We start from the raw sequence: 57,671 nt of genomic DNA, 5'->3' as shown, positions 1-57,671 counted from the left end.
GCACCGCCGGAAAAATTTACTGACGTGCTGGTCACGATAAGCCCGGTATGCGGCTTTTTAGTAGCCTTCTTTGGCGTGAAAAACCAGCAGGGGTATTGGCGACCGCAACACCATGCGCTCGGTCAGGCTGGGGTTCAGCAGGCCAGCCAGAAAGCCCCGTTCCCGAGTGGTCATGATGAGCAGATCGGCATCGTGCTTCTCCAGGTACTCCAGCAGGCCACCCGTCACCGTCCGCGATTCGACCTTATCGACATGAATGTTCTCATAGCCGAACTCCCGACGAATATCGCGCAGAATCTGATCGTCGGGATTAACATTGGGCTGATTGCTGGCATCGACCTTCATCAGCTTCAGTGTTGCATTAAACGTCTGCGCCAGTCCCGATGCCTGCCGCAGAATGTGGTTCTCGTCAAACTCCAGTTGCGTGGTGTAAATAATGGTACGAATCTGAGCCGGCCGCGCAGTAACGCCTTCGTGCGGCATCGGAATCACCAGCACCGGACAAGGGGCATCTATGGCCACATCGGCAGCGGCACTGCCCGCCAGCCGGTCAAAAAAGGTAGTAATATCGCTGCGGCCGGTAATGATCAGATCAACCTGGTACTCCCGGGCAGTTCCCAGGATTTCGTCTTCTACAGCCCCGGTCCGCCATTCCGACTGGCAGTTAATGCCTTCGGCCGACAGGCGGGTAACCAGTTCATTCAGGTTCTGGCGGCTGATTTCTTCAATATCGTGGGAGGCCGCTACGCCCGCGCCCATGTCGCCCATAACCGGCAGCGTAGTATCCGGAATCATCGGCTGAAATACGTGCAGAATAGTAACCATAGAGCCGTATTGCCTGGCAATCAGCTTTACCCATTCCAGAGCCGGCGTGGTAGCATTCGTGAAGTCGGTGGCAAACAGAATACTTTTCATAGTTAAGAATTGAGAGTGAAGAATGAAGAATTAAGAGTTAAGCTGACGTACGCTTTATAATTCATCACTCTTAACTCATCATTCTTAATTATTGTTAGTGGGCTTCCAGCCAGTTTTTGCCGACGCCGATGCCGGTTTCCATTTTTACGGCCAGCGGAATGGCAGTCTGCATGATCGAGTTGACGTTCTCCCGAAGCATGTCCAGTTCGTCACGGTGGGCGTCGAAGACCACTTCGTCGTGTACTGTCAGGATCATGCGCGACTTCAGGCGATTCTCGCGAATGTAGTCATGAATGCGGATCATAGCAATTTTGAGCATATCGGCCGCACTGCCCTGGATGGGCGCGTTGATGGCGTTGCGCTCGGCAAACATCCGGTCGGTCATGTTCCGCGAGTTGATATCGCGCAGGTAGCGCCGACGCCCCAGAATGGTTTCCGCATAGCCGCAGTTCCGGGCCTGCCCGATGCTTTTGTCCATATAAGCCTTCACCGCCGGAAACTCTACAAAATAGTCTTCTATGATCTGCGCGGCTTCTTTGCGGGGGATCTTCAGCCGCTGTGACAGCCCAAACGCGGAAATACCATAGATGATCCCGAAGTTGATGGTCTTGGCTTTCCGGCGCATGTCGGGAGTAACCTCCGTCAGCGGCACCCGAAACACCTTACTGGCCGTAGACGTATGGATATCGATACCCTGATTAAACGCTTCGAGCATCGTTTCATCGCCACTAAAGGAAGCCATAATACGGAGCTCGATCTGCGAATAATCTGCCGACATGATCAGGTACTCCTCGCTGCGGGGCACAAAGGCTTTCCGAATTTCCTGCCCTCTCGGCGTCCGGATCGGGATGTTCTGAAGATTCGGATTTGTTGAACTCAGGCGGCCGGTAGCCGCTACAGCCTGGTTGAACGAGGTATGAATCCGACCGTCGCGTTGGCTGATCAGCAGCGGCAGCGCATCAACGTACGTATTCTTGAGCTTTATCAGCTCCCGAAAATCCAGGATCTTCCGGGCTATTTCGTGTTCTTCTTCCAGCTTCGAGAGAATCTCTTCTCCGGTAGCGTACTGTCCGGTCTTGGTCTTTTTGGCGTTCTTGTCCAGCTTCAGCCGGTCGAACAGAATCTCGCCCAACTGCTTGGGCGAACCGATGTTGAACTCGCCACCGGCCAGTTGAAAAATTTCCTGCTGCACCTGCCGCATATCGGTTTCCAGCGTGGCCGACAGATCTGCCAGGGCGTTGGTATCCACCGTAATGCCTTCCAACTCCATATCGGCCAGCACCTGCACCAGCGGCATCTCCACCTGCTCAAATAGCTTTGTTACCTTGTTTGTTTCAAGCTGAGGCAAAAAGGTGTCCCGCAGTTGCAGGGTAATATCGGCGTCTTCACCGGCATACTCCACCACTTTTTCGATATCCACCTCCCGCATGGTTGCCTGTTTGGGACCTTTGCGACCAATGAGCGATTCGATGGATACCGGCTCGTAGTTGAGGTATTTACGGGCCATATCGTCCATGTTGTGTCGCTGTTCCGGCTCAATCAGGTAGTGGGCAATCATGGTGTCGAAGAGCTTGCCCTGCACCTCCACACCGTACTTTTTCAGCATCAGCAGGTCATACTTCAGGTTCTGACCAATCTTCGTGATGCCGGGGTTCTCCAGCACCGGCTTAAAGACGTCCACAATGGCCTGGGCCTCCTGCCGGTCGGGGGGCACGGGCACATAAAAGGCTTCTCCTTTGCGGTAGGCAAACGCCAGCCCAACCAGATCAGCTTCTACCGGATCGATAGCGGTAGTTTCGGAGTCGAAGCAGATGGCTTCCTGCAGGCTGAGGTAGTGCGCCAGACTGGCCCGCAGCTCGGCGGTATCGACCAGCCGGTAATCATGTACGACCGAGTAAATGGTTCTACGCGGTCCGGTGGGTTTGTTCTCCCACTCCACCTCTTCCATTTCGAAGTTGAGAAACGCCGGGCTGTCGGGCACCGGCGTGGCCGACGCTCCCGATGCTTCCGGTACGACCACCGCCACATCGGCTTTAGCCCGGCGTGATTTGGGTTTGGCCGGCTCCGGAGCCGTTGCCCCCGTAGCGGATGACTCATCAAATATAAATGGCAGGTCATCGGCCCCGGTCGGCTCTGCCACCGATTTGGATTGCGTAGAAGCCGCCGGAGCGCTAAAGAGGTCCATCTGACCGGTCGATTTCTGGGTCGGGGCCGTCTGCGGGACCGGTCCATCGTAGTCCTCACCCAGCAGGCGCCGGCGCATCTGCCGGAACTCCAGTTCATCGAGCAGCGCCGACAACCGGGGTTTATCGGGTTCCGACAGGATTAGGGCATCTTCGTCGAACGGCACCGGCACATCAATATGAATGGTAGCCAACTGCTTAGACAATAAGCCCTGCTGCCCAAACTGAACCACATTTTCTTTCAGCTTACCTTTCAACTGATTGGCATTGGCAATCAGGTTTTCCACACTGCCGAACTCGGCGATGAGCTTCTGGGCTGTTTTCTCCCCAACGCCCGGAATACCCGGAATGTTATCGACCGAATCCCCCATCAGACCGAGCATATCCGTCACCTGACTGATGTCCTGAATCTGCCAGCGCTCCAGAATTTCGCTCACACCCAGCTTCTCGGCCGACTTACCCATAAAAGCCGGTTTATAGATATAGATATGGTCTTCCACCAACTGGCCATAGTCTTTGTCGGGTGTCATCATAAACACCTCGAAACCCGCCAGCGACGCCCGTTTGGCCAGCGTACCAATAATATCATCGGCCTCGTAGCCGTCCATAATCAGCATCGGGATGTTCATAGCCTCGATGACTTTCTTGACGTACGGAATTGCCACGCTGATATCTTCGGGCTGCGACTGCCGGGTAGCCTTGTACATCGGAAACTGCTCGTGCCGGAAGGTCTTCCTGGCCGAGTCGAAAGCCACCCCGATATGGGTTGGTTTTTCTTTGTTCAGCACTTCCAGCAGCGCGTTCATAAAGCCGAAAACGGCGCTGGTATTTAGCCCTCGGGTGGTAATGCGGGGAGCCTTGCTAAACGCAAAATGGGCGCGGTAGATCAGCGCCATCGCGTCGAGCAGGAATAGTTTTTTCTGCGGTTTAGCCATTTAAAAAATAACGAATAATACGGCTGTAAGTTTCCGGACTCCGGGCAAACCTGAAGGCCATCGGCCGGCAAATTACTACGAAAAAGCAGAAGCCATAGCGAAAACTTATTATCGCCCGATTCAGCCCGCTTACAGACATCTGTTTCTTTCCTGTGACCAAACACTTCTCACCGATTTATACCGAACGTATTGCCGCCGATTGCCGCCGGACTCCACCAATTAACCAAAAAAAAGACTGCCCGAATGCCGGGCAGCCTTTCTGTTTAGTGTATAGGTGGTAATGTAATGGATAAGACCAGATCGTTAAAAAGTGGTAGTGTAGTTGGTGGTTACGGAAGTAATACCCGGTCGATCACGTGGATGACCCCGTTGGTAGCCAATAGGTTAGCCTGAGTTACATTGGCAGCCGTGTTGCTATTGCCATTACCCAGTACCGTTACGTTGCTACCGTTTACGCTGGTACGGACGGCGGTTCCCTGGGCGGTCGTCACGTTGGTTCCATTTGGTACCAGCGTAGAGAATACCCGGCCGGGAACAACGTGATAGGTCAGAATATTAGCCAGCGTTGCCGGCGCAGCGGCATTAATGGACGCAATCGTGGGAAAGCCGGCCGCCTGAAAAGCCGCATTAGTGGGCGCAAATACCGTTAACGCGTTTGAACCGGACAGGGCCGAAACCACCGGTGTGCCGGCACGTAGTACAGCCGCTACCAGGAAGGTAAAGTTAGGATTGCCTTGGGCCAGTGCCACCAGATCACCCGACGGGGACAGCAGCACCCGGTCAATTACGTGAATCACCCCATTCGAGGCTGCCAGATCGGCCTGGGTCACGCGGGCACCATTGACGCTCACCCCGCTATTGTCTTTGGTGATATACAAGGTACCGTTGGTGGTCAACAGCGAGGGTTGCGCCGTATTCACCGCCGTAGGAATAGCGGCAGCAGTGACCCGCTGATTCAGCACGTGGTACTGCAATACGGTTTGCAGGGTAGCTATTGGTGTATTGTTAATAGCAGCTACATCGGCAAAACCAGCCGCCTGAAAAGCCGCATTGGTGGGCGCAAATACCGTAAGCGAACCCTGACGTAAGGCGTCGGCCAGACCTGCCCGGGTTACTGCGGCTGCCAGAAGCGAGAAATTAGGGTTGCCGACAACAACGTCGGTAATTGTCTGGGGCTGCACCGTGTTGTCATCGTCTTTTTTACAACTGGTTAATAAGGTAGCGGTAGCTACCAACAAGGCCAGTAGTGTAGCTTTAACTTTCCAGGTGGAATGAATCAAGCGAATCATAAGCGAGTGAAAGTTTGAATGGATTATTGTAATACGTTTGCACGACACTTATATGTCGATACACATAAAACAGAACCTCGGTCAGTTTGTTTAATTTCTTTCAAAAAAAGTTAAACAATATAGAAAAAACCTGCCGGTCGGCAGGTTTCATAGTGGCAGGCAGGGCTGAATTATCTTTACGGCTTTAATTGTTTCGGGCGTCATCAGTGCTACCAACGCCAGTGCAGCTATAGTGGCTCCCAGCAAAGACAAACCGCGATCCAACCCGAGTGTTTCCCAGCTGTTTCACAAAAGTTCCACAAATACAGACACCCATAAATGAAAAAGCGGCTCATCGGCCGCTTTCTTCAGGAATCATGTAAGGCTTTTTCTGGCTGCGCCAACCCTGCCCCAACCGGCGGTCGGTATTTCTGAAAGGGTATCTTCAGCAAGTTGCCGATATGCGAATGTTCATGCGTGGCCATGTGGGTATCCAGGCCATATGTTAAGTCATTTGGATCCAGTTCCATATAGGTACCGAACAGCCGGTCCCAGACCGTAAAAATGTTGCCGTAATTGGAATTGGTATGCGGCAGCACATAATGGTGATGTACATGGTGCATATTGGGAGTTACCAGAAGCCAGCCCAGCGCTTTTTCGGCCCAGCGGGGCAGCTGAATATTGGCGTGGTTAAACTGCGACAGCACCACCGACAGGGACTGGTATAACATCACAATGCCGATAGGGGTACCGGCAACCAGGGCCGCCAGCATAGTAAACACCGCCCGGAACACACTCTCGCCTGGGTGGTGACGGTTGGCCGAGGTAGTATCCAGATAGGTGTCGGAGTGATGGATGATGTGAAAGCGCCACATAGTCTTCACGTGGTGCTGTAACCAATGAATAAAATAAGCCCCGATCAGATCCAGCAGCAGCAACCCAATAAGAACCTCGGCCCAGAATGGCAGATTAATCCATTGAATAACACCAACCTTGTTGGCCACGACCCAATCGCAGGTTTTTACCAGCAGGACGGCAAACAGAAAATTGACGATAATGGTGGTAAAGGTGAAGAAGATATTAATACCGGCATGTCTGACTTTCTGATAGTCGAAGCGGAACAGCGGAATGGCGGTCTCGATCAGCCAGAACAGGGTAATGCCACCCGCAAGAATTAAAGCCCGGTGGGCAGACGGTATTGTTTCGAAATACTGGATAAGGCGCTCCATCTGTCAATAAGCGTGTTGATGCAGGAACAGTGTTTTGTTCTTTGTAAAGAACAAATATAATAATTTCCGACATACTTTGTGAACCGGCCGAAATGCCGGTTCACACGGCCTGTTTCCAGTTATGAGAGAGGCTCCGAAATAGTTTTCGTGCCGGCAAATTCGGTTTTTAAGCCTAAAGCAACTGTCATTTTTAGGCCAAATACTATCAATTTTGGGCCAGCTCTTGTTGGTTGCCACCCTAAGCACATCCACAATCACACCCGTTTTTACTGGCCAGACAAACAAAAGCCCCGATAAGTACACTTACCGGAGCTTATTTGTACATACACTTCAGCTATCAGGCCACCATCGGTTCGCCGGTCTCTTCTTTATACACAATCTCATATACCGGGCACTCGGTCAACGCCCGGATTACCCGCACCTCTTCTTCAGAGTAGGGCGTACCGTCGGCGCGGAAGATGTCGTGAAACCATACGGCCGGCTCCGGCGTGTTTTCGGGCGAACCCCAGGGATAAATGGTGTTGCTCCGGCCACTCACCAGCCCCCAGTTGATGGCCCCGACATTATGCTTTTTTAAAACCGGCATATGCGTTTCAAAAAAGTTCTTATTGGTGCGGGCCATATACTCGGTACAAATCACCGGCCGCTTATACCCCTGACACATGCGAATGATTTTCTCCAGATGCGGAACATCTACATAATGGTGGAAACTCACCACATCGGAATAAAACATCGACAGTGTGTTCAGCAGATCAAACTCCGGGCTGAAATTCCAGACACCCACCGTCAGCGGCTGCGACGGCCGCACCGCCCACGCCCACTCAAATACTTTGGTCAGCAGGGGCACCGACTCATTCAAGTGCCCGGAGTTGCCGGGTTCATTATAGAGATCCCACATAATTACCCGCTCATCGTTGGCGAAGCTACGCATGATGTCGGTCAGATAAGCCTCCAGCACCGGATACAGGGAGGTATCTGTTACTTCTTTATGGCCGGGGCACTGTACCCAGCCGGAGTTATGAACACCCGGCACCGGCTCCGGCTGTGGACCCACCTGCGGTTCTTTATTCCAGCAATCATCAAAAAAGACAAACATTGTCCGGATGCCGTGCTTAAACGAAATGGTCAGGTACTGATCCATACGCTGTTTTAGCCCGGCCGGGTCCTGCTGCCACACCAGGTAGTGCAAAAACACCCGCATGGTATTGAAGCCAAGCGATTTGGCCCAGCCCAGTTCACGATCGATCGAGACCGGGTCGAAGGTCTCAGCCTGCCACATTTCTATTTGGTTTATCGCGGTGCTGGGGTTAAAATTGCAGCCGGTCAGCCAGGGTTGCTGCGCATACCAGAAGGTAGCCTGATCTTCTGACCATTGGGTCGTAAAGGGCGTCGACGGACCCAACGGAGGACGACCGCTGGGGACGGTGTGATGTACGTTCAGGTTCATGATCTTAGTTACGGTTATACTGCCAAATTACAGTGTTTAACTCTGCTTCTCCAACCGAAAGTGCCAATTAATTTTCATGATTTAATTCTAATTTAATCAACACACTACTTATGTATAATCCGGCCTACTTTCCGTCTTTGTTTAACCATTAGACAGGAATACCTTAAATAGGTTTAGTCTAGTTTAAACGAAAAATATTGCAAATATTGCCTAAACTTGTGCATTTCACCACCTAATCATACTACCTCACTGTATGAAACTTATTGTAACTACTTTTCTTTTGCTGTTTGTCTGTAAACGAATTCTGGCTCAGGATTATCCAATTGTGCCGGTACCCTTTACAAAGGTTAAAATTCAGCAGGGCTTCTGGTACCCCCGCCTGGAAACCAACCGGACTGTTACGATTCCCTTCGACTTCAGAAAATGCGAAGAAACCGGCCGCATCGACAATTTTGCCGTGGCCGGAGGTCTCAAAAAAGGCACTTTCCGGGGTATCCGTTACGATGATTCCGATGTGTTTAAAGTGGTTGAAGGAGCCGCCTACTCCCTGCAAACCCATTATGACTCCAAACTTGACCGCTACCTCGACAGCCTGATTACCCTTTTTGCCGCTGCCCAGGAGCCCGACGGTTACCTGTTTACCATCCGAACCATCCTGAAAGACAGCACCGCCAGGCGCGACCGCGACGCCGGAGCTACCCGCTATTCGTTTGAAGCCGGCAGCCACGAGCTGTACAATGTTGGGCATATGTACGAAGCCGCTGTGGCGCATTACCAGGCCACGGGCAAGCGCACGCTGCTGGATATAGCCATTAAAAATGCCAATCACCTGCTGTCGGTCATCGGCCCCGATAAACTGGTGGTAGTGCCCGGTCATCAGGAAACCGAAATCGGACTGGTAAAGCTCTACCGCGTTACCGGCGATAAACGATACCTGGACCTCGCCCGGTTTTTGCTGGACATGCGCGGGCGGGCCGACAAACGGGAGTTGTTCCCCGACCCTGCCCGCTCCGGTCAGGGGTCTGCGTACCTCCAGGATCACCAGCCCGTTACGCAGCAGCGCGAAGCGGTAGGTCATGCCGTACGGGCGGGTTATATGTATGCTGCCATGACCGATATTGCCGCCATTCAGCAGGATAAAGCGTACCTGGAAGCCCTGCTCGCTATCTGGAACGATGTGGTGGAGCGCAAACAATACCTGACCGGTGGCCTGGGAGCCCGGCAACACGGCGAAGCCTTTGGTAAAGCCTACGAACTACCCAACGATGTTGCCTACGCCGAAACCTGCGCGGCCGTGGCCAATCTGCTCTGGAACCACCGCATGTTTCTGCTGACGGGCGAGGCCAAATACATGGATGTGTTTGAGCGGGTACTCTACAACGGCTTTCTGGCTGGCGTATCGCTGGAAGGTGACAAGTTCTTTTACGTCAATCCGCTGGCGTCAGATGGGCAGCGGAAGTTCAATGTGGGCCGGTCGGCTACGCGGGAGCCCTGGTTCAGCACGTCCTGCTGCCCCACCAATGTAGTGCGATTTCTGCCCTCGCTGCCCGGCTATGTGTATGCGCAGCGGGGCAATGCCCTGTATGTAAATCTGTTCGTCGACAGCAATACCGACCTGACCGTAAACAGCAAACCCATGATAGTTCGTCAAGTGACCAATTATCCCTGGGACGGAACCGTAAAAATGACCATCTCGCCGAAGCAGGCGCAGGCCTTCGACCTGCTGGTACGGATTCCCGGCTGGGCCACCGGACAGCCCATGCCGGGGCAGTTGTACAGCTACCGCAATGCGGCCTCCAAAAAGCCGGTGCTGACAATAAACGGCAAGGCGGTGCCGGTTACTGTTGAAAACGGCTACGCCCGCATCCGCCGTACCTGGAAAACCGGAGATGTGGTAGCGCTGACGCTGGATATGCCGGTCCGCGAGGTACAGGCTAACGAAAGTGTGCAGGAAGACAAAGGGCGGGTCGCCATCGAACGCGGTCCGCTAGTCTACTGCGCCGAAGGTGCCGATAACAACGGCCGCGCCCTCACCCTAGCCATTGCCCCCGGCCAGAGGTTTACGCCACAACCCCGAAAAGAAATGCTGGGCGGTATTACGGTTTTACAGGCTGCCGGCTCCCAGCCGGTTACGCTCATCCCCTACTATGCGTGGTCGCACCGGGGACCGAACGAAATGGCCGTCTGGTTTGGACAAACAAGATAATTTCGGTGCTGGAAGTTTTAATTTTTGGTGGAACCAACCCCTATTGGGGAAGTCAGCAGGCAATATTTTATCGATATTTCACAATTGGTCTCGTGTAACGTATATGCAATCTTTACCCGCTATCTCCACGCTTGCGCTTTTTCCTGTCCTGCACGAGAAGCTGATTATGTTGCTCAGGAGTTTGCCGGCGGAGGACTGGCAGCTGCCAACCCTCTGCAAAGGCTGGAGCGTAAAAGATATAGCCTCGCACCTGCTGGATGGTAATTTCCGGCGCATCACCCTGTACCGGGATCAGTACCAATCACCCGAAAAGACGGACATTCGCTCCTACCACGACCTGATCGATTACCTGAACCGGCTGAACAACGACTGGGTCCGGGCCACCCGCCGGCTCAGTCCCCGGCTGCTAACCGATTTACTGGCGCAGACCGGCGCAGAGGTATACAACCTGTTTAAAGCACTGCCACCGAACGAACCCGCTATTTTCTCTGTAGCCTGGGCGGGCGAGGCCGTTTCGCCCAACTGGTTCCATATTGCCCGCGAGTACACCGAAAACTGGCACCATCAGCAGCAAATCCGGCTGGCGGTGAACCAGCCCGACGGCATCATGACCACCGAGCTATACTACCCGCTGCTGGATACCTTTATGCGAGCCTTGCCCCACACCTACCGCCAGGTGACTGCCCGGGAGGGCACCTTGTTACAGGTGTCGGTTACCGGTGAGGGCGGAGGCAACTGGTATCTGTACCGGGAGCAGCAAGCCTGGCACCTACTCTACCATCCACCCTTTCGACAACCGTCAGATCGGGTTACCATCGACGGCCGTATAGCGTGGCGGCTCTTTACGAAGGGCATCAGCCGGGAAGCGGCAGAACCCTATGTGCAGCAGGAGGGAGATGGAGCCATAACGGCTCCAATTCTGGGCATGGTATCGGTTATGGCGTAGCATCCGGCTTAACACCGGGCCCACCGGTCACCGATTCGGCGGCCTCTTCGTTCCTGACGTTGACGGCTTCCTGATGGATACGCCGGTTCTGCCGCTCAAATACCTTCATCAGCACCATAAAATACGAGAGCAGCAACGGACCGATGACCAGCCCGAGAATACCAAAGATCGGGACGCCGATGATGATACCCGCCAGTGTTACAAAAGGGTGAACATCGCCCATCCGCTTCGCCAGCATGATGCGCAGGAGATTATCGATGTTGACGATGACGATAATGCCGACCAGCAGAATACCCACACCATTGGTTGTGTTTCCCTGCGATATGGTAATGATACCCGCCGGCCCCCAGACCAGGGGCGTACCCAGCACGGGAATAAAGGCCATGAAGAAACCGACGGTACCCCAGAAAGCGGCATCGGGCACACCAAATATCCAAAGCGTGAGCCCGGTTAATACCCCCTGGACTATAGAGACCAGCGCCTGCCCCACCACATTGGCATTTACCATATTTTTCAGGTCCTCACTAAGTTCATCAACCGTATTTGGAAAGAAAGGCAGGTAGCGCCGTAAGCCCTTGATAAACTTCTCTTCCTCCATAAACAGGAAATACATCGCAAAAAAGAGCAGACCGATGATGACGATAAAATCGAGTAACCCGCTTAGCACAGACGGAAACTGGCGGCTTGCCCAGGTTGCGCCCTGCTGCACCAGCGAACGGATGTTGTTCTGGTCGGTAATCCGAATTCGGGTGAGTTTTTCCAGCTTTTGCACCAGGCCGAGAATCTGATCGGTGTTCCGGCTATAGTACTGGATCCGATCCACCAGCATAATACTCAGTACCAGAAACGGGAGGATTATGACAAAGAAGGCAAAAATCATCAGACCAATGGTTGCGACCACCCGGTTCCACCTTCGCTTATGGACCAGGTAATGAAACCAGGGTCTGAATACCACAAACAGAATGCCCGCCCCCAAAATCCCCGATACATACTGACCAAGTCCATATATGATAAAGCCGCCCAGAATGAGCAGACTGGCAATCAACAGAATCCGTTGCTGGCGGGGGGTGTAAATATTATTCATGCCTAGTGAGGATATGCCCAAACGTAAAAATGGCTAAACCAATGAATAGTTTAACCATTTGCCGGTTCATTATTTTATTATGTCTCTTCCAGCAGCTACTCAACCCATAAGACCAGCCCTTTCAGGTAGCTGCCCTCGGGATGAAACAGGCTGACGGGATGATCGGCCGGCTGGCTAAGATGGTGCAATACCCGCACCTGCCGACCGGCTTCAATGGCGGCAGCCACTACCGTATTGTAAAACAACTCCCGGTCTACCACCTGCGAGCAGGAAAACGTGAACAGGATGCCACCTTTGGCCAGCCGGCGCAGCCCTTCGGCATTCAGGCGCTTATAGCCCTGCACCGCCCGGTGACGCGCCGGCAGGCTTTTGGCGAAAGCCGGCGGGTCCAGCACTACTACATCGTACTGGTGATCGTGGCTCTTGAGGTACTTCATTACATCCTCGGCGTAGGCATCATGGTGGGTATCGGTCCCAAAATTAGCCGCTACGTTTCGGTTGGTGAGGTCAATGGCTTTTTGCGATACATCCACCGAATGAACCAGTTTGGCCCCGGCTTTGAGGGCGTAGATGGAAAAACCACCGGAATAGCAAAAGGCATTGAGTACCTTCTTACCGGCGGCATACCGGGCCAACAGGTTCCGGTTATCGCGCTGATCGAGGAAGAAGCCGGTTTTCTGCCCCGCAATCCAATCGACCAGAAAGTTATTGCCGTTTTCCAGCACCGGATGCGGTGTTTCAGCTTCTCCGTAGAGGTATCCGTTTTGCACGGTTGCGCCATAATGGTCCGGTACCGTATCGGCACTTTTGTCGTATACCGCCTTCAACTCGTCGCCAAATACCGCTTTAAGCGCATTGGCAATCAGTTTCCGTTCGCGGTGCATCCCGATAGAATGAGCCTGTAACACGGCCACGCCATTATACATGTCCACGATCAGCCCGGAACAACCGTCGCCCTCGCCGTGAATAAGCCGGTAGCAGTTGGTATCCGGCGGCACCAGCGCTGAGCGCACCGCCAGGATAGCCCGTAGCTTGTCTGCCCAGTAGGCCACATCGGGCACGACCCGGGTAAAAGAAAAGATGCGCACGGCAATACTGCCGTCGTGAAAATGGCCGGTGGCCAGGTAGTTGCCTTTTTTGTCTAGCACATCTACCACGTCGCCGTCCTGCGGCTTCCCCTCTATGCGGGCAATGGCCCCGGAAAACACCCAGGGATGAAACCGGCGGACAGCTTCGTCGCGACCGGATTGCAGATATAATTTAGGTACGTTCATTCGTTATACAGAACACAAAGATCGGAAGACAAAGAGGTCTTCGCGCCTATTCTAAAAATCTTTACGTTTATTCCGCTGAAAACAACAGTCTTTTTCTCAATTTCGTGTCATAAATTCCCTAACCAGACATGCAGTTAAACCGCAGACATTTCCTGAAGCAGGCCGGAGCACTGGCCGCCGGGAGCCTGGCCCTCAGCCAAACCGACCTGATGGCCGGCACCTTTAAAACCTTTGGCGTGCAGCTTTACAGTGTACGTGACCTGATTCCGAAAGATCCAAAGGGGGTAATGACCCAACTGGCCCGGATGGGGTATAAGCAGTTCGAGAGCTACAGCGGACCGCAGGGATTTCTATGGGGGATGCAGCCGAAAGAGATCAAGTCCTTCCTGAACGATCAGGGAGTGAAGCTGGTCAGCACCCACTTCAACTACAACGCGCAGGCCAACAACGACAGCGAACTCCAGAAGAGTATGGATATGGCCAAAGAAGCCGGTATGTCGTACCTGTTGTGCCCATATCTGGGTGCGCAGAAGTCGATGGACGACTGGAAGCGCATTGCCGACCGGTTCAATGTGGTGGGTGCAATGGCCCGGAAGAACGGCATTAAATTTGGCTACCATAACCACGACTACTCCTTTAAGCCGCTGAACGGCGAGATTCCGCAGGAATACCTCCTGGCCAATACCGACCCGAAAAACGTTATGTTTGAGCTGGATCTGTGCTGGATCGATGTAGCCGGACAGGACCCCGTTGCGCACCTGAACAAATACGGCAAGCGCTATGAACTCTGCCACATTAAAGATTATAAAAAGGTAAATGGCAAGCCGGTACAGAACGATTTAGGAAATGGCAACGTCGACTTCAAAACGACCCTGCGGACAGCCATGAAAAACGGCATGAAGTATTTCATTGTGGAGCAGGAAGAGTATCCGCAGTCGGTAATGGCCAGTATGAAAGCGGATGCTGAATACATGAAGAGCCTGGTTATTTAAAATAATTAGGTTTGTTTAAAGCTATTAAAAAGCGGGCAGGTACATCTGCCCGCTTTTATGCATTAGTAACAATGTTGGCGACAAATACCGATTTCGACAAACATAGCTTTGGCCTGGCGTTTACCTGGGATCGATAATTTTGAGTGGGCCTAAGGGTATCACCCCCGCTTTGGCCTGGTTTATGTCGATTATACTACGCAACAACGCATTGTGAAACAGTCGGGCAAGTGGTTCCGGGACTTTCTGGCCTAATCGCTTTCGCTCCGGACGTTCAGCAGGCGTTTCAGCCAGCTTTGCTTTTCGGCTTCGTCGGCTTTCTGCTCCTCTTCCGATATAGGCAGGGCGGCTAGTGTGCGGAGGTCGGGTTGCCCGGCATCTACCCAGCAGGTGTACCAGAAATCGCCGACCATCTTGACCGATGCCCGCATTTGCCGCTCCACCTGCCCCCGTAGCTTCGCGTGGTACTTTTGAGAGAAGTCGGCAGAAAAGACTTTCACCGTAATCCCGTTGCGCTCTTCGAAGCTGTACTTTTTAGCTTCCCCAAACTGGTGGGTCAGTTCCCGCTCAAACAGCAGCACCGAATCCAGAGCCGCATGGGCCTGAAACACCGCCCGCCAGGCGGCTTTCTGCGGGGAGTACACGTAATCGGCCGGCCCTACCAGAAAGTCGTAATCGGCACTGAACAACTCCGGCAGCCGCGACTCCCAGAAACCGTGAATACCCTCCTGCCCCGTCAACTGGCCATTATAGTTCCGGGTGGTGTGCAGCGGTACATTAGCATCCGCTATATAATGCCCCAGATCAGCAGCTACCCGAAGAATCCGCCGGATATTACGTTCCTTAAACGCTTCTGTTAACTGGTACTTCACCAGTTGAATATGCCAGGGTACAATGCCGTGCATGGCCAGGGTATCTTCTCCGTACTGTTCGGTGGCTTCTTTCCAGTAACGGGGCAGGATGGCTTTCGACGTATCCGGATACATATCGAGGTCGATGTAGTGCCGGGGTGCTTCACCCACAACGGCGTACCGGCGCTTATCGGGATTAACAGCGTTGTCGGTCAGGTAACCGATATGCTTTTTGAAGAACGGCATCATCTCAGCCGGAAGGGTAAACACCGCGAGCCGGTTGATCTGCTGATGCCCGTAAAACCCCCAGGCTGGTCTGGATGGGGCAGCATACCGGATAGGTGTGGCAACCGCCTGATTCTGAAAAAAATATAGGCTAACTACTTGCACGCATATGAACAAATAGTACATTTGTATCAACATAGCACTTTTTAAAGTTTAAATTCAACTTTTTCGTTACACTTCAAACTTTTCCAAATTTTATTTTCTTTACTATTATGCAATCCACTGAATTAAAACGAAAATCGATTGGTTACGGCATAATTGTTTTGTTCTTCTGTATTTTTGGTTTAATAATATACGGTGCCTATTCACCCGCCAGAAAAAGCCAGAAACAGCGAATTGTCTGCTTTAAATTTAAGGAAGGCCTTCAAAAAGAAGCTGTTGAGCAACATATGCGCGATTTTGCGGCCCTGAAGTACGAAATTCCGCAGATCGTCTCCTACAGCGCCGGCAAGACCCTGCTTACCGAAGGAACGTCGGAATACGACGTCATGCATTATATCACTTTCCAGAGCGAGGCTGATATTGAGACGTACAATAAGCACACGAGCCACCAGGCGTTTGTGACGAAACACCGGGGCCAGTGGGAAAAGGTGCTGGTTATCAACTCCGATATTCACCCTTAACACCATTTTAAGGAGAAAATTTACAGAGTTACGCTTGGGAGTTCGCCGGAAAAGCCCTAATTTTGCATTCCTTTTGGCGAAAATCCATGTAATTCGTTTACATATACAATGGCAAACCATAAATCTGCAAAAAAACAAATCCGGGTCAACGCGAAAAAACGGCTGTTGAACCGCTACCAGCACAAGACTACGCGGAACATGATCAAGAAGCTGCGCGGTACCCATGATGCCGTTCAGGCAAGCGACCTGTACAGAACTGTAGCTTCTATGCTCGATAAGCTGGCTAAGCGCAACGTCATTCACAAAAACAAAGCCTCTAACCAGAAGTCGAAACTGGCCCGTTTTGTCAACGGCCTGACTCCGGCAGCGGCTTAAGTGTTTGTAGACCGGAGTTGTGCTCCGGTTAAACTTAGTTCAAAATAAACCGGCGTACAACTCCGGTCTACGCGTTATGAAACCTTACCCGGCAACGGTGTAAGGTTTTTTTGTGCCCATCCGTAACCAGAACCCATTGATGACCTACGATAACCCCCGAAAAATACTGAGCTGGGCCGAAGAGGACCGCCCCCGCGAGAAACTGATGCTCAAAGGCAAAGCCGCCCTGTCGGATGCCGAACTGATTGCCATTCTGATCGGCTCCGGCACTACCGATATGACAGCCGTGGACGTATCCAAACTAATTCTGCAAAGCGTAGGCAACAACCTGAACGACCTGGCCCGGCTGAGTGTGAAAGATTTGTCGAAATTCAAGGGGATTGGGGAGGCCAAAGCCATCAGCATTGTATCGGCGCTGGAACTGGGGCGACGGCGACGGGAGCAGGACCGGCCGCAACGGGTCAGGATCACCTGCTCACGGGATGCCTACGAAGAGATTCGGCCGCACCTGCTCGATAAGCCACACGAAGAGTTCTGGATTTTGCTGCTGAACCGGGCCAACGAGGTGCTGCGGCCGGTGCAGATCAGCGCGGGGGGTGTTTCAGGTACGGTTGCCGACCCCAAGCTGATTTTCAAACACGCGCTGGAATACCTGGCCAGCGCCATTATTCTGACGCACAACCACCCCTCGGGAAACCTGACGCCCTCGCAGGCGGATAAAGACCTCACCCGTAAACTAAAAGAAGCCGGTCGGGTGCTTGAGATTCCGGTGCTCGATCACCTGATCTTCACCGACCGGACTTACCTCAGCTTTGCGGATGAAGGGCTTCTGTAATCTTACTGCTGACGAACCGTAATAACAGCCTCCTTATAGGTATTCTCCGGCTCCGGTGCTACCGGATAAGGTTTTACTTCCGAGAGGGTTACCTGGTAAGTAGCCCCACCCAGCTTTACCGTCGTGACATCATTGTCCTTGATGCCGCCATTCTGGCTGCAGGCTCCCAAACATAACGTAGCTTTTGCCTGCTCCGTCCCTTTTGCCAGCGTGACCGATACAGTCGCGTTGCCATACCAGATACAGTTGGCGTTGCTTGGGCAGCGACTGTCTTTAATATCGTTGATCGACACCGTAACGTCATTTCCTACTTTGGCCGTTTCATGACGGGCGGTTGTGGTGGTTACATTTACCGGATCGGTTGTTATCGCCGTCTGCTCGCAGCTCAGGAGCAGCCCCGCTGTCAAAAGGCCTATTCCTATTAGTACATTCTTCATGGTATGGCGTTTTTCTTGCTCTTAAGAAGAAGACCCATACCGCCGGTTAACGGTTGGAACAAGTTGCGAAAAAAATGAGCCGCAAACCGTGGGTATCCACTCCGACACCCGCGAGTACCAAAAGAAAACCTTCCGGGTAGTACCTGTCACCGCATAAACGGTCCTGCACTACGCCCGGAAGGTTTTTCTGTTTGTGAGGTTCTCACAACGGTTAACCTCATGTATTTGCCCAAATGGCTTACTTCAGGTCAAAGCGATCAAGGTTCATTACTTTGTTCCAGGCGGCAACGAAATCCCGGACAAACTTCTCCTGCGAATCTGAACAGCCATAGACTTCGGCAATGGCGCGTAGCTCCGAATTGGAACCAAAGATCAGGTCAACCCGCGAACCTGTCCATTTATATTCGCCGGTGATTCGATCTCGGCCTTCAAACAGATCCTGAACGTCGGAAGTAGCGTGCCAGGTTGTCCCCAGATCAAGCAGGTTGACAAAGAAGTCGTTCGTCAACACTTCCGGGCGTTGGGTGAATACCCCGTGATGCGACCCATTGTAATTGGTGTTCAGCACGCGCATACCACCGAGCAGCACGGTGAGTTCGGGAGCCGTCAGCGTCAGCAGTTGGGCTTTATCAATCAGCATCGCTTCGGCCGTAACCGTGTAGCGCCCTCTGATGTAATTGCGGAACCCATCGGCAATCGGCTCCAGTACCGAGAATGATTCCACGTCTGTCTGTTCGGCAGAGGCATCGGCCCGCCCCAGCGTAAACGGAACGGTCACGGCAATGCCGGCCTTTTGGGCTGCCTGCTCAATAGCCGCACAGCCACCCAGTACGATCAGATCGGCCAGCGACACCTGCTTGCCATCAGTCTGCGCGTTATTGAATTCCTGCTGAATGGTTTCCAGTTTGCTCAGCACGCCGGCGAGTTGGGCAGGGTTGTTCACATCCCAATCTTTCTGCGGAGCCAGCCGAATGCGTGCTCCGTTAGCCCCACCCCGCTTATCGGAACCCCGGAAGGTAGACGCCGACGCCCAGGCGGTAGACACTAGCTGCGCAATGCTCAGCCCTGATTCAAGGATTTTTGCTTTCAGTGTGGCAATATCGCTATCGTCGATCAGCTTGTGCGTCACTGCCGGAATCGGGTCTTGCCAGATCAGCTCTTCGGCGGGCACTTCCGGGCCCAGGTAGCGGGCACGCGGACCCATATCACGGTGGGTCAGCTTGAACCATGCTTTCGCAAAGGCATCGGCAAACGCATCCGGATTTTCGAGGAAGCGCCGGGAAATTTTCTCATAGGCCGGGTCGGCCCGCAGGGCCAGGTCGGTAGTAAGCATCGTTGGCGCATGACGCAGGGCCGGGTCGTGTGCGTCGGGCACCGTGCCGGCACCGGCTCCGCCTTTGGGCTTCCACTGGTACGCACCAGCGGGGCTCTTGGTCAATTCCCAATCAAAGCCGAAGAGGTTTTCAAAAAAGTTGTTGCTCCACTCGGTGGGCGTGGTGGTCCAGGCTCCTTCCAGACCGCTGGTGATGGTATGCACACCGTGGCCCGTGCCATAGGTATTCTTCCAGCCCAGGCTTTGCTCGTCAATGCCGGCTGCGGCCGGTTCGCGGCCCACATACTCGGCCGGGTCGGCTGCACCATGCGTTTTACCGAACGAGTGGCCTCCGGCAATAAGGGCTACGGTTTCTTCATCATTCATGGCCATCCGGCCGAAAGTCTCCCGGATGTCACGGGCAGCGGCCAGTGGGTCCGGATTGCCGTTCGGGCCTTCCGGGTTTACATAGATCAGGCCCATCTGAACGGCTGCGAGCGGATTCTCCAGGTCACGGTCGCCAGAGTAACGCTTGTCGCCAAGCCATTCTGCTTCGGCACCCCAGTATACGTCTTCCTGCGGCTCCCAGAGGTCTTCCCGGCCACCGGCGAAGCCAAACGTTTTAAAGCCCATCGACTCCAGAGCGCAGTTGCCGGCCAGAATCATCAAGTCAGCCCACGACAGCTTTCGGCCGTACTTCTGCTTAACAGGCCACAGCAGCAGGCGTGCCTTGTCCAGGTTAGCATTATCGGGCCAACTGTTCAGCGGGGCAAAACGCTGCATACCGGCACCGGCACCACCCCGGCCGTCGGCAATGCGGTAGGTACCCGCGCTATGCCACGCCATCCGAATAAAGAACGGACCGTAGTGACCATAGTCGGCCGGCCACCAGGCCTGGGAAGTAGTCATCAGCTTAACGATGTCTTCTTTAACGGCTGTCAGGTCAAGGCTCTTGAACTCTTCCGCATAATTGAACGACTCGTCCATCGGGTTAGACAGTGAAGAATGCTGGCGTAAAATCCCCACGTTTAACTGATTGGGCCACCAGTCGCGGTTACGGGTACCTCCACCGGCCACATGGTTCATTCTGTCGCTCAGGAACGGGCATTTGGCAGCGCTGGTATTATTAACGTGAAGCGCTTCATGGTGTCCGGAAGCACCGTTGACCTGATAGCTGTTGGTAGTTTCTGATGGATTCATACACTTTTTGGTTTTGAGAGTTTGGGCGTCCCTGACCAGACTGGATCTAAGCAGGAGTTATAGAGACAGACCACCTGGCCGGACGGCAAAATCTGGTACTTGTGAATGGTTCTGGTGCAAATCTGTACAATCTAACTCAATAGATCAAATTAATATTTTTTATGATGCTATCTACAATATCTATATAAAAAGACCTGGCCGTGGTAGTAGCTGCCCGGAAAATAGCAGCCCCCTAATTGGTACCGCTTTTATTCTGAGAAGATGAACGGTTTGGGGCTGAAGCAGAGTATAAATACAAGCAGCGCCAGCCAGCCCAATATTTGGCGGTTACTATTCAGCGGAGATTCCGGTTCAGTTTCGGGATGGTAAACCCCCAGAAAACGGCCCAAAATAAATACAAACAGTAAAAAGCCGGAGTACCCCTCCCACTCGGGTCGCAACCAGGAGAACAGGAACTGGGCAGCCACCACCGCCAGGGCAATCAGCATCCCCGTGATTCGGTTTTCGCTGATGCGGTTTAAACTAAAATACAGAAACAGAATGTAAAGACCCAGCGAGAGAAGCTGGTTGTAAAAAACGGTATCGTTTCCGATAGCAAAATCAGCGGGTTTAAAGAAACCCAGGCCCGCGTAAAAGGCAAACAGAATAAACAGCGCCGGTGCCACCCACTGGAAACGTTCGCGCCCGATGAGGCCGTACAGAATATGTCCACCATCGAGTTGACCAATTGGGATCAGGTTCAGCGAAGTGAAGAAGAGCGCCAGGTAACCCGCCATCAGATACGGATAATGGATCATCTCGTACGGATGCGGCAGGCGGGATGGATCGGCCACAACATTCTTAAAAAACCAGAACAGCAGGTTGTCGCCCAGGGCAATGGCTCCGCCGGGGGGCAGTTTCTGGTAGACATATTCGCCGTAGCTAAAGCCGTACTGCTGGTATTCCGGATGAATGCTGAAGATGTAATCGGCCGGAGGCAGGTGCGTAAAACCGTACCAGAGCACAATCACCGCCAGCACAAACCCCGCCAGCGGCCCGGCAATACCGATATCGAAGTACTTCCGGCGGCTGCGGATATAATCCTGAATCCGGATAAACGCACCCAGGGTCCCGATGCTCTGACCCAGCCCAAACCAGAGCGGAATGTAGTAAGGTAGCGTGACCCGCACCTGGTTGGCTTTGGCCGTAAAGTAATGTCCAAACTCGTGTACGGTCAGGATGGCCAGAAACGGCACTGAAAACTGCATTCCCGACCAAAATTCGGACCAGCCCAGCGTGGGAGCGTCTCCGAACGGAATAAACAACCGGCCATACATCCATTCGGCGCCGGCCAGCGTGGTTGTGATGAGCGTGAGCAGAAAAAGACTACCGTGTACGAGATACGCTTTCGTCCGTGGGTTCATTTAGATAATCCAGAATCGTCAAAGGCGGTTGCACCTGCACCGCCAGAATTCCTAATTCCCCGGCGGCCCGGATATTGGCGGCATTATCATCCAGAAATACCGTTTCTTCAGGGGCCAGGCCGGCCGTTTTCAGCACATGCCGGTATATATCCGGTGAGGGTTTAGCCAACCGGACTTCGTACGAATAATAAACCCGTTCGAATAGTTCCTCCAGCGGGGGTTGTCCCAGGCTGGTCAGCATCTGGTTCACCTTCCGGATATGAATGGTGCTGGTATTGCTTAGCAAAAACAGCCGGTACCGCTGCTGAAGCTGCCGGATACGGTGGATACGTTCGACCGGGAGTTCCAGCAAAACGGTATTCCAGGCCGTATCAATCACTTCGTCGGCCCAGGCGTCGTTTTTAAGCAACCGGCGTACATGCTGCCGAAAACCGGCGTCGTCCATCAACCCGGTTTCAAACTGCATGGTAATGCCGTGTTCCTGCCAGATAGCCTCCACCTCTTCTTCGCGTAGGCCCGACAACGTAGCAAAATTGCGGATGGGAGCCCGCAGATCAATGGGAATAATAACATCTCCTAAATCGAAGATGATGTTTCGGATATGCGGCAGAAGAACACTAGCCATTGCTTGGTTAATTGGTTATTGGTCGTTAGTCGTTAGTGCTGTCGCCATATCAACTAACGACTAACGACTAATGACTATAGACTATTAACTACTCGCTTTTTCAGCAACGACGCCCATTGCGCAGAACTTATCGATGCGCTGATTAATGCGCTCCTGCGGGTCAGTGTTGTTTAACTCGCTGAGTGTATTCAGAATTACTTCTTTGAGCTTGCGGGCCATAAAGGCATGATCGAGGTGAGCCCCGCCCAAGGGTTCTTCAATAATACCGTCGACCAGCCCCATCTCCTGCATATCGCGGGCGGTTAGTTTTAAGGCTTCGGCGGCCTGTTCCTTATAATCCCAGCTCCGCCACAGAATCGATGAGCAGGACTCCGGCGAAATGACCGAGTACCAGGTATTTTCCAGCATATACACCCGGTCGCCGATGGCAATACCCAGGGCACCGCCCGAAGCGCCTTCGCCGATGATGATGCAGATGACCGGCACCTTCAGCATAAACATTTCTTTCAGGTTGCGGGCGATGGCCTCCCCCTGCCCCCGTTCTTCGGCCTCCAGGCCCGGAAACGCGCCAGGGGTATCAATCAGCGTTACAACAGGCTTATTGAATTTCTCGGCCAGCTTCATCAGCCGCAGGGCTTTGCGGTAACCTTCCGGATTGGCCATTCCGAAGTTCCGCTGCTGCCGCTGTTTGGTGTTGCGCCCTTTCTGCTGCCCCACAATCATAATCGTTTGCCCGCCTAATTCGGCAAAACCACCAACCATAGCCGGATCATCGCGGACGGTGCGGTCGCCATGCAGTTCGATAAACTGATCGCACATCAGCGAGACATAGTCGAGGGTATACGGCCGGTCGGGATGTCGCGAAATCTGTACCCGCTGCCAGCGGGTCAGGTTAGCAAAGATTTCCTGGCGCAGCTTATCAATGCTCTGTTCCAGAGTCAGCACAGCCTCGCCCACATCGACGTTGCTGCTTTGGGCCAGCCGTTTCATCTCTTCCAGACGAGACTCCAGGTCGGCAATCGGTTTTTCAAAGTCCAGATATGTTCTCATTCTTCAGAATTAGTTTGAAGTTTAAGGTTTGAAGTTTGAAGTTTGCACTGGCGCAGCAACGTCAAACCTCAAACGTTAAACCTCAAACGACTACAATTCATAGGTTTGTCCTTTTTTCGGTATTTCGACCTGTGGGTAGCCGACCTCAGCCAGCGTATCCTTAAAGGCCTGCATACTGGCGAATTCGCCATGCACCAAAAATACTCGTTTTAATGTCTCCGACGACTGCATCTGCACAAAACGGATCAGGTCGTTGCGGTCACCGTGACCGCTGAATACGTCTACTTTCTCTACTCTGGCATTAACCGGGTATTCTTTCCCCTTAATGGTCAGCGTACTCTGCCCGTTCAGCAGGCGCCAGCCCAGCGTACCTTCGGCGCAGTAACCAATCATAAGAATTGTACAGTACGGATTGCTGATGTTGGCCGCTACGTGATGCTCAACGCGCCCCCCCTGCACCATACCCGACGACGAAATGATGATACACGGCTCACTATGGTTCGAAACGGCTTTACTCGCCTTGGCACTTTCCAGGTACTCAAAGTTTTCGAAGTCGAACAGCGTCTCGTTTTCGTCGTAAAACTGCCGGGCGTCCTGATTCAGCAGCCGGACATTTTTCAGGTAAACCTTGGTGCTTTCCAGCGCCAGCGGGCTATCCGAAAATACCTTGATGGTGGGGAAGTTATGCTCTGAATACAGCTTATTGAGCGTATATAACAGCGCCTGTGTGCGCCCCACACTAAACGACGGAATAATCAGGCGGCCGGGTATATCAATGCAGGTGCGTTTGATAACGTCGGCCAGGGCTTCTTCGGGCGTCTGGTGATTTTCGTGCAGGCGGTTGCCGTAGGTGCTTTCGCAGATCAGGTAGTCGACGGGCGGCACCGGAGCCGGATCGATCAGCAGCGGGTAGTTACGCCGGCCAATATCGCCGGAGAAACAGATGCGCTTCTTCTCGCCGTTTTCGTAGACGCCGATCACGATATGGGCCGCCCCCAGCAGGTGCCCCGCCGGGATAAAGGTAACGTCTACCGAATCATTCACCCGGAACTTGCGGTTAAATGCAATCGGTACCACATTTTCCATGGCCTCCCGCACCTGCTTGTCCAGATACAGATCTTTCTGCATTTTGGCCTGCCGCTCTTTTACCCGCTTTTTCTTGCTGGCATTGAGTTCGTTGATGCGCTTCTGGTTCAGCGAAGCCGCATCTCTCAGCAGCAGTTCCGTCAGCGCATAGGTCGGCTCGGTACACAGAATCTGACCTTCGTAGCCCTCGCGGTACAAGTTCGGCAGATTGCCCGAGTGATCGACGTGGGCGTGCGTCAGTAAAACAAGATTTATAGCGGAAGCTTCAAAAGGGAAGAATCCTGTTTGATTTGTTGATGTGGCCACTTGGCCATTCGAGCGCTCCAGATCCGACCCACAATCAATCAGAATACGGTAATCATCTTCCAGCTCAAGCAAATACATACTGCCCGTAACCTGCTGGGCCGCTCCCCAAAACGATAATTTCATGCGTATGGTTTAAACGTCTGTCGTCGTAATTGTCTATCCAAATAAACAAGTCAGGTGGTTTAAAACGTTATTTTTGCAAAGCTACTAAAAAAGCCGAATCCCCTAACGTCTTTATCCTTCCCCGAATGTCCGTTATTTTATCTTCTAGCGCGCGTGTTGCCGGTACCCTGCTGATTATGGGGTACCTGCTGTCCGGAGCCGCTGCCGGGGCACAGACTCCCGCCGATACGGCTGCCTTCGGTCGCCTGGTCAGCGCGGTAAGCGATTTCCAGCAGAGTCCCATCGCCCGCCACGGCACGGTTGCCCTCTCGGTCCGGCGCGTGCGCGACGGCGAACCGCTGATCAGCTACAACGCCCGGCAGAGTCTTTCATCGGCCTCAACGCTCAAGCTTATCACCACAGCAACGGCCCTGGCCGTGCTGGGTCCGGCGTATACCTACACCACCACCATCGAGTATGAAGGCACCCTCCGCGACAGCGTTCTGACGGGCAATCTATACATCCGGGGGTCGGGCGATCCATCGCTGGGGAGTTGGCGGTTCGGTGATTCTTTCGAAGCCTCGTCGCTGCTGAAAACCTGGTCCGATGCTATCTGGGGAGCTGGTATCCGGCAAATTCAGGGAGCCGTTGTTGCCGATGCCTCTCTGTACGAGCCATTGCTGGTACCCGATACCTGGCCCTGGGGTGATCTTGGCAATTACTACGGTGCCGGTTTAAGCGCGGTAAACTTCAACGAAAACCTGTACCGGGTGGTATTCCGGCCCGGCAAAACGGTGGGTGCGGCTGCTACCGTGCTCCGCACCGAACCTAGTCTCTCCTACCTGACCTTTGCTAACCAGGTCACCACCGACGCGCCCCGCACCGGCGATCAGGTCAATATCTACAGCGCCCCGTTTGGTAATCAGGTCTGGCTGACAGGCAAGGTGCCGGCCGGCGTCAGCGAGTTCAGCGTAAAAGGTGCCCTGCCCGATCCGGCGTATCAGGCCGCTTATTCTCTGACCCGGCAGCTTGAACTCGATAGTATTGCGGTGGCTAATCCGCCTGGTGTTTACCGGGCAGGTACTGGTTCTTCTGGTTCGTCCGGTAAGCGCACCCGCCTGCTACAGTATAAATCGCCTACCCTGCTGGACATAGTCCGGCAGACCAACTTCCAGAGCATAAACCTCTACGCCGAGGCCCTGCTGCATACCACCGCCCGGGCGCTGAACCCGAAGGCAACAACCACCGAGCGTGCTATTGATGCGATTAGTGACTACTGGCGTAGCAAAGGGGTTAACCTGGACGGTTTTCGGATTAAAGACGGCAGTGGCTTATCAACCGTTGGGGCTTTAACCGCCGATAACATGACGGGCATCCTGAGTGTTGCCGGCAACGAGAAATATTTCCCGCAGTTTCTGGAAACCATTCCGGTTGTGGGCGAATCTGGCACGGTGCGCACGTTGGCCCGCCGGACAGAGGCCGCCGGTAATGTGCGGGCAAAAAGCGGCTCTATTGAAGGAGTCCGGGCGTACGCCGGCTATTTTTACGCCACCGACGGCGAACTGATGGCCTTTGCCCTGCTGGTAAACCGGTTTACCCCCGGCACCAACCGGGCAGTTACCAGCCAGATCGAACGAATCCTGTCACTGCTGATTACCTTACCGGGACAGGCTGACTAAATCAGTCCGGGCATGGCCGAACCGGTTACTCATCCAATTCGTGGTTACACATGGTCACTACGCTGAACCAGTACAGACCAATGGCTTTAGTCACCTCGCTTAACCGCTGGTAGGAAGTCGGTTTGGTAATAAAGCTATTGGCACCGTTAAAGTACGAGGTTTCGATGTCGTCTTTAGCATCGGAGGTAGTCAGGATAATAACCGGGATGTGCCGGAGCAAGTCGTCACTTTTGATTTGCTTCAGGGCTTCCCGGCCATCCTTGCGGGGCATATTCAAATCCAGCAGAATCAGTTCGGGCAATGTGTGCTCACCACCCACATACCGACCACTGTAACTGAGGTATTCCATTAGTTCTTCGCCGTCCTCCACAAAAGAGATCCGACTGACCGGAAAGTGCTGTTGAAAAGCCTCTCTGGTCAGAAAACGGTCGTCCTCATCGTCGTCAGCTAACAGAATATGAATGGGTTTCTTTGGTGGTTGATCGGTCATGTTCGTGATTCAATTGCTTTTCCGGCAGTATTACTACAAAGGTTGCACCCTGGCCGGGCCGGCTCTGCGCGGTAATATACCCTTTGTGGTACATTACCACCTTTTTGCAGATGGCCAAACCGATACCGGTGCCCTCATAGGATGTCTTTCCGTGAAGCCTCTGGAAAACCTTAAAAATATAGTCTAAATACTTCTCGTCAAAGCCAATGCCATTGTCTTCAATGGTAATCTTATAATACGTTTTCCCCCCGATTAGTTCCGGATAATCAGCGCCGTCGACTATGTCGGCGGCAATGCGAATTACAGGCGTTTCTCCCGTGGTGGAAAACTTGAGTGCATTGCCGATCAGGTTTAAAAACAGATGATCCATCTGACTCGGCACGGCCTCAACAACCGGCAGCGGTTCTACATCTATCCTGGCTCCCAACGCCCGGATGCGCCATTCCTGATCTTCGACAATGCGGGTAATGATCTCGTTCAGATTAACCGGGCGAAACTCATCCTGCGTCATTGACAGCCGGGAGAAATTCAGCAAATCCTTGATCATTTTCGACATCCGTTCGGCGGAGACAGTTAGTTTTCGCAGAAAATCCTCACCCTGCTTATCAAGCTGCCCGCTGTATCGCAGCTCCAGCAGATTACCAAACGCCTGGATCTTGCGTAACGGCTCCTGCAGGTCGTGCGAGGCTACAAACGCAAAGCGCTCCAGTTCCTCATTTGAAGCTTTTAACTGACGGATATGCTCCTTCAGTTCTTCTTCAAACGCCCGCAACTGATCTTCAACCTGCTGCCGGTTTGCCAGTTCCTTCTCCAGCAGATTAAAGGAAACGATCATGGTTACAAACGTCATAAATGAAACAACAAAAATCAGGATAACTGTATTCCGAAACGACTGGGTAGCAGCGTCTCGCCGTTCTTTCATGACAACCTGCTCCCGCTCCGCCATCTCGCTGACCAACCGGCTTATATCGTCCATCCTGAGTTTACCAATCCGCATATACACGGGTAAGGCACTGGCAATTTCTCTGTTTCTGACAGCCCGCGTCTGTCGCTCTGCAATTTCCAGTTTCGATTCGGCCAAAGTCTCCAGCGTGTCTGCCTTGGCGGCCAGAACGGCATCGTAGGTAATGGCTTGCAACGCTTTGATCTGGTTCCTGACTTCTTTACGGTTACGGGTGTAGGTCTCCATGTACAGGGTATCTTTGGTAAAAACAAACCCCCGCACAGCGGTCTCCATTTCCCGCAGCCGGAGCAGTACCGTTGTCAGCCGGTTGCGTACTTCATAACTACTTTCAATGCGCATGCCATCTTCCCGGTACTGGTTATAGCTATATAGAGCCAGCACAAAACCGGTAGAAATAAGTACCAGGGCCAGTACAAAGCCTATACTTATTTTATTGTTGATATGAGTCGGTAAAAACCGTTCGAAAAAGCCCATAACGTGTAATGGCTATACGCAGCAAATATAAACAGATCAGCTTTTATTAATGAAGTAGGGCTTTCAGGGGCACTGAAAGTATAACTCATTACCTGCCTGTTAATGATTGCTCCCGCAGAAAAACTTATTGAATGAAACCGGCGAAGCCTGCTTTCTCTAACGAAAAAGCCGGCTCACTCGTGTCGGAACCCTCAACTAATTGTTTCGACTATCAGGTTATGATTGGTATAAATGCAGATGTCGGCGGCAATATTCAGACTCTCGCGCACCATTTCTTCGGCCGTCATTTCGGTGGCGTGTTTTTTCAGCGCCACGGCGGCCGCCTGGGCAAACATACTACCCGAGCCGATGGCGGCAATCTGGTGATCAGGTTCCAGCACATCGCCGGTGCCGGAGATAACCAGCATATCATCTTTGGACGCTACGATGAGCATGGCTTCCAGCCGGCGCAGAAAACGGTCGGTCCGCCAGTCTTTAGCCAGCTCAATGGCTGCCCGCTTGAGGTTGCCCCCGTAGCCGTTGAGTTTTTCCTCGAAGCGCTCGATCAGCGTGAAGGCGTCGGCGGTGGAACCGGCAAAACCGGCCAGCACTTTGCCGCCCAGCAGCACCCGAATTTTCTTCACATTACTTTTGGCAACGGTATTACCCATCGTTGCCTGCCCATCTGCGCCCAGGGCGACCTGTCCATTATGCCGGATACCGACTACGGTTGTTGAGTGGATTTTCATTTGGTTTAAAGTTTGGAGTCTGAAGTTTGTAGTCTGAGCCGGGCGGCCGGAGCCGTTTGAAGTCTTCGATCCCGGTCAGGCACTAAGTTGTCTAATTTATCGGTAACAAAAAGGAATGACACCCAAGGTGCCATTCCAACTTTAGACCGCCAGGCGGCCCTGCTTAAACCTCAAACTTCAAACGATCATTTAGACTAACATTCTCATCGGGTCTTCCAGCAACTGCTTCAGCGTTTGCAGGAAAGCGGCTCCCGTAGCGCCGTCGACGGAGCGGTGATCGCAGGAGAGAGTCACTTTCATGACGTTGGTCGGTTTGGCCACCGGAACGTCGGCCGCATCACCCTCAAACTTCACCGTCTGCTTGATGGCTCCTACCGCCAGAATGCAGGAGTCGGGCGGGTTGATGATGGCCGTAAACTCGTCGATGCCGAACATACCCAGGTTGGAGATCGAGAACGTGCTGCCTTCCCAGTCTTTCGGCTGCAGCTTACGCTCTTTGGCTTTGCCGGCCAGGTCTTTTACTTCGCCGGCAATGGTCGACAGCGTTTTCTGATCGGCATTGCGCACCACGGGCACCAACAGGCCTTCGTCTACCGCCACGGCAACGCCAATGTTAACGTACTTGTACCGGCGGATCTTATCGCCCAGCCATGAGGAATTCACCGCCGGGTGCTGTTTCAGCGCCACCGCAGCGGCCTTGATGACAAAGTCGTTGAAAGAAATCTTCACCGGCGACACTTCGTTTACGCGGCCGCGCAACTCCATAGCCTTGTCCATGTTGATTTCCATGGTCAGGTAAAAGTGCGGAGCCGAGAACTTGCTTTCGCCCAGCCGGCGGGCAATGGTCTTGCGCATCTGCGACACCGGAATGTCTTCGAACTCGCCCTGAGCCTGCGGAGCGGGAGTTGGTTGCGGGGCAGCCGCCGGTGCAGCTTTGGCCTCTGCCGGTTGAGCGGCCGGAGCTGCAGGTTGCGGAGCAGCAGGCTTAGCCGACGGCTCAAAGCCTTCGATATCGCGCTTCACGATACGGCCTTCCGGACCGGTACCCTGCACCTGTGCCAGGCTGATGCCTTTTTCTTCGGCGATGCGCTTCGCCAGCGGTGAGGCTTTCACCCGCTCATTAACGGCATGGTTGCTTTCGGCCGGGGCGGCAGCCTGCGGAGCGGCTTCGGCTTTCGGGGATTCGGCCGGGGCTGCCTGGGCGGGAGCAGCCTGACCGTTGCCGCCCTGCAGCAGAACTTTAAAATCGGCTCCTTTCTCGCCTACTACAGCAATAACTTCATCCACCGCTACCGACGCGCCCTCTTTGACGCCAATGTACAGCAATGTACCTTCTTCGTAAGCCTCCAGGTCCATGGTCGCCTTATCGGTCTCGACCTCGGCCAGCACATCCCCGGATTTTACGGTATCGCCTTCTTTTTTATGCCAGGCCACAATGGTGCCCTCGGTCATGGTATCACTCATTTTCGGCATCCGAATAACCGTAGCGTTGACATCTGCCGCCGGAGCCGCCGACACGGCTTTGGCATCGGGCAGTTGTGAAGTCGCCTGCTCTTTCTGGGCACCGTTGGGGGCCGGCGTTGGTGTTTCGGCTTTCGGGGCTTCGGGCTTCGGTGCAGGTGCCTCCTGACTACCTCCGCTGCTGCCGTCGAGCAGGGCTTTGTAATCTTCACCCTCCTCACCGATCACGGCAATAACGCCGTCGATGGGCACCGCCTGTCCTTTCTCGACGCCGATGTACAGCAGGGTACCTTCGTCGTAGGCCTCCAGGTCCATCGTCGCCTTATCGGTTTCGACTTCGGCCAGTACGTCGCCTGATTTTACTTTATCGCCAACTTTTTTATGCCACTCCGCAATGACACCTTCCGTCATGGTGTCGCTCATTTTCGGCATTCGGATTAATTCTGCCATATCGTGGTTGCTATGGGTAAATCGGTATGTGATTCGTTCGAACGTCCAAAATTAGGACAAAGCAGGCAAAGTTGTCAAAAATGCCGGAAGTTTCCGTGCCCCGCCTTATTCATAACTCAAAATAGCGCTTTTTGGCCTTCCTATTGGCTGCAAGGCAGGAGCGCAGACAAGTCTTTTTTGGCTTTTTACAAAAAAACCCCATTTTACTTTGCTTTACAAAGTACTTTCATTTTAATTTGCCAAAACAAGATAATCTTGTTCTACCATGAAAGAGACCATTAAAAGCAACCTGCATAATCCGGAGGAGCTCGAATTCCTGTATCGGGAGAACCAACTTCAGTTTAGCAATTCATTTCGAGATGTTTACGAAGAAATCAGGCATGAGGAGATTGCCCGGTTCTGGCAGGCCCGCCTGAGCTATGACCTGGGCCAGGCAAAAGCCATACGCTGGGGTAGCCGGCAGGAACTAGGAATACTTATTCTGGCTTCCCTCCTGGCCGGTCTGCTGGCCAAACTGCCTAATTTCCTGTCTGTTTCGAATGACTTTTTCTATCCAAGAAACATAGGTTTTATCGTATTTCCGTTCCTGATCGGCTATTTCGTTTGGAAGCGGCAGGCCGACACAGCAACCATAGCCGGACTTACCGGAGCCCTGCTGCTGGCGGCCCTGTACATCAATTTCCTGCCGGCCAGTAACCAAAGTGACACCCTGCTACTGGCTTGTCTGCACCTGCCCCTGTTTCTGTGGTCGCTGCTGGGGGTTGCGTTTAGCGGGATCACCAGCAAGCTCAGCCTGCGAATTGCCTACATCCGGTACAACGGTGACCTGCTGGTGTTTACGGCCGTCATTTTGCTGGCCGGGGGGCTTTTTACGGGCCTGTCTATTGCCTTGTTTTCCCTGCTTAACCCCCAGGCCCCCCTATTTTTTCGCGACAATGTGGTCGTTTTCGGCCTGGCAGCCGCGCCGATTGTGGCAACGTACCTTACGCAGGCCAATCCGGAACTGGTTGGTAAAGTATCACCGGTCATTGCCCGGTTGTTTAGCCCGCTGGTACTGATTATGCTCGTTATTTACCTCATTGCGGTGGTTGCCACGGGCAAAGATCCCTACAACGACCGGGAGTTTCTGATCATCTTCAACTTTCTCCTGATCGGCGTCATGGCCATCATCGTGTTTTCTATCGGGGGCATTCCCAAGCAGGGCACTAATACAGCCAGTACGCTGGTGTTGCTGATGCTGTCCGGCCTGACCATTCTGGTCAATCTGGTAGCCTTATCGGCAATACTTTTCCGGCTCTCGGAGTGGGGCGTTACCCCGAACCGGATGGCTGTGCTCGGCGGTAACCTGCTGATCTTTGTTCACCTGCTTCTGCTTTTTACCGAACTGGTAAAGGTCGTGCGCAATAAGCGTGCGTTAACGGATGTGGAAAGTAAGGTAGGCGCTTTTCTGCCGGCTTACGCGCTATGGGCCATCTGCGTCACCTTTCTGTTCCCTGTCTTTTTTAATTTCAGGTAGTATGAAAAATAAAGCAGGTACAATCATTGGGTTTGTTCTGGGTCTAACTGGCTTTCTCTTTCTGTTTAAAATGATCTTCCTGGATCACATTCTACCTGAAGACGAGCTTGCTCCGGGAATAGTCGTTATGGCCGCGATACTGAATGGGTTATTGTTTGCGTTGGCAGGGCATGTAATACAGCGTTACGTTGCAAAAAAGAGAAATTAGCTCTAGATGCCATACTGGTTCACCTACCTGTTTGTCGCTTACTTAGCTTCGGTCAGGCCACCTGCGCCAACCGCTACTGCTTTATTGAATAATGCAAAATGGTTCGGTAAGGCAGTAGCGTGGAGAATTGATCCCCAACTTGATAAACCCTGCACAGAAAAAGAGTTTGGTTTAAATCTTGTGACAGATATACCGCATTCCAGAGGCTCTTACGACCGTAAAGCCGCCGTAACGGGCTGTATGAAAAAATGTTGGGCAACCCAGTTTCTTAGTTTTAGTGGTATTCCTTTGGCAGTAGGCAGGTATACTGCGTCTTCACTAAAACGCTGTGCGGGAGCGGGGAGCCCCTTAAGTTACCTCCTGTTAGACGGAGGAGACGTTAAAGCCGAAGAATTTTTGAGCCAGACAGGCTGGATTGAAGTAAGTGCTTATAACCCGGCAACCAAGGAGATAGAAGGTAAATTTGAGGTAACCCTCAAGAGCAATAAAGGTGAAATCATGCAATTTAGCGAGGGTATTTTCAAAACCAGATTAACAAATCAGTAAGCCTGTATTCTCTTCACTCAAACTGGTTTATCCATCCAGCGCCGGAAGTGATCCACCGATCCAAATACCTCGGCTCCTTTACTGAACAGGACAGAAACTTTTAGCGCTATTTCACTGTCCTTCGAACTGTTATTTTGGTCACTTTTCATCTTAAACGACTATCAATTACAATGGGCACCTGATTGACTACCTGAATGTGGCTATACATCGAATGCTGGGGGTGCAGCAACAGATTATAGGATACCTCTATAATTACGGACGGCACGGCAAGTGCCAGTGAAAATGGCTGATTTAACCAATCAGATAAAATGCCCTGAGTCTCTGCCAGGGTTCCTGACTTCCAATACGGTGGTAGCCGGTTAGGATCTATCCAGAATACCGTACCCGGCCCGTCGGGCAGGCGCAGCGTAGTTAGCCAGACAGGCGGCAGTTCTCCCAGCGAGAGCGGGGGCAAATGAACCAGCGTTTCGAGCAGCGCCAATTCGGGCGTCCGACTAGTATAGAGAATTCCAACGCCCTTGGGATTCCAGCGACCACCATGCCGACGACTCCCTACTACCGAGAGAGGTTCGGTATAATACGGCTCTTTGTTGATGCGGTAAACGTCCATTGCCCGTTAGCCGACGATTCCCCATTCAATCCGGCCCAATACATCTTCGGCCAGCGAAAAACCGGAGACGGTATCCAGCACCGCTATGGGGGATTGTGGCACCAGTGTGGAGTCAGTATTCGCATCGGTCACAGGTGAGCGAAGAAGGTTTTCCGATGCCGCGTCAGGTTCGCCGAACTGGCCAAGACTCCGGACCGGCACCGGCTCCGGTATACGATCTCCCCCCTGGCGGTAGGCTAATTCCATCAGTGGCGTATGAAGCCAGCGAGCCAGCAGGTCGGCCCGTCCATTGAACACCGATAAGCCATGTTGGATTAGTTGCTCCAGCAACAGCAACCGCTCACCAGCCGCCAGCGCCAGCGGCTCGTGGGCAGCTTTACTATGCAAACTTCGTATTGACATGTTCAGAATACGGGCCATTTCCTTATCGGTCAAGCCAACCACCCGAGCTACTTCATCGACCCGGCGACGCATTACACCCTGACGAGCCTGTCGGATCAGGTCGGTAACTAAACGTCCAGAAGGAACTGAGAAAGAAGTTTGCATAGGTATAGATGGCTGAATAGTGCAAATATACATTTATTAAATGGCAATTTTGCTATTCCTGCACAAAGACCCGGCTGTGGTTTTTCTTGATGGCTACGAGTTGACTTGTCTTCAGCCGGAGTCGATTTGGACGAGCCGAACTGCAACTGCCGCACCGGCAAATTCCAATTGGTATCTCCTTCCGGCAGGATGTAACGAACTGGCTGCTTTCCCGCTTACCTGAAGCCGGAGAATAGCTACCTGCTGTTATGGAAATACTTGCGCAGTTTCATCTAAGGCTTAACATCCTTTTCAACCACAAAGCATGAGACTTGGTCCATTGTTGGTACTGATTCTGATCAGTTCTGCAATCGCTACGTATAGTATGCCTGCCTGGACGCCCGGTTCGCAGGATGGGACTACGCTCAGAGCCTATGCACTGGTGTCAATTAATTTTATTATTGATAAAAAACTGTAGAGGATGCTGCGCAGGAGCTACCCTGATTTTTGTAGATTTAGCGATGCTCCCCGTAGAAAACCTCTCTTACCGGTATCCGACCAACGCGGACCCGACGCTGCAACACCTTGACTTTACCATTGAACGCGGGGAAGTGTTCGGCTTTCTGGGGCCGAGCGGCAGCGGCAAAAGCACCACGCAGAAGATCCTGTATCGTCAACTCGCATGAAGTCATTCCTGACCCTCAGCGTAACCGATTTTCGTTCTATCTTCCGGGGCATTCTGGCGTTTCCGTTTGTGTGCTTCATTATTGTCCGCTGGGGCATTCCGCTTATAATTGAGCAGTTTCCGATTCTGATCCCCTACCAGCCGGTTATTCTGATGTGGGGCTGTTTGCAGTCGGCGACGATGTTCGGCTTTATTTACGGTTTTCTGCTGCTGGAGGAGAAAGAAGAAAATGTATGGCAGGTTATACGGGTACTGCCGGTATCGGGTCTCACCCTTACCTTTTCACGACTGCTGGTTGGGCTGTTGGTATCAGCCCTGGTCAATTTTACACTGATCCACTGGGGGCATATTGTACAGCTTTCGACCGTCACTGAACTCCTGCTGGCACTTCAGTTTGGTCTGGGTGCACCGCTGATTGCCCTTTGGCTGGGAGCCATGGCCCAAAACCGAATTGAAGGCCTGGCGCAGATGAAAATCCTGAACCTCCTGCTTATTAGCCCCGGTCTGATATATTTTATATACCACCCGGCTGCGCACCTTACCGGTCTGGTTCCGACCTACTGGTCGTTTCGCAGCATGGAGACCGGTGTGGCTTCTACCGGAACAGGGTTGGCGGGTCCTTTTCTGTTATACTACAGTTTAGGCTGTTCGTTCTACGCCCTGGTGCTTTATCTGCTGAACCGGAAACTACAGCGAAGCTTTGCCTGATATCCTGTTGCTGACCGGCGAAGCCTAACAACAGGCACAAAAAAAGAGCGGCACCCGGTAAGGGCACCGCTCCGAGTATCGGTTATTCTAGCGGAATCGAATCAGGCAGTCGGCTCAGCGTAATTTTATATACTGCTTTTTCTTAAGCATGAACGTGGGCAGACCGCTGGTCAGGTAATCGCCTATAGGCTGACTGTACAACAGGCGGAACTGTTTCTCCAGCGCATCAAGGTCAGGAGTGGCGTTGCTGTTCTGGTGGGTTTTGTAAAACTCGTCTCCGAGAAGGCTGGAAATAATAAAGAAGCGGTCGAAGTTCATGTTGGCAGTTAGGTGTCTTAATGTTTAAGTCAAAGTTCGGCAGGGTACATGCACTAAAACAACAGTCCAGGTCAGAATTAATCGCCCTTTCATTACTATTTAACTTCAATTTTAACTATGTTAAACGATAGGGTAGACTTGTTCATAGGCCCGGCTCTTGATTGAGGATTTGCTAAGGCAAACCTACTTATTATGCAGCATACTTAAAAAAAAATCGATTATACGGTAAGATCTAAAAAACAATCCCATTTGGAACAGGTTGCTCTGCCTGCCGAATGGGATTCTGCTCGTTTCCGGATAAGTAATTCTGCCTAGTTAAGAAATCCTGCTAGCCGTTAAAAGTCCTTGAATTGCTCATACATTTCTTTCAGGCGGGCATCGCGTTCGCTGCTGCGAATGTCGCGCCGGATGGCTTTGACGCCCTCTATGTCCTGCAAAAGTCCTAAAACCTGATACGCGCCAAACCTGACAAAGTAAGCTGCATCGTTGCGGGCGGTACTCTCCAGCAGCGGAATGGCACGGCGCTGTACATCTGCACCTGATTTAATCAGGTACTTACCAAAGACCTGGAGAAAGTTATACTGGTCCTGCGGCTTCATACTTTTAAGTTTTTCCACAAACCAGTCGAACCGGCTCTCGCTGGGCATGCCGGCGTAATAATTAGCCACGGCTGTGATAATGTCGCCGTTGGGCACCTGCTCAAGCCGCGACACGACCTGGGCGGCATCGGCGGGTTTACCGACCAGATAGGCATCCAGCGCGGCTGCTATGACTGAATACGACGAATCGTTGAGGGCTTCGCGGAAGACGGGATCGTTGATGTGGTCACCAAATGACGCCAGTGTCGCTACGGCTTCGGACCGAACGGCCGGCTTTTCGTCACTGCGCACCTTACTCTGCACAATCCGCTCAATATCCTGAAACTGCGGCCCGTCGTATTCGGCGAAATTGCTGATGGCTACCTGCCGTATTTTCCAGAATGGATCGTTCATGGCCGAAATCATCATTCTCCGCACCGTCGAATCCACCAGGGCCCTTTTGTCTTCAAGGCGGGTAATGGCTTCATACTTGTCGTGGTAGGTGTCGGCATGGTAGTACTGGAAGACCAGTTCTTTGCGGTTTTTCTCCTGCTCAACCGTACCCACAATGCGGTGATCGGCGTCGAAGATCACCAGGTCCGGCCGCTGATCGGCGGGGAAGGTGAGCGTCTGCTTCGCTTTTTCGACCACAACATCATACCGTTTCTTCTGGCCTTTCACCCAGACATCCACGCGTACCGGCAACCGGTATATGGGAGTAGTGGTTGAATCCTGCTGCTGGGTTATCTTCAGCATCACCTTACCGGCGGCATACTCGGGCTCCACCTTCACCACGGCATGACCCGGCGACAGAAAGTACTGGTCAAAAAACCAATTCAGATCGTTGCCGGTCACCTCTTCAAAGGCAATGCGCAGATCGGCCAGTTCGGCCGTACCGAACCGATTCCGGGTCAGGTAGCGGTTCATGGCAGCAAAAAACGCATCATCGCCCACAATTTTCCGGAGCAGGTGCAGCACCCGCCCGCCTTTGGCGTAGGAGTGGTGGTCGAACATCTGCTCCCGGTCGGTATAGCCGTAGCGGATCAGCGGCTCCTGTTTCTGCTCAGCTTCGGCCAGGTACTGATTCAGGTCCGACTGCCCGTGCATATCGGCCTCATAGGGGCTGCGGGCATACTCAAACCAGAGGTACTCGGCATAATTGGCAAACGATTCGTTGAGCGGCAGGTTCGCCCAGGACTCGCAGGTGACCAGATTGCCAAACCAGTGGTGGGCCAGTTCGTGGGCAATAATCGCATCCGAGTTTTCGTCGGCCAGTTGGCGATCATCCATCTGTACCGACTCGCCGTGAACGGTGGCTGTGGTATTTTCCATGGCTCCGCTCACAAAATCCCGCACGGCAATCTGGCTGTATTTATCCCAGGGGTATTCAATACCAAAGATATTGGTGAAGAAGGCAATCATCTCCGGCGTCCGGCCGAAGATAGCGCGGGCGTATTTCTCGTAGGCCGGCTCCACGTAATAGCTCACCTCCAGCCCGTTGGCCATTTCGTCTTTTACGTAGGCAAACTCCCCCACGGCAATCATGGCCAGATATGGCGCGTGGGGCTTGTTCTGCACCCAGTAGTCGGTGCGGGTACCGTCGGCGTTGGTTTGAGAAGAGACCAGCCGGCCATTTGAGAGGGTGCGGTATTTGCTGTCGACGGTCAGGAAGATTTCCTGCGTCATTTTCTCGTTGGGCGTGTCTATAGTCGGAAACCAGCAGGAATTGGCTTCGGTTTCGCCCTGGGTCCAGATCTGGCGGGGCTTATTGGGTTCGGAGCCGTCGTGGTTGATAAAATACAGTCCTTTGTCGCTGGAGGTCGCGCCCTGAGACCGGCCTGTAACATAGGGTAATTCGTTCGGTTTTGCTGTATATTCAATCTGAATATCGAACGTATCTTTACGGGTATACGTGCGTGGCAGCGTAATCCGGATCACCTGCCGGTCATTGTAGGTATAGCTGAGCCGATCAGCTACAAAGCGGGTACTGGATTTCTGCTGTTTAGGGTCAACACTAATCAGGGTATCGATCAGCGTAATACTTTTAATATCAAACCCTTTAGCATCGATCTCAAGGGTGTTCTGCGGGTAGAAGTAGGGCTTAAAGCGCAGCGTAGCTTTCCCCAGCACATGCTGCCGCGCCCAGTCGAAGCGCAGGTCGAGCCGGGTATGCAGCAGGTCGTGTTTCAGGGTACGGCTGGGGTTATAGGGGCCTTTTCGCATCACCGGCCCGGCCGAGCGCCGAATGGTGTCGGCTCCGCTTCCGTTCTGCGCCAGCACCACCCGCTCACCAGTTCCCAGAAAGCCAATAAGTAGTAAAAACGTACAGATCTTTTTCATCATTACTCACGTACAAGTCGACGCATCTCACGTAGGGCGCCATAGAATTAAGCCATGCTCCGGGCCGCCCGCTGCGCCGGAAACCAGGATGTCAGCAGGGTAATTAACGTTACAACCGTACCGGTCAGTATCAAATCCTCTATTTCTACCCGAACCGGATAGGCATCAATAATGGAACTGACCGTACCCATCCTGACAAAGCCATACTCTTCCTGCAGCCAGCACAGCCCCACGCCCAGGGCCAGGCCAACCAGGGCACCAATCAGCGCAATAATCGTTCCTTCGGTCAGGAAGATGCGCCGGATCAGGCCGGGGGTAGCGCCCATGGCGTTCAGAATCCGAATGTCTTCTTTCTTTTCGATAACCAGCATCGAAAGCGAAAAGAAAATATTCATGGAGGCTACCAGAATAATAAACGACAGGGTCAGGGCCACAAACAGTTTTTCGATGCGGATAGCCCGGTACAGGTCCGTATTCAGGTCATCGCGGTCGCGGATCTGCAGATTCTCGCCAACAACGGGCTGCAACGCCTTTTTCACGCTAGCCAGGCCGGCGTTGGAGGCCAGTTGAATTTCAATATTGGTCAGTTCGCCGGGCTCATAGTCTACCAGAGCCTGCACCACGCCGATGGGCGCAATAACATAGTCATCGTAGCGCTGTTCGATAAAAAAAACACCGGCCACGTTGAGCGCCTGCTGATTGAAAGCGTCGTCAGACAGCACCGTCAGCGTAGCCCCCCGCTGCGGGTACCACAATTCCAGCGGAGTCAGCACGTCTTCGCGCCGGATGCTGAGTTCATTGCGCACCCCCTCGGCCACAATGGCAAAATTGGCATTCGTTTCGCGGAGCTGAAGCCGGCCTTCCACCACCGCCGTATCGAGTTGCCGTCGTTGAAGGTAATTATCCTCTACCCCTTTCAGCTTTACCACTGTCTGGGCGTCGGCGTACCGGGCCAGGGCGTTATCTTCAATCACCGACGTAACCAACCCGACGCCCGGAGTTTGCCGGATGCGGGTCAGTAAATCAGCCGAAACCGTAAACCGCTTTCCCTGCTTCGGCGAAATAGTAATATCGGCCTCAAAGGTCTTGAAGATGGCCCGGTTGAGTTCTTCCATGCCGTTGAATACCGACAGCACCACCACCAGCGCCATAGTTCCCACGCCAACGCCGAGCATCGACAGGATAGACAGCATGCTGATAAAGCTGCGCTTCTTCCGACTAAAAAAATACCGGTGGGCAATCCAATAAGGAACATTCATGGTTATTCCTCCTCCTCTTCCGGGGGTGCGGGGGGGATGTCGAGGCCGGCAAACAACTTATCCATTTTGGCGGCATATTCGGCCGTATCGTCCAGAAAAAACTGGAGGTCCGGTACAATCCGTAACTGATGGCGAACGCGTTCGCCGAGGTGCTGGCGGATACTCCGGCTCTTTTCGCGAATCGTATCCAGCAGCAACTCCTTATTTTTGGTGGCCAGAAAGCTAAGGTATACCCTGGCAATGCTGAGATCCGGCGAGATGCGCACGTTGGTCACCGTAATAAACGCACTCCCGAACTGGTGCGCCATTTCCCGCTGAAATATCTCACTTAAATCTTTCTGCAACTGGCGGGCTACTTTCTGTTGTCTCTTTGTTTCCATAGTTTGCACAAAACCTCAGGCTGAGGGTATAACCCCACCGGACCCGGTTTGTTAACATAACGTAATACGGGTACTTATACCGAACTTACAGCGAATAAAGTCCTTTCCCTCGGGAAGGACTGCAAATATCCATACCTTTTTTCATTCTGCCGAAGAATCGCGTAAATTCGCTTTCCAATGCGTTCTTAATTTTCTGATTTGTCTTGCTGAGTTTCTTTCGTTCTTACGCACCTTATCAATACATCAGCCTGATCGTCCTGCTGGGTCTGATCCGGCTGCCGTTCCTGCTAAATCCACTACCGATGCTGATACCCGAGCTGAACTGGATGCTCGTGGGAGAGCAGATGAATCAGGGCTATATGCTGTACCGCGACATCTGGGACAGCGTCAGTCCCCTGTCGGCCATAATCTACCGCCTGATCGATACGCTCTTTGGGCGTTCGCAGTTTATTTATCATGCTGCAGCTACGGTCGTGTCGGTGTTTCAGATCATGTACTTCAACTACGTGATGAACGTAAACGACATCTACCCCGACCGAAATTTCTGGCCCGGCCTGGTCTATACGCTGTTTCTGAACCTCTCTTTCGACTGTACCACGCTGTCGCCGGTCCTGATCTCCACCACGTTTCTGCTGTTGGCATTTGGTACGCTGGTGAAGCAAATGGTGCGGCAGGGGGCCACCGACGAGGTGTTTGAGATCGGATTTTACATTAGTCTGGCGGCCCTGTCGTACCTGCCGTCGGCCTTGTTTATTCTGTGGGCGGCCATCTCCCTGCTGCTCTATACCGGAGCCACATTCCGGCAGCATTCGCTGTCGCTGTTCGGGTTCTTTTTTCCGTTTCTGCTCCTGCTGCTGTACTATTACCTTAACAATGGCCTCGATGATCTGAACCGCAACCTGATTGCCTCCGTATTCCGGGTGCGGCAGTATGGCCTCAGTGATTTCCGGACGTTGTTTGCCTCGCTGTTTATTCCGCTTTCGCTGAGTGTGCTGGGTTTTCTGAGTCTGTTCCAGGCACGGGGGCGGTACGTCAACTTCCAGCAGCGCTGTCAGCAGATCATGATGCTGTGGTTTCTGACCAACGTCCTTACCATCGTGCTGATGCCCTATCTGGCACCGATGCAATTTCTGAGTTTCATACCGGCTATGGCGTTCTTCACGGTGCATTATTTTACGAATGCCCGCAAGCACTGGCTGGCCGAACTCACCTTTACCGGCTTCTTTCTGGTCATGCTGGTCATCTTTTATCAGGGAGCCTTTCAACTGCTGCCGGGGCTCAACTTTGGCACCCTGAGCAATCTGCAGGTCAAACCCTCTGAACTGCCGGACAATATCCAAAACCGCAAAATTCTGGTTATCGGCGACGACCTAAGCGCCTATCGCTACAACCGGCCGGCAACGCCCTACCTCAACTGGGGCCTGGCCAAGTACGACCTGCGGAACCTCGACAACTACGATGCCGTCATTGACGTGTACGACCATTTCCGGCGGGACCCGCCCGAATACATCATCGACCAGCAAAACATCATCGACAAACTCTTCCAACGCGCCCCGGCTTTGGCCGAGCAATACCAGAAGACGGGGAACACGGGGGTGTATCGGAGGGTCGATAGTCGTTAGTCAATAGTCAATAGTGCTGACGCCTTTCTGAGATAGCTACTGCGGAGCCCCTAACGACTATCGACTACTAACAACTAATCTTCGCTACCCGCCGGGCATGGCGGCCGCCTTCAAAGTCGGTATGGAGGAAAATGTCGACGCAGTGGAGGGCGGTTTCGACGGAGATGAATCGTTCGGGCAGGCAGATGACGTTGGCATTATTGTGCTGCCGCGATAAGCTCGCCAGTTCGGGTGCCCACACCAGCGCGGCCCGAATGCCCTGGTGCTTGTTGGCCGTGATGCTAACCCCCTGTCCGCTGCCACATACCAGAACGCCCCGTTCGGCCCGCCCATCCTCGACAGCCGACGCAACCGGATGGGCGAAATCAGCATAATCGGCAGATTCTGCGGAATAGGTTCCGAAGTCTTCCACCTCGTACCCTTGTTGCTCCAGCCAGGTTTTTACCGCTTCTTTATAGGTAAAGCCCGCATGATCGGCACCGATGGCAATCTTTGATTTCATACGCTCAATATTTTAGGTAAAAAATGAACAGAATTCCCACAAATATACGTTATTGTATTCCCCCAAATCGTAAACGCCGGATATGGGAGGTATTCGGCCGTTTCTAACATAATCCGGGGGGATATCATACGTTAAACCCAAAGCAGGCCAACGGCGAGTCGCCTGCCTGATTCCAATCCACTATATGGAAACCAAAGAAACTGTACATCGGTCTGAAACCCAAAGTACCTCCAAAATAGCCCGAGAACTCCCCGAGCGCGACGAATTGCTGCTCACTCCCGACGAGCAGCGTATTAAAGAAGCTTTCCAGGACCGCAACTGGAACGAAATAAAAAGCTCCGATTCCTGGGTAATTTTTAAAGTAATGGCTGAGTTTGTCGAAGGTTTTGACAAACTCGCTAAAATTGGTCCCTGCGTATCTATCTTCGGCTCAGCCCGTACCAAACCGGATAATCAGTACTATAAAATGGCCGAAGAAATTGCCGCCAAACTGGTGCGGCACGGCTATGGCGTTATTACCGGCGGTGGCCCGGGTATTATGGAGGCCGGTAACAAAGGAGCCTTTGAGCAGGGCGGTAAATCGGTCGGTCTGAATATTAAATTGCCTTTTGAGCAGGAAAGCAATATTTACATTGATCCGGACAAAAGCATCAACTTCGACTTTTTCTTTGTCCGGAAAGTGATGTTTGTCAAGTACGCGCAGGGCTTTGTGGTGATGCCCGGCGGCATGGGCACGCTGGATGAACTGTTTGAAGCTATCACGCTGATCCAGACTAAGAAAATTGCTCCGTTCCCCATTGTGCTTGTCGGCCGGACTTACTGGCAGGGGCTGCTCGACTGGCTGGAAACCGTCATGCTGAAGCAGGAAAGCAACATCAATCCTGAAGACCTGAAACTCATCAATCTGGTCGACACGCCGACGGACGCCGTTCGGGTTATCGACGAGTTTTATTCTAAATATCTGCTTAAGCCGAATTTTTGAATTGTTTCAAGTTCCAGGCTTCAAGTTTCAGGTTTCAAGTCAATAGCCTTTAGTAAACCTGGAACCTGAAGCCTGGAACACTATTCCTTCACAGCCGTCAGCACTCGCTTAATCAACTCGTCCGGGCTGCCGTCGTGCCAGCGCCAGACGATCACGATATCGTGTTCGGGATCGATCCAGATGGTGTTGGAACCGGCACCGATGGCGGCATAGCTGGAGGCCGGGGCGCTGGGCCAGGCTTTGCGGTCGGTATTCAGCCACCATAAATAGCCGTAATCGGATTTGACGGGTCCAGGTGCTACAGCCTGCCGTACCCAATCGGCGGATACGATTTGCCGGTTGCCCCAGCGGCCGTTGCGCAGGTACAGGTAGCCGAACCGGGCTTCGTCGCGGGCGTTGATCCAGAGGCCACCACCCCAGCGCGTACCTCCACTGACCGACGGCATCGGCTTACCGTCTACCTCCGCCACTGCATTCGGATACGTAACGTACTGCCAGGTGTCCGACGCACCGATGGGGTCCATGATTTCTGCTTTCACCACCTGCGGCAGCGGTTTGCGCCAGATGCGCAGCAGCGACAGGGCTAACCGGTTGATGCGTACATCATTGTATTCGTAAAAAGTACCTGGCTCCTGTAGGGTACGTGGCTTGCGTTCGCCCCGGCCAAAGGCCTCTTTGCCCACAAAATCGTGCTTTTTGCCCCACAGCTCACCTTCCCATTCGCTGGTCTGGCGGGCGTGGTGCTCCCAGGTGATTTTGCGGTTATGGGCCGAATCGTAGCCGCCGTCGCGGATGTAGTTGGCTACCGGATCATGAATATCCCTGACCATGCCCCGGTCGATGGTAATGCCCAGAATGGTAGACAGCACACTTTTGGCTACACTGTAGGTGGGGTCGGCCCGTTGGGTATCGCCCCACTCGGCCACGATATAGCCGTGGCGCAGCACAATACCGTTGGTAGTAGCGCGGTCGTTGGGAATAGGGCCGAGTAGCTTGCCGAATATCTCTTCCTGTGTGGAGAAATCGCGGGGCATCTGTTTGGTTTCGGCGGTGCGTGCAAACGCAACGGCGGCTTCCAGCAAGCTGGCATCCATGCCGACCTGCTCCGGCTTCCGGCGCTCCCAGGCATCACCTTTGCCGGGGAAGTAGTTTTGGGTAGTAGTTGATTCGGTAGTCTGTCTGACTGGTCGGTGGCAGGCCACCAGAAAGAGCAGAAGAGCAGCGTAAAGATGTCGTTTATTCATAAAAAAGCCTTCAGTAGCCGTTAAAGCTACAAAAGGCTTATCTACAATCCCAAAAAGCAACCTGATTGGGAAGACCTATCCAGATTTTAGGTTATTTTGGTTCGTCTACCCGCTGATTGTCGCCCCATGTCAACACCTCTACTTTTACATCTACCTGGCCGTCTTTCATCATACCCAGTTGCTTAGCCGCAGCCTGAGACAGGTCGATGATGGTGCCTTCTTCCCAGTTTTCGCCATAAGGTCCGCGGTCGTTGATGCGCACTACCACCGACTTTCCGCCTTCTTCCAGATTGGTGACTCGCACCACCGTACCGAGTGGATAGGTGCGATGAGCAGCCGTCGGGTCCCGGTTGTCAAAATTTTCGCCATTGGCGGTTTCCTTTCCCTGAAACCACTTACTGTAGTAGGTAGCCATCCCGTTCTGGGTTTCCAGTACCTTTTGCGTGTCTGATGACGTAGTAGCGTTACAGGCCGCCAGATATACCATACAACACAGCCCCAAAATGAGGTTTCGGCCACTTAGCGTACCGCTCTGTTTACCCAAACGATTATGAAAGATCATGCCCTCTGTTCGTTGATTTGTTAGATACAACAGAATCTAAAGGCTTTTGCTCAGTTTATTAGGCAACGGCATAGCTCCGGGTCCCATAGGCCCTTACCTAATAGCTGGAGATAACGTCACGGTTATTCACCAAAGAATCTTCAGGATGCTGATGAAATTCAACAAGCCGTTCTCCTAACGGTTTAGTATCCCAACTGATATACTGCGTGGTGGGGCTGGGACGCCAGGCAGTAGGCCAGTGGGCATCGCGGTCGGTTGCGTAGAAAACAACCGACCGGATTTCCGGGTAATCTGTTAACTGACCTAGGGCATCTGTTATCCATAGCGTTCCATCCCCCCCGTAGGATGTTGAACCAAGCTCAGTAATGATGACGGGTTTAGTTCGGATTTTACTGTCTTTATGCCAGAAAATCTGGCTGCGAAACGGTTCATAAAGTGCCCGGAACGAATGCCATTCGCCATCAACGGAGGCTTCCCCGTAGTTCAGACACGACACACCGATCCAATCCACATAGTCGGAACCAGGATAATACTGTTTGATGTCGGTATCGGTTGACGGGCTCCAGACCCACCTGACATTAGTTACCCCCTGCTGCCGGAAAAACGTGACTACATAGCGCCAGGCCCCAATAAACTCGTCGGGACTACCGCGATCAGGACCCGTTGCGGCCGCGTGTGCAGGAACAACTCCGGGGAGCAGTCGGATAAATACCGGGCTTGAGTGCGCTTTGATTTGGGCAGCATATCCACGGAGGTAGTTATCGAATCGGCCTTCGGTAATGGCTTTTACTAAAGATTGCGGCTTCGGCTCATTGTACGGGCTCCCCTCTGCCAACCGAAGGTTCCAGGTTAGTAAGGGGTACGCTCCCTGACGGGTAATAAAACGAATCTGGCCGGCGGGGAACGGTTCCAGACTATCGGTGATTCCGGGCTGATGAAGCGATATCAGGGTAATGGATGGATCCAGCTTTACTCCCGCACCTGAGCTATGCTGGCTAAACGCTTTTATGCTTGCCTGAGATACATATACACCATTCATAAATGGATTTTTCATCAACCGGGCTTGTATACTTTCTTTCCGGGTCTGCCGGGCCGGGTAAAACGAATCATTGGAAAAGACCAGAAAGACAGTGGTGCCCAGCAAAGGCAGCAGCATAAAAAATCTGTGTTGCGCCAACAGGCGGTACACCGTATGCTGAGTTTGCCAGACACCCTTGCCGAGACCCTGCAGCCAGGCCTTGACAGGATAGTTTCCCTGCATGAAGCGGTAGGCAGCCGCCAGAAATTTTTCCTGACCCAGCAGTACATTAAAGCCCAGCACAAAGGCATTCAGGCAGGCAAACCCGGCCATGAATGTAGCATAGGAGTAAAACTCCGGTAAGTCTCTCAGCTTTACAGCATCTACCCAAAGCTTGGTTAAGAGGCCATAGTGGTGAGAAGCATAGACAATCACCCCCAGGCTGACTATTGCTCCGATGAGATTGGGCAGACACAGTTTGACATGATTTTGAGGCTGATCCTTTTTGGGTGTAGGTATATAAGGCACATTGACCCGGAAAATAGTATAGATAAAGCCGAGTGTATAGATCCACCAGGTGCCTACCCTCAGCAACCCGCCCAGGATATGAAATCCTTTTTCGTGCTCCTCCAGCAGCCAGCGCTGCGCATACTGCCTGATTAACAGCGAAAGCGCAAACAGCGGCAGAAACCGCAGCAGAAACTGACCAAGATTAACCGTCCAGGGGTACTCGCCCATGACAAGTGAAGCCGCCGGTACAAACAGGTCTATAATGCCGACAATCCCGAACAGGTAGTACAGAGGAGCCGTGAAATAGTGCAGTTTCTGTTGCCAGGTAAACCGGGAAAACAGGCGGGGATAAACATAAAACAGCAGGTCAAATGCGCCCCTTGCCCATTTAACCTGCTGTTTGTAATAAGCCGCCATTGTAGCCGGAACCAGCCCATGCGATAGTACCTCCGGCACGTATACCGATTTCCAGCCGTGGGCATGCAGCCGCATAGCTGTGTGCATATCTTCGGTCAACCCCGGCGCATGGCCACCAATAGAATCCAGGGCGGCCCGCCGGAACGTACAGTTAGCCCCGATAGCCTGAGCGGTACCGTAATGCCCCATGCTCATCATCATCGGCCCGTAAAAGTTGTAAGTCTGCTCGGCAACACCGCAGGCCACCAGACTCTCGTGCTGATTATAATAAGCCTGCACCACCTGAACGTAGCCAATCTGCTCATCCTCAAAATATGGAAGTACCCGATCCAGAAATTGCGGTACCGGTATGTGGTCAGGATCGAGAATAACACAAATTTCGCCCGTGGCCTGCTGTAAGGCATTGTTGATATTCCCTGCTTTGGCATCGATCTTCTCCTGCCGGGTTACATGAATTACCCCTAAGCGTTTACATATCGCCTTCAACGCCGGATCGTCTCCTTCATCGCACAGGTAGGTCGTATGGGGGTAGGTAATTGCCTGAACGGCTTCCAGCGTAGTAGCAATCATGTCGATGGGTTCGCCGGGGCAGGCCGTTGACAAGACATCTACGGAGTAATGGCGTGTTAACCCACGATGTTCCGGTACCTGAATGGAGAAGTAATGGTACCATTCATGAAGCATGCGGCCTAATTTAAATAACAGCGAGAAAGTCAACAGACCGTACAGCAGAGGATGCCCTATATGGCCAGGCAGGAAAAACCACCAGACAAACTGTGACAGAGCCAGTAAACCCAGCCCAATCAGCAGTCGCAGCGTCAGTATTTCTTTTCTGGTAGGCTTAGGTGTAGATAATACTTTTTTATGAACAACCATAAATATTCCGGGAAAAATCCGAAAAATCAACCAGACCCCCTAAACTTTGTCGCAAATAACAGGATTTGGTGACATTTAAGAAAACTATTTTCCGGCAGGCCCTACTCATTTTATTATACGTCATGGGCTGTCAGTCGCAGGACCGACCAGTTTATCGGGCAGGTAAGCAGGCCCGTACGGTGACTATTCAACAGGATGCCAGCGGGTTTTCCCTGTACAGGAACGGGCAGCCGTACTATATCCGGGGAGCGGGGGGATACACTTATTACGACCGTCTGAAGGCAATGGGTGGCAACTCCATTCGGGTATGGGATACGAGCGATGCCGATCGGATTCTCGACCAGGCAAACGAGCAGGGGCTCACCGTCATGCTCGGTATCTGGATTGTTCGGGAAAAAGAAGGGTTTAACTATTTCAGCCAGGAAGCTGTTGCCCAGCTTAAAGAGCGCGTGCGAAAAGAGGTTTTACGCTACCGTAACCATCCGGCGCTGCTCATGTGGTGCATCGGCAATGAAATCGATTTCGGACTGTTCAATATCAAAGCCTGGCGGGTAATCAATGAAATTGCCGCCATCGTTCACGAACTGGACCCCAACCACCCGACAACAACCACCCTGATCGACGTCAGCCCCCGGGTAGTCCGCTTACTCAAAGAGGAGTGTCCGCATATTGACCTTCCATCCATCAACAGTTACAGAGCGTTGCCTTTCTTCGCTGAAAACCTTCAGCAATCGGGTTGGGATGGCCCCTATATTGTCACAGAATTTGGTCCGCCCGGTGCCTGGGAGTCCGAAAAGCACACAGACTGGAATATACCGGTTGAACTAACCAGCTCCCAAAAAGCGGAATTTATCAAAGAACGCTATACCAACGATATTCTGGGCAATGCCTCCCGCTGCCTGGGTTCGTATATATTCTTCTGGGGTCAGAAACAGGAGTGTACTCCGACCTGGTTTAGTCTGTTCACCAAAAGCGGGGAAAAAACGGCATCTGCCGACATGATGCAGTATCTGTGGAGTGGGCAATGGCCCGTTAATCGTGCCCCTCACCTGATGTCGGTCCGGTTGCAGGCAGCCGACAACACGCCGGCCAATCGGCTCCGGCCGGGCCAAACCTACTCCGCTCAGGTACTTGTTAACGACCCTGAGGGAGACCCCCTCCGCTATTATTGGGAAGTACTGCCGGAATCGGACTGGCGGGATCTGGACGGGTCCGTAGAAAAAGAAGTAAAGCCAACGCCGGTCGACAATGTTCTGATTACCAATAACAACGCTGAAATCCAGTTGACGGGCAATCTTAATCCTGGTCCTTATCGGTTGTTTGTGTATGTCTATGACGATAAAGGCAGCGTAGCCACCGCTAATGTTCCGTTCTTGGCCGAGCAAGTATCCGAACCGCGAACTCGGTAATCAAGCCCGGTAAAGCTGAACGCTAAAAAGTCAGATACGGCGCCAGCTTTTCAATGGTTCCGGCATCCAGCACCCGAATGGGTTTCAGCGACTCCAGGGAAGTAAAGGGGCCGTGCTGGTTGCGGTAATTGACGATAACCTGCGCCTGCCGGTATGACAGATAAACGTGTTTGTCCAGTTCCTCGGCGGTGGCCGTATTAATGTTTAACCGCTGCACCGGTGATTTTACCTGGGCGTAGCGGTTCATTTCTGTCAACGCCAGCGAATCCAGCCCGAAAATGTCGCGGTACTGCTCCTCAGAAACGAAACCACCCAGCGCATCCCGGAACTTCACTATACGAACCGCCAGTTTGGAACCGATCCCTTTCAGCCGTATCAGGTCTGTGGTGTCAGCAGTATTAATGTCAAACGGAACCAGCGCGGGTTTGGCCGCGGGTCGGGCTGCGGCAACCTCCGGTGTCCGTTCAAAGGAATGCCTTGTCGGGTAGCTGGCAAAAGCGGGCGTCGGCTGCTCCGGCAATTGAATATAGGCCTCCAGCCGATCGTACAGCGCAGGCGGGAAATCGTATATCTTCCGCACGTCTTCTTTTTTCCGGAACTGCCCACCTTTGGACCGGTAGCGCTCAATGCGCTGGGCCAGCCAGTGCGGAAGCCCTAATTCCTGCCACTGCGCCACTGTAGCGGTGTTCGGATTAAACGGAAACAGCCGGCCATTCATGCGCTTTGGCTCACTATATCGTTCGGCAACGGTTTTCTCCGACTCCTCCCGGTCGTATGGGTTCTTTACCGTTTCGGTTTTCATCAGCGCCACCAGGCTGTCGAGCCGTCGCTGATCTGCGGCCGAGGTGTCGGATACTGTATCCGGCACAAAATAGCGGTAGAGCCAGGGCGCTACCAGAAACAGACAGGTGATGAACAGCACCACCAGAAAACCGCTTGCTTCTTTGTGCGAGAAACCAAAGTAGTCGCGGATGAGGGTAAATGATCGCTTGAGCATAATTGAAAAAAGGTAGAGTTATGACTTTTTGCTCAGGCAGAGGTAACATCTCTCCATCTTTCTTAATTTTGCCGGACTATGGATGCAACAACTCAAACTCCGGCAGCCGGCGCACCGGCTACGTCGCTACAGGATATTATCGCCCACGCCAAAGAATACGGCTTTGTTTTCCCTTCCAGTGAAATATACGACGGTTTGCAGGCCGTGTACGACTACGGTCAGAACGGTGTTGAACTGAAAAATAACCTGAAAACGGTATGGTGGAAAGCCATGACGCAGGTAAACGACAACGTAGTGGGAATTGACGCGGCCATCTTCATGCACCCCCTGACCTGGAAAGCGTCCGGCCACGTCGACTCGTTCAACGATCCGATGATCGACAATAAAGATTCCAAGAAGCGTTACCGCGCCGATCAGTTGCTGGAGGGCAAAGCCGAGCAGTACGAGAAAGCCGGTGACGAAGCCCGCGGGCAGGCGTTACGCGATGAACTCGGTCGCCTGCAGGGGGCCGAAGATATGGAAGGGCTGCGGAACCTGATTATCAGCGAAGGCATCGTTTGCCCTATTTCCGGTACCGCCAACTGGACCGAAGTCCGGCAGTTTAACCTGATGTTCTCCACGCAGGTGGGCTCCGTGGCCGAAGATGCGAGCCTGATCTACCTTCGTCCCGAAACGGCGCAGGGTATCTTCGTCAACTTCCTGAACGTGCAGAAAACCGGACGGATGAAGATTCCGTTTGGCATTGCTCAGATCGGCAAGGCGTTCCGGAACGAGATTGTGGCCCGGCAGTTTACCTTCCGGATGCGGGAGTTCGAGCAGATGGAGATGCAATACTTCGTTCGCCCCGGCACCGAAATGGAGTGGTACGAACGTTGGCGCGACACGCGGCTGAACTTCCACAAAGCCGTTGGCCTGCCGGCCGAGAAGCTGAAGTTCCACATCCACGAAAAACTGGCCCATTACGCCAACGCAGCCGTGGATATTGAATACGAATTCCCGTTTGGTTTCCGCGAGATCGAGGGTATCCACTCCCGCACCGACTTCGACCTGAAGAGCCATCAGGAGCTGTCTCGAAAGAAGATGCAGTACTTTGATCCGGAGATCAACCAGAACTACATTCCATACGTAGTGGAAACTTCTGTGGGTGCCGACCGGCTGTTCCTGGCCGTATTCTGCAACGCCTATACCGAAGAGGTCGTGGGTGAAGGCGACGCGCAGAAGACCCGCACCTACCTGAAACTACACCCGGCGCTGGCCCCCGTGAAAGCGGCTGTATTCCCACTGGTGCGTAAGGACGGCCTGCCCGAGAAAGCCCAGCAGATTGTAAAGCAGCTCCGCAGCGAATTCCGGGTGATTTACGAAGAGCGCGACGCCATCGGTAAACGCTACACCCGCCAGGATCTGATCGGCACGCCATTCTGCATTGCCGTAGATTACCAGACGCTGGAAGACGATACCGTCACGATTCGCTACCGCGACACTACCGAGCAGGTCCGCGTACCTATCAGCGAACTGAAGCAGCGCATCGGTTATGATGTGTCAACAGAGCGGATTCTGGAGAATTTGTGAGTACAACGGAATTATATTCCGTTTTTTACGTGAACCAATAAAAAACGGAATACAATTCCGTTGTACAGATGCACCTCCTCCTTAAAACCCCTGTTAATCAACCCCTCCATCAGGTTTGGACAGGCTTCGACCGGAGCTTGTTTGATACCCTGAGTCCGCCGTTTCCGCCGGTAAAGGTAGTTCGGTTTGATGGCTGCCGAACCGGGGATGTGGTGCATCTGCAACTGATTTTTCTCGTATTCCGGCAGGACTGGATCAGCGACATCACCGACCAACAGGAAAGCGCCGACGAAATCTACTTCATCGACGAAGGCCGGAAGCTCCCCTTTTTTCTTACATATTGGCGACACCGCCACCGGCTGGTCCGCCGGGGTAATCAGACCGTCATTATCGACGATATTACATACCGGACCCCTACCCGCCTGACCGATTGGTTGTTTTATCCACTACTGTGGGCTCAATTTGCATACCGCAAGCCCATTTATCGTCGCATCTTCCGGTAAGGCTGGAGAGAATCAGGCACTTTTCGGTTTTTTCTCCTATTTTTGTTAGGATTCGCCTATTCCAAGTATTGTTTCTTCGCTATTGAATGAAATTCAACATCACCACTAAAATTGTGCTCGGCTTTGTGCTGGGTGTCATATTGGGTCAGATTTTATATGCCACTACCGACGCCGAAACGGCCGCGTCGGTAGGCGATAAGTTTCAGATAGTCAGTAAAGTTTTCCTGAAGCTTATCAAAATGATTGTCGGCCCACTGGTATTCACGACCCTGGTGGTGGGCATTGCCAAACTCGGTGATTTTAAGGCAGTAGGCCGGATAGGCCTGAAAACACTCGGCTACTTCTACTTTGCCACAATCCTGTCGCTAACGATCGGTCTGGTGGTAGTAAACATCACCCGGCCGGGTGAAATTCAAAGCTGGCCGCGCCCGGCGGCCGGTACCAGCGTGGGTATTGAAGGTAAAAAGCTGAACAGCATTGAGGAGTTTATCCTGCACATTTTCCCGGATAGTGCCTTCCGGGCTCTGGCCGAGAACGAAATTCTCCAGATCGTAGTTTTTGCGCTGTTCTTTGGGGTAGCGCTGGGGGCGATTGGTGAGAAGGGCAAAAACATTATGAAAGCCCTCGACTCGCTCAGCGAAATTGTGTTCAAGATGGTCGGCTATGTCATGCAACTGGCACCGTATGCAGTGTTGGGCGCTATGACGGCCGTCGTGGCGGCCAAAGGCCTGGGCATTCTGATCTCATATGCATACCTGCTGCTGTGTTTCTTTGGCGGCTTGCTCTTTTTTATATTCGTCGTTCTGGCGGGCATCTGCGTTGTTATCGGCATTCCTTTCTTCAGGTTGATGGCGCAGATCAAAGACGCGCTGCTGCTCTCATTTAGTACGGCCAGTTCGGAGGCCTCGCTGCCCCAGCAAATAAAAGCTCTCGAAGAGTTCGGTATTTCTCCGCGCATTATTGGGTTTGTGCTGCCGCTGGGGTATTCGTTCAACCTGGATGGCTCTATGATGTATATGACCTTTGCCACAGGTTTTCTGGCGCAGGCGTACGGTGTCTCGCTCACGCTACAGCAGCAGATAGTGATGCTGCTGACGCTGATGGTAACGTCTAAAGGCATTGCCGGGGTGCCCCGGGCGTCGCTGGTGGTTATTGCCGGGACTATGGCCATGTTTGATTTGCCGGTTGAGGGTCTGGCTCTGATTCTGGGTATCGATCCCTTCCTGGACATGGGGCGGTCGGCTACCAGTGTGGCCGGTAATGCGGTGGCTACCTGCATTATCTCCAAATGGGAGGGAGAGAAACAGCTCACGCCGGAGGAACAGATAACAGCCTAATTTCTTTGTGCCGGCTTGTCTATTATCACAATAGACCAATCTGCTTAATTGATTCTCCAGCCGTACTCCTAAATTCCGCAGGAGTACGGCTGTTGTGTATAACAGGCCATTGCTACCGTTTATATACCTGCCGTACTCTTTATCACAAAGGTTAGCTTACCAACGGAACAGTTACTATTTTTGAAGTAACCAGTTCTTAACCGCATGAACATTTTAGAAACCCGCCACATTGTCAAACAGTACGCTCAACACCGGGCGCTCGACGATGTCAGTCTGACGGTACCCAAAGGCAGCATCTTTGGCCTGCTCGGTCCTAACGGTGCCGGCAAAACCTCGCTCATCCGCATCATCAACCAGATTACCGGGCCCGACACGGGCGAGGTAATCTTCGACGGGAAACCGCTGCACCCCGATCACATTCAGCGCATCGGCTACCTGCCCGAAGAACGGGGTCTGTACAAAAAGATGAAAGTTGGGGAACAACTGCTGTATCTGGCCCAACTGAAGGGCCTGAGTGAAAAACAGGCTATGGAGAAGCTGAAGATCTGGTTTACCAAGTTTGATATCAAAACCTGGTGGGCCAAACAGGTAGAAGACCTCTCCAAAGGAATGCAACAGAAAATTCAGTTTGTGGCTACTGTGCTGCACGAACCCGACCTGATTATTCTGGATGAGCCCTTCTCCGGCTTCGACCCCATCAACGCCAACCTGATCAAAGACGAAATTCTGGAATTGCGCGAGAAAGGCAGCACCATTATATTCTCGACCCACCGCATGGAGTCGGTTGAAGAGCTTTGTGATCACATTGCCCTAATCAACCGCTCGCATAAGGTGCTGGATGGCCCCAAAAAAGCCATCAAAGACCAGTTCAAGACCCATACGTACCACGTCGAGTACCAGGGCAGCCTGGCCGACCTGCCACCGGCATTTACCGTGCTGGACACTAAACAGTTGGAAGACAATTTTGTCCGCACCGACATCCGCATTCCGCCCGATGCCGCCGTCAACGACCTGGTGCGGCTTCTGATCGACCGTGTCACCGTCCGGGCGTTCGGCGAAAATATCCCGAGCATGAACGATATTTTTATCAAAGCCGTTGGCGAAGTACCTACCACATAAAGAACGAATGAGTGAAAGAGTGGCTTCACAGCCTCTTCACTCTTTCGGGCTACGCGCCCCGGGCTACGCGCCCCGGGCTACGCGCCCCGCTCTTTCACTCATTCACACTTTCGCCCATTCACTCTTTCACTCATTACCCATGAAGATTATATTTCTAATCCTTAAACGCGAATACCTGGTGCGCGTCCGGAAGCGGTCCTTTATTGTGATGACCATTCTGGGGCCTCTACTGATTTTTGGCTTTTATGCCGTGGTGGGCTGGGCCGCTATCAGCTCCATCGAGCAGAAGAAAGTTGACGTCATCGACGATAGCGGTTTGTTTAAAAACAAGCTGGAAAACACCAAATCACTTTCGTTCAGCTACCCAGACGCAACGTTTCAGGCCGCTAAGTCAAACTTCCTGAACAGTAAAAAAGATGTGCTGGTGCACATTCCGGAGAATGTGATGGAACAGCCCAAAAGTTTGCAGATGTTTGCCGAGAAGGGCGTCAGCCTCGAAATTAAAAGCAGCATTGAACGGGCTATCGAAAAAGAAATCGAAAGCATAAAGCTGACGCAGGCGGGCATTACCCGCAAGGTATTACAGGATGCTAAAGTAAATGTTGATTCCGAAACTATCAGTCTCAGCGAAGAAGGCGAAAAAACCAGCAGCGCCGGAGCGGCCACCATTATCGGCGGTATCTGCGCGTTCCTGATTTACATCTCAGTGTTTGTCTACGGCACGCAGGTGATGCGGGGCGTGATGGAAGAAAAAACCAACCGTATTGTCGAGGTGATTATCTCATCGGTGAAGCCCTTCCAGTTGATGATGGGCAAGATTATCGGCGTGGCGCTGGTTGGTCTCACCCAGTTTACACTCTGGATTGTGCTGACGATTGCCCTTACTTCCCTTGGTACGTCTATACTCGGCCCCCGCTTTGCCCAGCAGCGGGCGCAGACGGTGATGGCTACGCAACCCGGTATGCAGCAGCAGATGCAGCGCGACGAAGACACAACGGATGAAACGGTGGTAGCGCAGGCCCAGACCGCTCCAAAGAACCCGGTTGACGATGTGATGAAGGCCATCAACAGCCTGAATATTCCGATGATTATTGCCTGCTTCCTGTTCTACTTCCTGGGCGGCTACCTGCTCTACAGTGCGCTGTTCGGGGCCGTAGGTGCGGCTGTCGACAACGAAACGGAGGTGCAGCAGTTTATGCTGCCGATCACGCTGCCCGTCATTTTCTCGTTTATTATTGCCCAGTTTGTCCTGCGCGACCCTAACGGCAGCCTGGCGTTCTGGACATCCATGATTCCGTTTACCTCGCCCATTATCATGATGGTGCGCATTCCGCTGGGTGTTCCGGGCTGGGAGCTGGCCCTGTCCATGACCCTGCTGGTGCTGGGTTTTGTGGGCACCACCTGGTTGGCCGCCCGCATTTACCGGGTCGGTATTCTGATGTACGGAAAAAAGGTAAACTACAAGGAGTTGTCGAAGTGGATATTTTATAATGCGTAGCAGTAGACCGGAATTGTATTCCGGTCTACTGGCGCTTAACAACTTTTAACAGCCCGTCCGGCCCCGGACGGGTTTTATTTTGCTAATTTTGCTTTACAAAAAGTTTACAGTCAGCAATTCTATTTTTCTTCAACCTTAAAGCAAAATATGCAGTCTTACAAACGCTTGAATACCCTGACGGGCTGGGCGGTCTTTGCGGTGGCGCTACTTACGTATGCCTTAACCGTCGAACCGACGGCCAGTTTCTGGGATTGTGGCGAATTTATTGCGTGTTCGTTCAAACTTCAGGTTCCTCACCCGCCCGGTGCGCCGTTTTTTCTGCTGCTGGGCCGCATGTTTTCCCTTCTTGCCTTAGGCGATCTCACCAAAGTAGCATTCTGGGTAAATATGGTTTCGGTAACGTCCAGTGCGTTTACCATTCTGTTCCTGTTCTGGACTATTACCATGCTCGCCCAAAAGCTTCTGTATAAAGCCGAAGCGACGTACGCCACCGCTGATACCCTGATTGTGCTGGGTACGGGTGCCGTAGGGGCCCTTACGTATACGTTTTCCGATACATTCTGGTTCTCGGCCGTTGAAGCCGAAGTATACGGCTTATCCTCATTCTTCACGGCCATTGTG

Annotated in this window: 50 protein-coding genes and 1 pseudogene (1 of these 51 cut by a window edge); 22 read left to right on the top strand and 29 right to left on the bottom strand. The window is 52.8% G+C overall.

Annotation, left to right across the window (positions count from 1 at the left end):
- Positions 1–57: 57 nt before the first annotated feature.
- The 5 genes from ABD931_RS10485 to ABD931_RS10465 all read right to left on the bottom strand — a co-directional run bounded on the left by ABD931_RS10485 (position 58) and on the right by ABD931_RS10465 (position 7,977).
- Positions 58–915, bottom strand: coding sequence for a universal stress protein (locus ABD931_RS10485; protein WP_345266741.1), 858 nt, complete (start codon positions 913–915; stop codon positions 58–60).
- A gap of 94 nt (positions 916–1,009) precedes the next feature.
- Positions 1,010–4,033: a DNA polymerase I gene (gene polA, locus ABD931_RS10480; protein ID WP_345266739.1), complete on the bottom strand. Its 3,024-nt coding sequence runs from the start codon at positions 4,031–4,033 to the stop codon at positions 1,010–1,012.
- A gap of 329 nt (positions 4,034–4,362) precedes the next feature.
- On the bottom strand, positions 4,363–5,322 hold the full coding sequence (locus tag ABD931_RS10475; RefSeq protein ID WP_345266737.1) for a fasciclin domain-containing protein: 960 nt from the start codon (positions 5,320–5,322) through the stop codon (positions 4,363–4,365).
- Between the two features lie 347 nt (positions 5,323–5,669).
- Positions 5,670–6,530, bottom strand: coding sequence for a sterol desaturase family protein (locus ABD931_RS10470; RefSeq protein WP_345266735.1), 861 nt, complete (start codon positions 6,528–6,530; stop codon positions 5,670–5,672).
- Positions 6,531–6,867: 337 nt separating this feature from the next.
- Entirely contained in the window at positions 6,868–7,977 is a 1,110-nt protein-coding gene (locus ABD931_RS10465) for a glycoside hydrolase family 2 TIM barrel-domain containing protein (RefSeq protein ID WP_345266733.1), read from the bottom strand.
- Between the two features lie 253 nt (positions 7,978–8,230).
- Between ABD931_RS10465 and ABD931_RS10460 the strand changes: the two genes are divergently transcribed.
- Positions 8,231–10,183 carry a glycoside hydrolase family 127 protein gene (locus ABD931_RS10460; protein ID WP_345266731.1) on the top strand — a complete coding sequence of 651 codons (1,953 nt, stop codon included), beginning with the start codon at positions 8,231–8,233 and terminating at the stop codon, positions 10,181–10,183.
- A 103-nt stretch (positions 10,184–10,286) separates the two neighbouring features.
- Complete coding sequence (locus ABD931_RS10455; protein ID WP_345266729.1) at positions 10,287–11,129, top strand: maleylpyruvate isomerase N-terminal domain-containing protein; 843 nt, start codon at positions 10,287–10,289, stop codon at positions 11,127–11,129.
- On the opposite strand, the gene ABD931_RS10450 is transcribed toward ABD931_RS10455, so the two are convergent.
- On the bottom strand, positions 11,119–12,213 hold the full coding sequence (locus tag ABD931_RS10450) for an AI-2E family transporter (protein WP_345266727.1): 1,095 nt from the start codon (positions 12,211–12,213) through the stop codon (positions 11,119–11,121). The two genes, ABD931_RS10455 and ABD931_RS10450, sit on opposite strands and share 11 nt — an antisense overlap.
- Positions 12,214–12,308: 95 nt before the next feature.
- Positions 12,309–13,487 (bottom strand): class I SAM-dependent rRNA methyltransferase, encoded by a 1,179-nt coding sequence (locus tag ABD931_RS10445; protein ID WP_345266725.1) that lies wholly within the window; start codon positions 13,485–13,487, stop codon positions 12,309–12,311.
- 128 nt (positions 13,488–13,615) lie between these two features.
- Between ABD931_RS10445 and ABD931_RS10440 the strand changes: the two genes are divergently transcribed.
- Together ABD931_RS10440 and ABD931_RS10435 are read left to right on the top strand one after the other, a co-directional pair.
- Positions 13,616–14,479, top strand: a complete 864-nt coding sequence (locus tag ABD931_RS10440; protein ID WP_345266723.1) for a sugar phosphate isomerase/epimerase family protein — start codon at positions 13,616–13,618, stop codon at positions 14,477–14,479.
- A gap of 129 nt (positions 14,480–14,608) precedes the next feature.
- Positions 14,609–14,731, top strand: a pseudogene (locus tag ABD931_RS10435) (family 1 glycosylhydrolase); the annotation flags it as partial.
- Here the strand turns inward: ABD931_RS10435 and ABD931_RS10430 are convergent.
- A complete protein-coding gene (locus ABD931_RS10430; protein ID WP_345266721.1) occupies positions 14,728–15,750 on the bottom strand; it encodes a zinc dependent phospholipase C family protein in 1,023 nt (340 codons plus the stop codon). The pseudogene ABD931_RS10435 and the gene ABD931_RS10430 sit on opposite strands and share 4 nt — an antisense overlap.
- A gap of 74 nt (positions 15,751–15,824) precedes the next feature.
- Here ABD931_RS10430 and ABD931_RS10425 point away from each other — a divergent pair, with 74 nt between their 5' ends.
- The 3 genes from ABD931_RS10425 to radC all read left to right on the top strand — a co-directional run bounded on the left by ABD931_RS10425 (position 15,825) and on the right by radC (position 17,445).
- On the top strand, positions 15,825–16,235 hold the full coding sequence (locus ABD931_RS10425; RefSeq protein WP_345266719.1) for a Dabb family protein: 411 nt from the start codon (positions 15,825–15,827) through the stop codon (positions 16,233–16,235).
- 108 nt (positions 16,236–16,343) lie between these two features.
- Positions 16,344–16,610 (top strand): 30S ribosomal protein S20, encoded by a 267-nt coding sequence (gene rpsT / locus ABD931_RS10420; protein ID WP_345266717.1) that lies wholly within the window; start codon positions 16,344–16,346, stop codon positions 16,608–16,610.
- Positions 16,611–16,749: 139 nt separating this feature from the next.
- Positions 16,750–17,445: a RadC family protein gene (radC, locus tag ABD931_RS10415; protein ID WP_345266715.1), complete on the top strand. Its 696-nt coding sequence runs from the start codon at positions 16,750–16,752 to the stop codon at positions 17,443–17,445.
- A gap of 2 nt (positions 17,446–17,447) precedes the next feature.
- Here radC and ABD931_RS10410 read toward each other — a convergent pair whose 3' ends face one another.
- The 6 genes from ABD931_RS10410 to ABD931_RS10385 form a co-directional block, all read right to left on the bottom strand.
- Complete coding sequence (locus ABD931_RS10410; RefSeq protein WP_345266713.1) at positions 17,448–17,882, bottom strand: hypothetical protein; 435 nt, start codon at positions 17,880–17,882, stop codon at positions 17,448–17,450.
- A 238-nt stretch (positions 17,883–18,120) separates the two neighbouring features.
- Positions 18,121–20,394 (bottom strand): catalase/peroxidase HPI, encoded by a 2,274-nt coding sequence (gene katG, locus ABD931_RS10405; protein WP_345266711.1) that lies wholly within the window; start codon positions 20,392–20,394, stop codon positions 18,121–18,123.
- A gap of 248 nt (positions 20,395–20,642) precedes the next feature.
- A complete protein-coding gene (locus ABD931_RS10400; protein ID WP_345266709.1) occupies positions 20,643–21,797 on the bottom strand; it encodes a site-2 protease family protein in 1,155 nt (384 codons plus the stop codon).
- Complete coding sequence (locus ABD931_RS10395) at positions 21,760–22,422, bottom strand: HAD family hydrolase (RefSeq protein ID WP_345266707.1); 663 nt, start codon at positions 22,420–22,422, stop codon at positions 21,760–21,762. The genes ABD931_RS10400 and ABD931_RS10395 overlap by 38 nt, the downstream gene beginning before the upstream one ends.
- 84 nt (positions 22,423–22,506) lie before the next feature.
- Entirely contained in the window at positions 22,507–23,472 is a 966-nt protein-coding gene (locus ABD931_RS10390) for an acetyl-CoA carboxylase carboxyltransferase subunit alpha (RefSeq protein ID WP_345266705.1), read from the bottom strand.
- 90 nt (positions 23,473–23,562) lie between these two features.
- Complete coding sequence (locus tag ABD931_RS10385) at positions 23,563–24,987, bottom strand: MBL fold metallo-hydrolase RNA specificity domain-containing protein (protein ID WP_345266703.1); 1,425 nt, start codon at positions 24,985–24,987, stop codon at positions 23,563–23,565.
- A 125-nt stretch (positions 24,988–25,112) separates the two neighbouring features.
- Here ABD931_RS10385 and dacB point away from each other — a divergent pair, with 125 nt between their 5' ends.
- On the top strand, positions 25,113–26,645 hold the full coding sequence (gene dacB / locus ABD931_RS10380) for a D-alanyl-D-alanine carboxypeptidase/D-alanyl-D-alanine endopeptidase (RefSeq protein WP_345266701.1): 1,533 nt from the start codon (positions 25,113–25,115) through the stop codon (positions 26,643–26,645).
- Positions 26,646–26,670: 25 nt separating this feature from the next.
- On the opposite strand, the gene ABD931_RS10375 is transcribed toward dacB, so the two are convergent.
- From ABD931_RS10375 to ABD931_RS10360, 4 genes are all read right to left on the bottom strand, one after another.
- Entirely contained in the window at positions 26,671–27,135 is a 465-nt protein-coding gene (locus tag ABD931_RS10375; protein ID WP_345266699.1) for a response regulator, read from the bottom strand.
- Complete coding sequence (locus tag ABD931_RS10370; protein ID WP_345266697.1) at positions 27,089–28,573, bottom strand: sensor histidine kinase; 1,485 nt, start codon at positions 28,571–28,573, stop codon at positions 27,089–27,091. Before ABD931_RS10370 ends, ABD931_RS10375 begins: the two co-directional genes overlap by 47 nt.
- Positions 28,574–28,764: 191 nt before the next feature.
- Positions 28,765–29,301 (bottom strand): ATP-dependent protease subunit HslV, encoded by a 537-nt coding sequence (gene hslV, locus ABD931_RS10365; RefSeq protein ID WP_345266694.1) that lies wholly within the window; start codon positions 29,299–29,301, stop codon positions 28,765–28,767.
- Positions 29,302–29,490: 189 nt separating this feature from the next.
- A complete protein-coding gene (locus tag ABD931_RS10360) occupies positions 29,491–31,212 on the bottom strand; it encodes a pyruvate dehydrogenase complex dihydrolipoamide acetyltransferase (RefSeq protein WP_345266692.1) in 1,722 nt (573 codons plus the stop codon).
- 265 nt (positions 31,213–31,477) lie between these two features.
- Here ABD931_RS10360 and ABD931_RS10355 point away from each other — a divergent pair, with 265 nt between their 5' ends.
- The 3 genes from ABD931_RS10355 to ABD931_RS10345 are packed head-to-tail and all read left to right on the top strand — an operon-like array spanning position 31,478 to position 33,482.
- The gene (locus tag ABD931_RS10355; protein WP_345266690.1) at positions 31,478–32,728 is read left to right on the top strand and encodes a hypothetical protein; all 1,251 of its coding nucleotides are present in this window, start codon (positions 31,478–31,480) and stop codon (positions 32,726–32,728) included.
- Between the two features lies 1 nt (position 32,729).
- Positions 32,730–32,936 carry a hypothetical protein gene (locus tag ABD931_RS10350; protein ID WP_345266688.1) on the top strand — a complete coding sequence of 69 codons (207 nt, stop codon included), beginning with the start codon at positions 32,730–32,732 and terminating at the stop codon, positions 32,934–32,936.
- Between the two features lie 6 nt (positions 32,937–32,942).
- Entirely contained in the window at positions 32,943–33,482 is a 540-nt protein-coding gene (locus ABD931_RS10345; RefSeq protein WP_345266686.1) for a hypothetical protein, read from the top strand.
- Positions 33,483–33,627: 145 nt separating this feature from the next.
- On the opposite strand, the gene ABD931_RS10340 is transcribed toward ABD931_RS10345, so the two are convergent.
- On the bottom strand, positions 33,628–34,092 hold the full coding sequence (locus ABD931_RS10340; RefSeq protein WP_345266684.1) for an RES family NAD+ phosphorylase: 465 nt from the start codon (positions 34,090–34,092) through the stop codon (positions 33,628–33,630).
- 6 nt (positions 34,093–34,098) lie between these two features.
- Positions 34,099–34,638 (bottom strand): Xre family toxin-antitoxin system antitoxin, encoded by a 540-nt coding sequence (locus ABD931_RS10335; protein WP_345266682.1) that lies wholly within the window; start codon positions 34,636–34,638, stop codon positions 34,099–34,101.
- Positions 34,639–35,138: 500 nt separating this feature from the next.
- On the opposite strand from ABD931_RS10335, the gene ABD931_RS10330 reads away from it, so the two are divergent.
- A complete protein-coding gene (locus tag ABD931_RS10330) occupies positions 35,139–35,303 on the top strand; it encodes an ATP-binding cassette domain-containing protein (RefSeq protein WP_345266680.1) in 165 nt (54 codons plus the stop codon).
- On the top strand, positions 35,300–36,010 hold the full coding sequence (locus ABD931_RS10325; RefSeq protein ID WP_345266678.1) for an Rv2686c family ABC transporter permease subunit: 711 nt from the start codon (positions 35,300–35,302) through the stop codon (positions 36,008–36,010). The genes ABD931_RS10330 and ABD931_RS10325 overlap by 4 nt, the downstream gene beginning before the upstream one ends.
- Positions 36,011–36,124: 114 nt before the next feature.
- On the opposite strand, the gene ABD931_RS10320 is transcribed toward ABD931_RS10325, so the two are convergent.
- The 4 genes from ABD931_RS10320 to rbfA all read right to left on the bottom strand — a co-directional run bounded on the left by ABD931_RS10320 (position 36,125) and on the right by rbfA (position 40,885).
- Positions 36,125–36,328, bottom strand: coding sequence for a hypothetical protein (locus tag ABD931_RS10320; RefSeq protein WP_345266676.1), 204 nt, complete (start codon positions 36,326–36,328; stop codon positions 36,125–36,127).
- 335 nt (positions 36,329–36,663) lie between these two features.
- A complete protein-coding gene (locus tag ABD931_RS10315) occupies positions 36,664–39,249 on the bottom strand; it encodes a M1 family aminopeptidase (protein ID WP_345266674.1) in 2,586 nt (861 codons plus the stop codon).
- 44 nt (positions 39,250–39,293) lie between these two features.
- On the bottom strand, positions 39,294–40,505 hold the full coding sequence (locus tag ABD931_RS10310; RefSeq protein WP_345266672.1) for an ABC transporter permease: 1,212 nt from the start codon (positions 40,503–40,505) through the stop codon (positions 39,294–39,296).
- Positions 40,506–40,507: 2 nt separating this feature from the next.
- The gene (gene rbfA, locus ABD931_RS10305) at positions 40,508–40,885 is read right to left on the bottom strand and encodes a 30S ribosome-binding factor RbfA (RefSeq protein WP_345266670.1); all 378 of its coding nucleotides are present in this window, start codon (positions 40,883–40,885) and stop codon (positions 40,508–40,510) included.
- A 203-nt stretch (positions 40,886–41,088) separates the two neighbouring features.
- Between rbfA and ABD931_RS10300 the strand changes: the two genes are divergently transcribed.
- On the top strand, positions 41,089–42,507 hold the full coding sequence (locus ABD931_RS10300) for a hypothetical protein (protein WP_345266668.1): 1,419 nt from the start codon (positions 41,089–41,091) through the stop codon (positions 42,505–42,507).
- Between the two features lie 67 nt (positions 42,508–42,574).
- On the opposite strand, the gene rpiB is transcribed toward ABD931_RS10300, so the two are convergent.
- A complete protein-coding gene (gene rpiB / locus ABD931_RS10295) occupies positions 42,575–43,009 on the bottom strand; it encodes a ribose 5-phosphate isomerase B (RefSeq protein WP_345266666.1) in 435 nt (144 codons plus the stop codon).
- Between the two features lie 184 nt (positions 43,010–43,193).
- Between rpiB and ABD931_RS10290 the strand changes: the two genes are divergently transcribed.
- Positions 43,194–43,991 carry an LOG family protein gene (locus ABD931_RS10290; RefSeq protein WP_345266664.1) on the top strand — a complete coding sequence of 266 codons (798 nt, stop codon included), beginning with the start codon at positions 43,194–43,196 and terminating at the stop codon, positions 43,989–43,991.
- Positions 43,992–44,071: 80 nt separating this feature from the next.
- Here ABD931_RS10290 and ABD931_RS10285 read toward each other — a convergent pair whose 3' ends face one another.
- From ABD931_RS10285 to ABD931_RS10275, 3 genes are all read right to left on the bottom strand, one after another.
- Positions 44,072–45,235: a serine hydrolase domain-containing protein gene (locus tag ABD931_RS10285; RefSeq protein ID WP_345266662.1), complete on the bottom strand. Its 1,164-nt coding sequence runs from the start codon at positions 45,233–45,235 to the stop codon at positions 44,072–44,074.
- Positions 45,236–45,326: 91 nt separating this feature from the next.
- Positions 45,327–45,797: a septal ring lytic transglycosylase RlpA family protein gene (locus ABD931_RS10280; RefSeq protein WP_345266660.1), complete on the bottom strand. Its 471-nt coding sequence runs from the start codon at positions 45,795–45,797 to the stop codon at positions 45,327–45,329.
- Between the two features lie 97 nt (positions 45,798–45,894).
- Positions 45,895–48,618 carry a glycosyltransferase gene (locus tag ABD931_RS10275; RefSeq protein ID WP_345266658.1) on the bottom strand — a complete coding sequence of 908 codons (2,724 nt, stop codon included), beginning with the start codon at positions 48,616–48,618 and terminating at the stop codon, positions 45,895–45,897.
- A 68-nt stretch (positions 48,619–48,686) separates the two neighbouring features.
- On the opposite strand from ABD931_RS10275, the gene ABD931_RS10270 reads away from it, so the two are divergent.
- Entirely contained in the window at positions 48,687–50,027 is a 1,341-nt protein-coding gene (locus tag ABD931_RS10270) for a glycoside hydrolase family 2 TIM barrel-domain containing protein (protein ID WP_345266656.1), read from the top strand.
- Positions 50,028–50,049: 22 nt separating this feature from the next.
- On the opposite strand, the gene ABD931_RS10265 is transcribed toward ABD931_RS10270, so the two are convergent.
- Positions 50,050–51,024 carry a ComEA family DNA-binding protein gene (locus ABD931_RS10265; protein ID WP_345266654.1) on the bottom strand — a complete coding sequence of 325 codons (975 nt, stop codon included), beginning with the start codon at positions 51,022–51,024 and terminating at the stop codon, positions 50,050–50,052.
- Between the two features lie 78 nt (positions 51,025–51,102).
- Here ABD931_RS10265 and ABD931_RS10260 point away from each other — a divergent pair, with 78 nt between their 5' ends.
- The 6 genes from ABD931_RS10260 to ABD931_RS10235 form a co-directional block, all read left to right on the top strand.
- Positions 51,103–52,593, top strand: coding sequence for a glycine--tRNA ligase (locus tag ABD931_RS10260; RefSeq protein ID WP_345266652.1), 1,491 nt, complete (start codon positions 51,103–51,105; stop codon positions 52,591–52,593).
- A 68-nt stretch (positions 52,594–52,661) separates the two neighbouring features.
- Entirely contained in the window at positions 52,662–53,096 is a 435-nt protein-coding gene (locus ABD931_RS10255) for an SRPBCC family protein (protein WP_345266650.1), read from the top strand.
- Between the two features lie 86 nt (positions 53,097–53,182).
- Positions 53,183–54,433, top strand: a complete 1,251-nt coding sequence (locus ABD931_RS10250) for a dicarboxylate/amino acid:cation symporter (RefSeq protein WP_345266648.1) — start codon at positions 53,183–53,185, stop codon at positions 54,431–54,433.
- A gap of 204 nt (positions 54,434–54,637) precedes the next feature.
- Positions 54,638–55,552 carry an ABC transporter ATP-binding protein gene (locus tag ABD931_RS10245; protein ID WP_345266646.1) on the top strand — a complete coding sequence of 305 codons (915 nt, stop codon included), beginning with the start codon at positions 54,638–54,640 and terminating at the stop codon, positions 55,550–55,552.
- Between the two features lie 139 nt (positions 55,553–55,691).
- Positions 55,692–57,050 (top strand): ABC transporter permease, encoded by a 1,359-nt coding sequence (locus ABD931_RS10240; RefSeq protein ID WP_345266644.1) that lies wholly within the window; start codon positions 55,692–55,694, stop codon positions 57,048–57,050.
- Between the two features lie 147 nt (positions 57,051–57,197).
- Positions 57,198–57,671, top strand: the beginning of a protein-coding gene (locus ABD931_RS10235) for a glycosyltransferase family 117 protein (RefSeq protein ID WP_345266642.1). 2,481 nt of this gene lie beyond the right edge of the window; the window shows 474 of its 2,955 coding nt (coding positions 1–474); its start codon is at positions 57,198–57,200; its stop codon lies off the right edge, out of view.

This window comes from Nibrella viscosa (assembly GCF_039541875.1).
GTDB classification, from domain to species: Bacteria; Bacteroidota; Bacteroidia; order Cytophagales; family Spirosomataceae; genus Nibrella; species Nibrella viscosa.
This window is presented reverse-complemented; position numbering and strand designations above follow the sequence as displayed.

Excerpts from the sequence above, each read along its gene's own strand:
- ABD931_RS10485 (WP_345266741.1), bottom strand. The coding sequence starts at position 915 with ATGAAAAGTATTCTGTTTGCCACCGACTTCACGAATGCTACCACGCCG.
- polA (WP_345266739.1), bottom strand. The coding sequence starts at position 4,033 with ATGGCTAAACCGCAGAAAAAACTATTCCTGCTCGACGCGATGGCGCTG.
- ABD931_RS10475 (WP_345266737.1), bottom strand. The coding sequence starts at position 5,322 with ATGATTCGCTTGATTCATTCCACCTGGAAAGTTAAAGCTACACTACTG.
- ABD931_RS10470 (WP_345266735.1), bottom strand. The coding sequence starts at position 6,530 with ATGGAGCGCCTTATCCAGTATTTCGAAACAATACCGTCTGCCCACCGG.
- ABD931_RS10465 (WP_345266733.1), bottom strand. The coding sequence starts at position 7,977 with ATGAACCTGAACGTACATCACACCGTCCCCAGCGGTCGTCCTCCGTTG.
- ABD931_RS10460 (WP_345266731.1), top strand. The coding sequence starts at position 8,231 with ATGAAACTTATTGTAACTACTTTTCTTTTGCTGTTTGTCTGTAAACGA.
- ABD931_RS10455 (WP_345266729.1), top strand. The coding sequence starts at position 10,287 with ATGCAATCTTTACCCGCTATCTCCACGCTTGCGCTTTTTCCTGTCCTG.
- ABD931_RS10450 (WP_345266727.1), bottom strand. The coding sequence starts at position 12,213 with ATGAATAATATTTACACCCCCCGCCAGCAACGGATTCTGTTGATTGCC.
- ABD931_RS10445 (WP_345266725.1), bottom strand. The coding sequence starts at position 13,487 with ATGAACGTACCTAAATTATATCTGCAATCCGGTCGCGACGAAGCTGTC.
- ABD931_RS10440 (WP_345266723.1), top strand. The coding sequence starts at position 13,616 with ATGCAGTTAAACCGCAGACATTTCCTGAAGCAGGCCGGAGCACTGGCC.
- ABD931_RS10430 (WP_345266721.1), bottom strand. The coding sequence starts at position 15,750 with ATGTTGATACAAATGTACTATTTGTTCATATGCGTGCAAGTAGTTAGC.
- ABD931_RS10425 (WP_345266719.1), top strand. The coding sequence starts at position 15,825 with ATGCAATCCACTGAATTAAAACGAAAATCGATTGGTTACGGCATAATT.
- rpsT (WP_345266717.1), top strand. The coding sequence starts at position 16,344 with ATGGCAAACCATAAATCTGCAAAAAAACAAATCCGGGTCAACGCGAAA.
- radC (WP_345266715.1), top strand. The coding sequence starts at position 16,750 with ATGACCTACGATAACCCCCGAAAAATACTGAGCTGGGCCGAAGAGGAC.
- ABD931_RS10410 (WP_345266713.1), bottom strand. The coding sequence starts at position 17,882 with ATGAAGAATGTACTAATAGGAATAGGCCTTTTGACAGCGGGGCTGCTC.
- katG (WP_345266711.1), bottom strand. The coding sequence starts at position 20,394 with ATGAATCCATCAGAAACTACCAACAGCTATCAGGTCAACGGTGCTTCC.
- ABD931_RS10400 (WP_345266709.1), bottom strand. The coding sequence starts at position 21,797 with ATGAACCCACGGACGAAAGCGTATCTCGTACACGGTAGTCTTTTTCTG.
- ABD931_RS10395 (WP_345266707.1), bottom strand. The coding sequence starts at position 22,422 with ATGGCTAGTGTTCTTCTGCCGCATATCCGAAACATCATCTTCGATTTA.
- ABD931_RS10390 (WP_345266705.1), bottom strand. The coding sequence starts at position 23,472 with ATGAGAACATATCTGGACTTTGAAAAACCGATTGCCGACCTGGAGTCT.
- ABD931_RS10385 (WP_345266703.1), bottom strand. The coding sequence starts at position 24,987 with ATGAAATTATCGTTTTGGGGAGCGGCCCAGCAGGTTACGGGCAGTATG.
- dacB (WP_345266701.1), top strand. The coding sequence starts at position 25,113 with ATGTCCGTTATTTTATCTTCTAGCGCGCGTGTTGCCGGTACCCTGCTG.
- ABD931_RS10375 (WP_345266699.1), bottom strand. The coding sequence starts at position 27,135 with ATGACCGATCAACCACCAAAGAAACCCATTCATATTCTGTTAGCTGAC.
- ABD931_RS10370 (WP_345266697.1), bottom strand. The coding sequence starts at position 28,573 with ATGGGCTTTTTCGAACGGTTTTTACCGACTCATATCAACAATAAAATA.
- hslV (WP_345266694.1), bottom strand. The coding sequence starts at position 29,301 with ATGAAAATCCACTCAACAACCGTAGTCGGTATCCGGCATAATGGACAG.
- ABD931_RS10360 (WP_345266692.1), bottom strand. The coding sequence starts at position 31,212 with ATGGCAGAATTAATCCGAATGCCGAAAATGAGCGACACCATGACGGAA.
- ABD931_RS10355 (WP_345266690.1), top strand. The coding sequence starts at position 31,478 with ATGAAAGAGACCATTAAAAGCAACCTGCATAATCCGGAGGAGCTCGAA.
- ABD931_RS10350 (WP_345266688.1), top strand. The coding sequence starts at position 32,730 with ATGAAAAATAAAGCAGGTACAATCATTGGGTTTGTTCTGGGTCTAACT.
- ABD931_RS10345 (WP_345266686.1), top strand. The coding sequence starts at position 32,943 with ATGCCATACTGGTTCACCTACCTGTTTGTCGCTTACTTAGCTTCGGTC.
- ABD931_RS10340 (WP_345266684.1), bottom strand. The coding sequence starts at position 34,092 with ATGGACGTTTACCGCATCAACAAAGAGCCGTATTATACCGAACCTCTC.
- ABD931_RS10335 (WP_345266682.1), bottom strand. The coding sequence starts at position 34,638 with ATGCAAACTTCTTTCTCAGTTCCTTCTGGACGTTTAGTTACCGACCTG.
- ABD931_RS10330 (WP_345266680.1), top strand. The coding sequence starts at position 35,139 with ATGCTCCCCGTAGAAAACCTCTCTTACCGGTATCCGACCAACGCGGAC.
- ABD931_RS10325 (WP_345266678.1), top strand. The coding sequence starts at position 35,300 with ATGAAGTCATTCCTGACCCTCAGCGTAACCGATTTTCGTTCTATCTTC.
- ABD931_RS10320 (WP_345266676.1), bottom strand. The coding sequence starts at position 36,328 with ATGAACTTCGACCGCTTCTTTATTATTTCCAGCCTTCTCGGAGACGAG.
- ABD931_RS10315 (WP_345266674.1), bottom strand. The coding sequence starts at position 39,249 with ATGATGAAAAAGATCTGTACGTTTTTACTACTTATTGGCTTTCTGGGA.
- ABD931_RS10310 (WP_345266672.1), bottom strand. The coding sequence starts at position 40,505 with ATGAATGTTCCTTATTGGATTGCCCACCGGTATTTTTTTAGTCGGAAG.
- rbfA (WP_345266670.1), bottom strand. The coding sequence starts at position 40,885 with ATGGAAACAAAGAGACAACAGAAAGTAGCCCGCCAGTTGCAGAAAGAT.
- rpiB (WP_345266666.1), bottom strand. The coding sequence starts at position 43,009 with ATGAAATCAAAGATTGCCATCGGTGCCGATCATGCGGGCTTTACCTAT.
- ABD931_RS10290 (WP_345266664.1), top strand. The coding sequence starts at position 43,194 with ATGGAAACCAAAGAAACTGTACATCGGTCTGAAACCCAAAGTACCTCC.
- ABD931_RS10285 (WP_345266662.1), bottom strand. The coding sequence starts at position 45,235 with ATGAATAAACGACATCTTTACGCTGCTCTTCTGCTCTTTCTGGTGGCC.
- ABD931_RS10280 (WP_345266660.1), bottom strand. The coding sequence starts at position 45,797 with ATGATCTTTCATAATCGTTTGGGTAAACAGAGCGGTACGCTAAGTGGC.
- ABD931_RS10275 (WP_345266658.1), bottom strand. The coding sequence starts at position 48,618 with ATGGTTGTTCATAAAAAAGTATTATCTACACCTAAGCCTACCAGAAAA.
- ABD931_RS10265 (WP_345266654.1), bottom strand. The coding sequence starts at position 51,024 with ATGCTCAAGCGATCATTTACCCTCATCCGCGACTACTTTGGTTTCTCG.
- ABD931_RS10260 (WP_345266652.1), top strand. The coding sequence starts at position 51,103 with ATGGATGCAACAACTCAAACTCCGGCAGCCGGCGCACCGGCTACGTCG.
- ABD931_RS10255 (WP_345266650.1), top strand. The coding sequence starts at position 52,662 with ATGCACCTCCTCCTTAAAACCCCTGTTAATCAACCCCTCCATCAGGTT.
- ABD931_RS10250 (WP_345266648.1), top strand. The coding sequence starts at position 53,183 with ATGAAATTCAACATCACCACTAAAATTGTGCTCGGCTTTGTGCTGGGT.
- ABD931_RS10245 (WP_345266646.1), top strand. The coding sequence starts at position 54,638 with ATGAACATTTTAGAAACCCGCCACATTGTCAAACAGTACGCTCAACAC.
- ABD931_RS10240 (WP_345266644.1), top strand. The coding sequence starts at position 55,692 with ATGAAGATTATATTTCTAATCCTTAAACGCGAATACCTGGTGCGCGTC.